The organism is Mesorhizobium sp. M0923 (assembly GCF_040319365.1).
In the GTDB taxonomy this organism is placed as follows: Bacteria; Pseudomonadota; Alphaproteobacteria; order Rhizobiales; family Rhizobiaceae; genus Mesorhizobium.
In genome coordinates this window covers 57,672-102,198 of sequence record NZ_JAMYNW010000021.1, presented here as the reverse complement: position 1 = coordinate 102,198, position 44,527 = coordinate 57,672, and the positions used below count along the sequence as shown (strand labels likewise).

The following is a 44,527-nucleotide window of genomic DNA, read 5'->3' as shown; positions in this document are numbered from 1 at the left end:
ACGAACCCGTCGACCGCAACCTGCAAACCCCCGCCTGCCATCACGACGGAGCAATCCCGGCGCCTGACGAGGCGCGTGGAAAAGCACCGCAACGGCGACCACAGCGTCGCTTCAGGCCGTCAAAAGCTTATCGCCGTGCATCAAGGCGGCTAGGTAGGTGTGGCCCGGCTTCGTTGAATCCGCTGCGGGCCAGCTCTCTGATAGAAATCGGCGCCGTCGTCCCAGGCTTTCCATGGGCATCGTTTCCCGCGCGGAATGAAGGTCTCCTTCCCGAAGGCGGCAATTCCTAAACTCGGTGCGATGCCCGATTTGCGGTCAGGCTGCATCCGCCTTTTCTTCCAGACCAAGTAATCGCTTCGGCCAGAGCGCCGGCGGTGAAGAATTGTCTTGCGCTATCCCTAGCAAATGCGCTCATGCTGCTATTCCTCCACGGGCACCTGCGCCGGGAGGGCACCTCTAAACGCGATCGATAGACCGAGGGGAGGGCTCAACCCAATGAGCAGGGTGGCGCCCGCAGATGCGACTCCAGCTTCGTCGGCGACATTTGCGCCGCTCGAGAATGCAACTTTCCGATCGATCTGGCTTGCTACGCAGGTGTCCAGCTTTGGCTGGCTAATTCAAACTGTCGCCATCAGTTGGCTGATGGCGACCATTTCGACTTCCGACGTGATGGTCGCCTTGGTGCAGGCTTCGACGACGTTGCCTACATTCATCCTGTCGATCATCGCCGGAGCCCTGGCTGATAATTTCAGCCGCCGCAATCTGATGTTCGCTGGCTGGTCCGTGATAGCGCTGTCCTCGGCGATGCTGACGGTTCTTGCAGGCTTGGGAATTTTCAATCCATGGATGGTTCTTGCATTCAGCTGTTTGGCCGGAGCGGGCGCCGCTTTCACCGATCCCGCTTGGCACGCGTCGGTCGGCGACATCTTACGAAAACGCGAAGTTCCAGCCGCGGTTACGCTCATCTCGGTTGGATATAACGCTGTTCGAAGCGTCGGTCCGGCGCTTGGTGGCATTGTCGTTGCCTCCTTTGGACCTTTGACAGCTTTCGCTGTGGCGACGCTGACCTATCTAGCGCTGCTGTGGACCATAGGGCGCCGCAAATGGGATGTTCGCTCGTCCCCCCTCCCGCGCGAGCCATTGACCACGGCCATTCATGACGGAGCGCGCTTCACGGCGCTATCGGCGGAGATCAAGGCGGCAATCGCGCGTGGCGCGCTTTTTGGCCTGACCAGCATCTCCATACTCGCGCTCCTGCCTGTCGTTGCCCGCGATCAATTAGGCGGAGGACCGATCGTTTATGGCATCCTGATGGCTGGCTTCGGGACCGGCGCCTTGTGCGTCGGCATCTGCAACAATGTTTTGAGACGGTCGCTCTCCCAGGAGCGACTGACAATACTGGCATGCATTGCTTGCGCGGCGTGTTGTTTATCTCTTGCTCTCACGTCTTCAGTGGCAGTGGCGGCTATTGCGCTGGCGCTCGGCGGCGCGGGATGGGTGGTCACCTGGACGGGGCTCGACGTAAGCGTTCAATTGGCAAGCCCAAGGTGGGTCGTTGGTCGCACGCTCTCGATCTATTATGCCCTTTCGTCGGGTGGTATCGCGGCCGGCAGTTGGCTGTGGGGTACGGTGGCTGAGAACTATTCGCTTGCCTCAGCCCTGGAGATTTCAGCTGCTGCGCTACTGATGGTCGCGGCCACCGGGTTCCTGTTGCCGATCCGTCAATGGCAAGACTCTGATCAGGATCCTTTTGGCTTCGAGACACCGCAACTCGCTCTCGACCTGAAGCCGAGAAGCGGCCCGATCGTCATCAAGATCGAGTACTCAATACCGGAGGCAAACGTCGAAGCTTTCCTCGATCAGATGCAGGAACGACGGCGGGTGCAAAGCCGCGTCGGCGCCAGGCACTGGAACCTCCAGCGCGATCTTCAGGATTCCTCGCTTTGGACAGAAACCTTCCGCACGCCGACCTGGATGGACTATCTGCGCCTAAACCATCGCCTCACAGCGGCGGACAAGGAATTGGACCAACGTCTGCTCGAATTGAACATGGGTGGAAACCCACCTCTTACTAAACTTTCGATTGAGCGGCCGACCGGGGCAACCCGCAAGCGGGATCAACCGACGCGATTTTTCTTCCGCCGGTGATCGCAGGCTGTTGTTGATAGAGTTTCAAGGGTGAGGGTAGATGACCGGCTTGGTAAGATTTGAGAGGCCAGTTGTGATTCAGATTGGCCGCTATACAGAACGCACCGTGTTCGATGTTAATGATGCGGCCTCCATCCTGCTGCGGGATCTTGGTGGTCGTCAGACGGAGAAGCACAGGGCAGCTATGGACGCCTGTCTGAAGGTTATACGAGGTGAGCTTCATCCACCCGCCGCCCGCAGGGCTTTCGTCGCGGTCGCGCGCGAAGCAAAGATTCTACGCTGCGATTGACTGGAGTGCTCAAGCGGCACCGCCCGGCAACTGGCGGCTGATACGGAAGGCCTGAGGCATGACGTTGCCGCTCTTCTATCTGACACGAGCAGGGCGCAGCAGTTCCTACCCGTCGACTACATCAGGCAAAGTATCTTCGACGACGCTCAAATTTCGATCGAAAGCCTCGGTGTCGGATGCGTGGGCTCGGAGAGATCGCACCTTGTTTAGGATAGCCGCAACCGCCGCTTCTTTTTCTGGCGCTATGCGTGTTGTCACCGCTTTGGCCGCCAACGCGGAAAAATCTATGGCGGCATAAGGTGGCACACCTGCAGTGTCGCTTGCTTTCGGCCGTTCTTTGACGATTGTGCGCCGGCCCCGCGGCGGAGCCATACGGCCGGCTTTTGCGGCAAATGTTGCGCCGCGCCGTAGGCGCGTCTGCAAGAGGCCTGAGCGGTACGCCGGTGCTGTCGGCACAATCGTCGGGAGCGCAGGAGATGGAACCGCCGCGGAAGCGTCCAGCGCAGGTCTTTTCGTGCGCGAAGCGTCGGTAGAGGCGGGCAGGGGCATGAATGCGCGTTTGGCGAGCTGGCCGTCGGCGAAATAGAAATTGCGCGTGCCAAGGATCGGCAGCTCGCCGCGCGGCAATATGATGACCTTGTTCTTGTCGAGCGTGCGGATTTCGTCCGGCCGCATGAGCGGCCGCCGCACTTCCTTGCGGTGCTCCGAGCGCGTGTAATAAGTGTCGAACAACGTCGCCTTGGTGCGCGTCACGTCTTTTTGCACGTCCGACCTTTCGCCGAGCTGCTCGGAAACGTAGCGCAGATCGTCAGCATCCTGCGCGCCGAAAAAGATCTGCACGCGAGCGGCATTAATGAGCGTCTTGCGCCCTTCCTGGCGATAGATCTCGCCTACAGCCTTCAACGACTGCACGAAAAACCACATCGAAACACCGTTGCCGCCGAGCACGCTCGCCATTTCGGTGACGTTCTCCAGCTTGCCGAGGTTCTGGAACTCGTCGAGCAGCACAAGTACCGGATGCTCGCCCGGCTGCGGCAGGCTTTCCGACATGAAGTTCATCATCTGCGTGATCAGGACGTTGAACAACGGTCCAAGCGAAGTGATCTGCTCGCGGCGCACGTCGAGATAGAGAGAAATCCGGTCCCGCTTGAGCCTGCGAATATCGAACGTGCTGCGCGAGGTGGCTCGCATCAGGCGCTCGTTGAGGAAGGGGGCCATGCCGGTGCGCACGCCGGCGTAGATTCCGGAGAACTGCCGCTCAGACATCTCAAAGTAGGGCAGCAGGGTTTGCAATGTGAAATGCGAACATTCGCGGCGGCGTTCCTCGCGCAGCGAGCCGATGAATTCCAGGAGCGGCTGCTCGGCACCGTTCATGATCTCGAGGATTGTGGCAAAGGTCTTTTTCTGGTTTGGGATCGTCGGCGATTCCATGACGAAGGATGCTATGCCGGTAAAAAGGAGACGGGCGTCGTTCACCCAATAAGGGTCGGCATTTGAGGGCGGTCGCGGAAACAGCGCCGCAGCGATGTTGCGAAGGTCGATGTCGCGCTGCGCCGAATCCAGCGAGATGAAGTCCATCGGATTGTAGCATGCGGTATTGCCGTCCTGATCAGCCGGCGCAAAACGCACCACGCGGCTGATGGTTGAACGGTAACCGGCAGTCGCCGCATAGGTCTCGCCCCGCAGGTCGAGAACCACGAGCGAATGCGGCCAGGTCAAGGCGTTCGGGATGATGAGAGACGTGCCTTTACCGGAGCGCGGCGGTCCTATGACGAAACCGCCGACATCATCGCCATCAATCCACAATTTCTTGCCGCCGATCAGCTTGCGCTGGGTCAAGCGGATCTTGCCGGAGCGCTGATCGCGGCCGGGCGACAGAATTTCGGCCAGCCTGCCGCCGGCTCGACCGACGAAGACGCCGCCAACTTTCGTCAGGCCGGTTTTTGATACGTCGCTCATAGTCATGAAGCGAGAGTCGTTGCGCTTTTTCGGGCGCATGAGAAACAGGCCGACCAGCGGCGCAAGAAACCCTAATGCCCCTGCGGCGACGGCGTATTGTACCCGGCTAACATTCCCCGCTATCGTATCTGCCCAGGCCAGACGAACGACGGGCAAGGGATTGGCGTTCAACTGGTCGAACAGGACCCGGGAGCCAGTCCTGAACCAATCTGTCGCGGCATAGACGACGGTGAAGACCAGGGCGCCCAGGGCCATCGCCATGAGCACCATGAAAATTGCAGTTGCGATTTTCTGCATGGATAGGCCCCCGCTAGATTGTCTCGGCCTTGGTGAACTTGATCTCGCTGATGCCGCGCCGTCCGCCTTCGGTGCGGACCATCTGGACGACCACCGGAATGACCTCGCGCAGATAGCCGAGGATTTCGCCTCGTGAGAGGCCCGAACTGCCCTGCATGACCATGAGCGCCAGCCGCTCGTAGGCGGACCGGGCGGAATTGGCATGAACGGTCGTGAGCGAACCCGGGTGGCCGGTGTTGATCGCCTGGAGGAACGCGAAGGTTTCAGCGCCGCGTAACTCGCCCAAAAGCAGACGGTCGGGCCGCATGCGAAGCGAGGCTTCGAGCAGCTGTTGGGCGGAGACCTTGGCAAGCCCCTGGTCGCCCTTCGAGGCTATCAAGGTGACGTTGTTGGGAGCCGGCAGCCTCAGTTCGCGGGTGTCTTCGATCGTGATGATCCGCTCATGGGCCGGGATCTCCTTCAAGAGCGCATTCAAGAAAGTCGTCTTGCCGGTTGACGTGCCGCCTGAAACCACGATCGAGACGCGGTTGCGCACCGCGTATTGCAGGAAGTCCATTGGCGACGTGTCGTGCAACATCTCGACGAGTCGCTTTTCTTCGATTGAAAGCGCAAGGCCGCTGCCCATTGCCGTGTCCTCGAAGGCGCCGAGATCCTTGTAGGCAGCAAGGCTCATATCCATGATGACCTGCTTGCGGATCGAAATCGCCCCGCCTTCGGGAGCCGCCGGCGGCAAGATGCATTGGATGCGCTCACCCGAGGGTAGAGCGGCCGACAGGACCGGCTTCTCTTCGTTGATGACCTGATTTGTCGCCGAGGCGACACCCGTCGAGATATGCCTAATCCAGCCGGGCGTGACCTCGCGCTTGACGACATGCTCCATTTCCTTCGCGCCGAGGCGTTCGATAAACAATTCACCCGGCCTGTTGATCGCAATCTCGGACACCGCATCTTCGGTCAAATAGGCCCATATCGGTTCCAGATGAGCACGCAGGACCGGGGCTCTCGCCCAAGGGTCAGGGAGGGGATGCACGGCATTCATTTCACCGGGCTCCCATAGCCGGAATAAAAATGATCCGTCGGCATGCCGTAGAGAGGCGTCGGATCGATCGCCGCCTTCGGCCGCCCACCTGCCTTCAGGCGTGCAACTTCTTCCTGGACGGGATCGGCGTATAGGTCCGAGAAATCGAGATCTCGCCGCACCAGCACGACGACCGATGTGCCCTGGTCGACGTAGACTGTCGGGCCAATGTTCTGCGTGTCGCGAAACGCCTCTTGCGCGAGTTGCTGCAAGGCGGTCGATGACTTATCAAACGCGATGCTGCGGGCGTCGCGCTGCGAGCCATTGCCACCATAAGTTAGGGTCGTGGTCTCACCTGTTACGGGATCGATTGTCGACACCTGGCGCTGTTGGCCATCTTGCCCGCTATCGCCAAGCGAGGACAGATATTCAGAGACTCCGCCAACCACGGAAAGCATGATGGCGTTGCCGTACCGTGCAGCCCAGTGCGTATCGACACGGCCGCCCATGCCGCCGCGGCCGAGCGCGTCGGCACCAGGCGATTTGATGTCGACGGAAATGCCATCCGAGCGGATGACCCTGCTCCAGACGATGAAAACACGCTTTTGACCGCGCGCAAGCCCCGAGCGGTATTCTCCGGTCAGGCGCGAGCCCTTCGGAATGAGGATCCGCCTGCCGTCGAGCGAGAAGACATCCTCACGCACGACAGCGCGCACGGCACCGGGAAGGTCGGTGTTGATCGCGGTTTCCAAATAGCCGCGAATGATCGTGCCTTCAGGGATCAACGCATCGGTGCGTCGGAAGACCCTGGCTTTGACGATGCCGGAAGAACTTGCCTCAGACTGCGCCAGGAATGCCTTGTTGGGATCACTGTCGGCGCCGGGGACCGGAATGATCTGACCGTCGGGCGCGATCTCGACCTGCGCCGCCTGGGCGCCGGCATCCGTCGAGCCGGTTTGATCATTCGTCACCATCTGGTTCGAGCGCAGGCGTTCCCACACCGCTTTTTCGCGCTCGGCGGCCTCTGCCTTACGGCGAGCCTCTTCCTCTGCCGCGGCTTCGCGGCGGGCTTCTTCCGCCTCGGCCTTGCGGCGAGCCTCCTCTGCCGCCATTTGCGCCTCCAGCGCGCGCCGCTGCGCATCGAGATCCGCGCCCTCCTGCACGGTCTGATCGACATTGGTAGCCTGTTGCGCGCCGCTCTGGTCGGCGGCCGGTGGCGGCACCACAATCTGCTCGATGGTGCCGTCGGCAGGTTGCGGCGGTTCGTTCAACGCCGGCGGGCGGAATTCGGGCGGGTTGAAGTTTTCCTCGCCGTCGCTGCGAACATCGCGCGATACCGGCTCCCGGGGCCAGTTCAGCCATATCAACGCGCCAACCAGCACCACGCCGAGGGCGACCAGGGCGATCCTGGTACCCACGCCCGCACCGCGGCGCGCGACCGTCGGGCTGCCGTCCAGCTGGTTATAATCGATCTGGGTCATCACCGCCCTCCGCTGGATCCGAACAGGGTGGAACCGCCTGTCAGTTTCGTTGGACCGTAGACTTGCTCGACCGGATCGATGGCGTTGGGTCGCGCCCGGTTGTAGAGGCAGAGCGTCTTGCCATCGGCCCGCAAGGTGAATTGCTGCGCGACCTTGTCGATGACTGTGTATTTGCCCTGCGTGCGAACGTTGACCAGCGACTCATGGCGCTTGTCGTCGACAACGAAAATCGCCGGAATGTCACCCTTGAACTCCAGAAACACCTTCGTGCCGTCGTCGAATACGGTACGCGGCTTCAGGCTGTCGTCACCCTTGTAGGCATAGTCGTAATTGAGATCGGCATAGTTCAGGTCCTTCAAATCCGGATCGGCGGCGCTCTCTTTGGCCTGTGAGAGCAGGCGCGCGTTGATATCCTCGTCCGGGTATTTGAACCGGACCTGGAACGATGCCCGGTCACGGCTATTGTCGGTTGCCTGCAGCAGCAAGGAATAGACGCGCCGGTTGGTGACGACGTTGACGTTGGTCCACGCATCGCGCTCCAGCGGCTTTACGAACAGAAATCGCGATCCGCGTTTGGGGATGATCGACCAGCCTTTCGTGTCGCCAGCCGACACGGTTTCGATGACTTCGGTCGGGCTGAGCTCGACCATCGTCGAAATACCCAGAGCTGCGCGCACCGACGTCACGTCGTCATTGTTGAAGGTGACGTATCGGATGCGGCCGTCGCGTGCGGCCGCGTCGTGCATTGTGCCGAGCAGAAAGGCGGCCGACAGCGCAAGGCCCACGCGCCATCTCATTGTAGGCTCCCCGCAGCGGGCGCCGATTCCTGATCGCGGCGGTAGTCCGTAACCTGAAATCCCAACGGATTGTCGAAACGCCATTCGTTCTTCAGCGGCGTCGAGGTGTAGCGGAATTTTATCACCGCCACCCAATCGTCGGTGGTGGACGAATTGTCCCGCCGCGTCGTCGTGGCAAAGCGCACCGAGGCTGTGTTGCGATTGAGCAGGGAAACCGACTTGATCTCGACCGAGACAGTGACATTGCGGCCAAAAATCTTGTCCAGCGATTGTGGATTTGCAGGCGTATAAAGCCACGTCAAATCCTTGGATGCCGCGTCGGTGGAGTAGAGCTGGGCCAGGTCGTAATTCTGTTTCAGTTCACGGGAATCGTAGGTTTCCCGGGCCCTGATATAGCGGACCAGATTGGCCGCCGTGACGGCTTCGTTCTGCGACAAATCTCCAGGCTTCAGCGCGCGCATGATTTCGAGGTAGCCCGTCGATTTGTCGACCTCGACAACATACGGTTCGAACTGCCGGAGCGGCAGGATCAGCACGAGCGCCAACAGAGACAGCACCGCCACCAGTCCGGAAACGCCGCTGATGATCCAGGCCAATGTACGCGATCGACGCATTGACCGGTGCGTGTCGTCTTCCCAGGTCGCGCCCGCCCTGTAATAGCGCTTGTCGACGAGTTCGCTGCTGCGGTCGGCAGCCGTTTCCACTGGCATTGTCACGTTACTATTGCCTCGTTTGCGCGACGCATTCTGATCCACGCCGCGATCGGTGATCGTTCTTGTGTCCTAGGCCAGAGGCCTGGAGTTATCGCGCGCACCTTGCTGGATGGCGGACCGGGTTGCGGCATCCGCCCTAGCTGCTCGCGAAGATCGAAAACTGTTTGCCGCGAGCTGTCGGGCGCCGCGAGCGGCGCGGCCTGCGACCCATCGCGCGCCGGAATAGCGCACGGCGTTTCTGCCGAAGTTTCTATAAGGATTGTATGCTCCCACGGTGCTCAGATACCCGCCGCCATTCAGGATCGAAGCAATCGAAGGTATCTGCATGAGAACGTAGATCCCGATGATCGTCACCAGCACCAGCGGCAGCACCAGCGACATTTTGCTGTCCATGGTCGCTCCGCCGGACGTGGCGGTGTTCAGCGCCGCGTTGACGAGCGAGAAGTAGAAACCGAGAAAGCCGTAGATCAGGACTTGCTGGATCATCAGGAAGGTGCTCAGCGAAAGGAAGCCTTCGCTCATGCGCGAGGACCATCGGTAAAGCCAGAGAATGATCCATATCGGCGCCAAGGCCAGCGTGATGAACAACATCACCTTGGCGGCGATGATCGCGGCAATGGCAAGCGCTGCGAAGATGATGGCAGACAGCAGGACGAGCAGCGACAAGAGCGCGCCAAAAATGTCATAGAAGGATCCGCTATAGACCTGATTGGCGACGTCCTGCGCCCCTTGGTAGAGATTGTCGATCAGCGCTGGAATTGCCGCCTGATCGCTGAGCTGATTGCCGGTGGCCCGCGACACGGCGCCGACGATCACCTTACCGACCTCGTCTGGAATGCTTTGCACGAGCTGATAGATCGTCGCGGAAAATGTCCCCCATCTGGTCAGCAGCAGATAGATGATGACGGCGCGGCCGAGGCGATAGGCCGCTTCGATTGGCGAAATCGACTCACGCCCGCTCAAAATCGAATAGCCCCACCACACGATATAAAGGGTCAGCATCAGCGTGAAGACGTTGCCCATCGCATTGCCCAACTGCATATAGACGGTGCGAACGAAGTCCTCGCCGATGTTGTCAATGCCACCGAGGATGCTTGCGGCGAGACCGTTCATGGATCCTCGTCAATGATGCTGGCGAACGGCGTTGAATTGACCGGCTTCAGCGCGCCGCATTCGTCGGTGTGGGCATACGCCAAAGGCCCGCACGGAGCTTTCAGTTCGCGATTAGCGCATCCAAAAAGCCCCGCGCCGAGCCCAATCACAACGCATATGCGCAGGACTCGCCTCGACAAGCGCTCAGCCCCCGCTCTTGCCGAATTCCGCGAATGGATTGACGGTGCGCGGCGTCATCATCTTCTGCACCTGGCTCTGGCGAAGAAGATCTCCCTTCAGCTTCTCATTCAGGGCCGCGACCGCACCGTTCTGCACGCCGATCAGTTCGTTGACCGCGCGCGCGTTTTCCAGCTGCATTCGTGTGTTCTGGTCCACCGATCCCTTGACGTCCTGTGACTGCCCGATCTGCCCGCTCGCGGACTGCAGGGACCGTTGGCGCTGGGTGACACCTTGCGAGGCCTGCGAAGTCAGCGCGCTTAGCAGCGAGGCCACGTTGACGCTGCCGCCATAGGCCGTGTTGACGGCGCTCGTCTCTTTGCCGGCAATCTGCTGGAGCTGCTTCACCAGCTGGAGCCCGTTGATGACGGCGCCGGCGATTTTCTGGATTTCGGGCGAAAGGCCGCCAAACGAAAGAGCCCCGCCGTTCAGGATCGATCCGAACGACGGCGCCTGGGCAATCGACATATTGCCGCCAAGGCCCATCTGTCCGATCCCGAGCGATCCGTCACGACTGCCGCTGAGAGCCTGCAGGATCTCGTCGCTCTTTTTCAGGATATCCTTGTTCGAATCCATGATGGAGTTGGTATTGTCCGCATTCTTGCGGGCGACATCGAGATTGGCGCCATCGATGACGGCAATCTGTGCGTGGGCCGTGCTTGCCCAAAGCGCCAGACTGCCGGCAATTGCGAATTTCGTCATGTCAGCCTCCTATTGCTGCAGAGAATCGATGACGCTGGCAGCGCCAGCAGGGTCAGTGGTGATGATCATCGAGCGGCTGTCGGCTGAGCTTGTCCCTGCATTCTCAACCGCGCATGGTAGCCACCGGCCGCGATCGATCTTCAACCATTCCAGTTCCACGGGATTGCAAGAGAACGGGTTTGGAGAACCGCTCTTCGGCTGTTGCACCAGCTTGGCCGACTGCGATGCCTGAACGTTCTGCAACGACAGAAGTTGAGCCAGCAGGCCAGTGAAATTCCCCGCATTGGCGAGGTACTGGTTGGTGACATCGGCGTTGATCCCACGAGCCGACGAGTTCAGCTCCCAAGCGTCCTTGTATTCCGTCACTTGGCCAACGTTGCCCGCTAGCGCGTCAATCGCCGCATAGTTGGCGCCCATCTGCGATGAGCTTGCATCAAGGCCGCCAGCCGCCTTCCTGACCGTGCCCATGGCCGCGTCCTGGGCCGTGCCGCCGGCGCCGTCGGCCGTCACGATCGAGAATGGTGCCGGCGCGGCGGCCGGAGCCTTGCCGCTCGACACATAGTCGTTGAAGTAACTGTTCCAACGGCCGACGCCGCCGGCCCATTGGTTTTGCTCGCCTGCGTTCGATCCGTTGTAGAAGGAGGCGAGACAGCTGTAATTTGTCGCCCCGCATTGCTTCACCCCCATTCCGAGATATTTGACGCCGCCTTCGATATTCTGCTCGTTCACGTCGCGGTCCAGTCCCATGGACTTGCCGGTGCCCTTGGTCAGCTGCATGACGCCTTTGACGCCGGTGTGGCTCCCGGCGCACGTGTCAAAGCGCGATTCCTGATAGGCGACGGAGAGCGCCAGGCCTTCGGGCACGCCGTACTTTTGCGCGTAATAGCGGATCATTTTCACGTTGCCCGCGTCGCGCTGCAACGCGTCGGCCGGGGACCGGCGAAACATCTGTGAGCGGTATTTGTTCGAATAGGTGCAGACGACGCTTTTTTTCCTGTTAGTTTCGTCCTTCTTCGCTTCATCCGACTTCGTGCTGTGCTGCTCGTCCTCTTGCCGCTTGTCGAGGTTCGAATCGTCGATGACCGCGATTTGCGCGACAGCCAAGCTCATGCTTTCCGCCGTCGCGAGTGCCACGGCCAGACAAGCGCTGCTAAGCCGCTTCGTCATGCTCGTTCTCCCATCCGCAGAAGTATGGCAGCCACATCTCCGGCTCGTCGCCGAAGGTTTCCCGGAGCCGTGCGCATTCCTTGCTGTTGGCTTCGTTCGAGGACAAGACCTTGATGAGATCGGGCATCGCCGACAAATCGAGCTTGGCGACGATCGAGTCGCTGTCGTGCTTGACGAGGAAGGTGCGTGTTTCCTTCGCGGTTCGGCGCACGAACTCGAATTCCTTCGCTGTCAGCGAGAAGCGCTCCATGTAGGACTCCTTGCTCGCCTTCGGGTTGGGGAAGAAAATGTTGGTCTTCGTTTGCTCGATCAGTGACGACGAGATGGCGGAATTGACGACGTCTTCCGCCGTCTGCGTGCCAAAGCCGACCACGCCGTTGCGGCGACGAATGGTCTTCAGCGTTTCGTTGATGAAAGCGGCGAAAACCTCGTCGTCCAGCAGCTTCCAGCCTTCATCGAGGAAGAGCATGATCGGCGAGCCGTCGATGACGTCCTCAAGACGGTGGAAGATGTAGAGCAACGCCGCCGAGCGCAGCTTTCGGTCGCCCAGGATTTTGGTCATGTCGAACCCGACAACGGGTTTCGAGAAATCCACCAGATCGACGGGATTGTTGAAAAGCCAGCCTCTGTCCTTCGGGTCGAGCCAGGGCTGTATCCGCGCGGCCAGATCATTCATGCCGGGCATGAGCGAACCCCGCAGCACTTCCGGCAGCAGGTCGAAGGTCCGCTGTTTGCGCGGGATCTTGTAGATCATGTCGACGGCGGCGTTGATGACGCGCATCTCCGCCACGTCCAGCGCACCGCCTTCCGGCGTTAGAATGTAGATGAGCAGATCTTCCAGGAAAGAACGGTTTTCTGCCGTGTCCTCGAGCTGCAATGGCGCGAACCCGGTCGGCTGAGAAGGCTCCATCACCTCGTATCGACCGCCGAGCGCCCGAACGAAAATTTCAGCGCCGCGCATATAATCGAAATAAACACATCGTGGCCGCGGCATGATGCGCATGGCCTGCGCCATCAGGAATGACAGCACCACGGTCTTGCCCGAGCCGGTCGGACCGAACACCGTAAAGTGCCCGACATCGTGAACGTGGAAATTGAAATAATAGGCTGTCTGGCTGGTCGTTTCGAGCAAAGCGATGGGGCGTTTCCAATGCAGCCTCTCGCGTTGGCCCGAGGGGAAATTGTGTCCTGAAAAAAGGCCGGCGAAGTTAAGGGACGAGATCAACGCGCGTCGCGCGATGTAGCTGAAATTTCCCGGCAACTGCGCCCAAAAGGCGAGTTCCGTGTTCAGTGTCTCGCGGACCGGCACGATCGACATGCGCGAAAGCTCGGCCGTGATATCGGATAGCGCACGGTTGAGCCCAGCCATATCCGGTGCCAATGCCATGACGCTCATGTGATGTTGTCCGAAGACGACTTCGCCGCCGGCCAGCTTGTCGGCGCCGTCGTGGACGGACTGCTCGACTGTCGTGCCCGCCTCGTCGGAGCCCTCAACCTGGTTCGCGATGGTGTTGATCCTGCGCATCGCCGTGACACGGTCTTCGATCGCGAAACTCTGCGTCAGGACGAACTCATGTGGCAGGCGCAAGAGACCGTCCAATGAGCCCGGCGCGGTGAACGGCGGATATTCCTTGATCGACACCATGGCGCCGAGCTTGCCAGCGTCCGGTCCGCGAAGTTCCAGCGCGGACTTGCCGAAAAACAGCTGCCGCGTCGCCAGCACATCGCCAAGGGACATGCGCGGCAAAGGCATTTCCACATCGACGCCGCCGGCGAGGATCTTCGCCAAAAATTCCGCGGGCTCGGAAAAGAAGCCGTTGCGGCGCTTCACGAGACCGAGAAGACGTGCACCATAAGCCGTAAAATCCTTGACGACGCCGTCGAGAACGTCCTGCAGTTCGGCCATCGCCTCTTCGCGGGTTTCTTCGCCTGCGGTGCTGATGCGGAACGCATTGAGCGCCTTGTCCACCCAGCCGACGCGGCCGACCATCGGCCGGCGTATGACCGTCAGATACGCTTCGTTGACGAAAAGGTTTTTCGCCCCAAGCTCATCCATGTAGCGGGCGTCGAGCTCGGCCACGAAAGGGTTGTCAAAGTCGCCTTCGATCTCCGGCGTCACGTGGCGGCGGATGATGGTAGTGTAGACCGCAAAGCGAGACGTTGAGAGATTCCGGAACGTCGTGTTGCGGTTGAACATGCGGCTGTTCAACTCGGCCTGGTCCATCGTCTGGAAGGGCAGGCCACTGAGCTGGATGACGCCCACCAGAAAGCCGCTCTTCGTTACGATCAGATTGTCATCGACATGGCGAAGGTAAGGGATGTGCATCGCCGCGGGCTTTTCACGCCGCCGCTCACGGCCAAATTTCAGGTCGGCATCGAGGCTCATGGCGAATAGCTCCTCGCCCCCCAGAAAGTAAGGTTCGCCACCGCTCCGCGTTTGGAGACGCGCCGCTCGAAAATATGAAACATATAGGGGTCGAGCTGGCACAGATATGCGCTGACCAGATGCACCACGCCGAACACCCCAAGACCGAGCATGAAGCTGCTCGTGGCGATAAAGCCGATCACCGCCAGGATGCCGTTCAGAGCAAAAACTTCATATCGCACCCCCCATTTCATCGGGGGGCGTGTCAGTGGCAGGCTGACCGGCTCGACATAGACTTCCTCGTCGTCCATGTCTCAGCTGCCTCCCGCGGTCGCGCGAACCGCATCCACCAACTGGGCAGCGCCGAAGATCAGAGCGATGCCAATGATGATGGAAAAAGCCATCATCCACGCCAGGCGGCCCGTCATGGCGAGGAAGCCAAGAAAACAGACCGCGATGATGGCGAATGAGCGCGCGATGTTGCCCTGCAGAACGCCGACGAACCACTCCAGCACATTCTCGACCGGTGCCGCCGACTGCGCATATGCACTGGCCGGCGCGAGAGCTATTCCGACCGCCGAGGCCAAGGCCAGTTTCAGGGCAAATTTGCCCGCTTTCCTGTATTCCACCCTTGGCTCCTTTCAGTTGCCGAAATCCATGACATGACCATCCTGCCAGGCGTCCTCGCTTGCTGGCGGAGCGGCCGCGAGCATTTCGGATTTGGCCAGGGCAGACTTCTTCACGACACCGCCGAACTTCCAGCGGTTCAGTATTTTCACGATGTATTCTGCAGTTTCCGGATTCACCGGAATGCCCTGCGCCTTGTAGACGCTGTTGGGCCCGGCGTTGTAAGCCGCCAGCATCAGCAGCGGATCCTGGAACTCGTCATAGAGTGACTTCAGATGGCGGAGGCCAGCCCGTACATTTGCCTCTGTGTCGCAACGGTCGCTCACGCCGAGATCGGCCGCCGTGCCTGGCATCAGCTGCATGATCCCTAGGGCTCCGGCCTTCGACGGACCCTGACTGGCGCCGAGATCGCTTTCGGCCCATGCAATTGCCTCGGCCAGATCGGCGTCGAACCCTTCCTCTTGCGCGATTGAACGCACAAGTCGGGAGACCTCAGCACGATTTCCGGTCGTACACGCCCCCGGCCTTTGCGCCCCGACCGCGGCAAGGGCTTGCGCCGGTGTTGCAAAGGCAACTGCTACGCGGTCTGATGCCAGGTCCTGGCCGTGCGCATTGAACGGCATCGTGGCGCCACACAGGGTGAGCAGGAGAGCGAATCGAGCGTTCATAGTGTCGCCAAAATTTAACACTTTACTATGGCTACACGCAGCCCTAGTAAAGTGTCAACACTGTATGTAATCGCAAGGACGGATTTCGATGAGACAGACGGCCCTTTGCATGGTTTTGCTGCTTCAGGGCACCGCGGCTTATGCTGCCGGCGCCGACGCCCCGAGTGCCTTTGCCCAGCCGTCGGAGCACTACCTGCTCCAGTTTGCCAAGCCGGGCGAGAAGGTGTTCGTCTATGAACGCTATGATGCAAAAGGCGCGCTCTTTCAGCGCGATGCGGCCGCCCTTATCTCGCCGGTTAAGGTGCCGTCGGCGACCGAGCGCGTCATAAACGGCGTGACGTACCGGCTGCGCGGCCTTGCGGCCTGCCCCAAACCGAAGATCACGTACAAGACGCAGCAATGGGACTGCACGAAGGCCGCGCAGGACTATGAAGAGGCAATCTACAACAATCGCGCATCTGTCGTGCTTTGCAAAACACTTGTGCTGCAAAGCACGAAGGGTGAACCCGACGCCGTGTCGTGTTTCTCTCTCGTCGGTGCGGGCAACGCAAACGACCCGTACAACGTCGCCTACGACGATGACGAAATGGTTTTTTTCGACATGGCGGCGATCGGACGCAACAAGGACGGCAAGTCGCTGCGCCCCGATCTGGAGCATTCGGCCGACCTCGGTGGACAGTTCCAGGAATGAAGCAGGCGAGCTTCGCAGTGCTGGCCGCATTTGGTTTGTGCGCTTCGGCCCAGGCCCAGGATGCATCCGAGTCTGCCGTGCCAACGCCCTTGGCAGTATCGAAATCGGCTCAACTGCTGACCGGAGATACCTGGCGTGATGGAGATCACCTTTTCCGCCTCTATGGCGTCCAGTCATGTCTTCGAGGCACGTCAGCCGAAGAGCAAAATGGAAACAAAATCGATTGCGGGAACACCTCGCTGGCGCACCTTGCAGCCCTATTCGATAGCGCGGCGGTTACATGCCAGCCAATCGGCTACGCCCTGGACAAGGCGGTTTTTGTCGTGTGCGGTGCGCAGCTGAATGGCGACACAATCGACGTCGGCACGGCGCTGATAGCGACCGGATACGCGTTTGCCGCAACAACCGCAAACGGCAAAGCCGTCAATGAGAACTATCTGATCGCGGAAATCAACGCTAAGATGAAACGTGCGGGTTTGTGGGGCACAACGTTTCGGCATCCTGTGCGACTGCTGCTAAACAAGCGGTCGGAGAGACAGCATGAAACACGATGATGAAGCGCACAGATATTACTATCCTGTGGAAGGACGCGGCGACGGCGCCATTGGCGGAGCGGCTGCGTTCATCGCGATCATTTTGGTGCCGGCGGCCATCTACGCGGGCTGGAATACCGTGGCCTCATGGATTTCGACGATCTTTTCTTAGGGCTGCAGTTTCGTGAAGGAACCGAGCAACGCGCGCCAATCGTCGACATCAATCTCGCACCAGCCATGAGCCGTCAGCCGTTGGAAGTAAGCAGCCTTCATTTTCATTTCCGCGATAGTGGCTACTGGAGCAATGGCAGCACGCCTTCGCACAGCGGCCTCCTCCGCCATGACCGCGTCCAGCCTCTCACCCAGCACGATCGCGTCCGGCCCTTCGGCCCCCATCCATCGCTTGCCGATACATTCAAGCGCGGCAACGCTCTGACGATGTTCCGCAATCAGTTTTGCGACGTCTTCAGCCGCTTCCATCTGTCCATTGCTGCAGACCTGTTGAATAGGCATCGTCCTCGCCCTGGCGTACATCGGTCACATACTGGTAGCTCGGGAGGTGAGGAAAAATAGGGATGACATCATCCCTTTTTTGAAGCGACCAATTCTGAGAGACAGGGGCGGTGGGCGCATGCGTAGAGGGATTGGCTTCCAATGTTTCGTGCCCTGGTGGTCGAAGACCAGACACTTATGCGTCTGGCACTGATGAACGAAGTGCAAGCAAGCTTCGAAGAATGCATTGTCCTGGGAGCGGAGACGCTGAACATCGCGACTGCCGAGCTTCAAAACAATCATTTCGATCTTGTCGTGATCGATCCTGGCTTGCCCGGTTTTGATCCCACGTCACAGGGCGACCGCGTCGCTGTCGTCGACAAGATCATCGAGGCTTCACCCAGTGCGATCCATGTTGTCGTCACCGGTTCTGACAACCTTTGCGAGGCGGATGGCTTCCGGCAAATCGGCGCTGCCGCCTATCTCGGCAAGACCGGGCTTGCGCCCGGCGTGTTCAGGGACGTGCTGGACGATATTTCCACCAAGGGATTCTCGTTGCGCCTGTCGCGGGTTGTCATGACGAAACCCGATTATCGCTTTTCTGTTCTTACACCGCGCGAACAAGAGGCCATCGACATGATGGCGCATCGCGAACCCGGCGTGAAACGCAAGGAAATCTTTTCGCTGATGGCCGACCGGCTGGCCATTGATGCCGGCTCGGCCGAGAAATACTACAAGCAGGCTCGCGCCAAGCTCATGCGGCAAGGCCATCCGCTCCCACGAGGTCTGTGAGACAATTGCGCCCATGATCGTCCATGGAATCAAGGTTCCTGTCGCACCACAGGATGTTTCGCCGGTTATCTGGAGAGCGCTTCAAAGCCAGAGCTATGAGGCGAAGGAAGCGAAGTGGATCTTCAGGGCAGTCAAGGCGCGCGATCGCGTACTGGAGCTAGGGTCCGGTATCGGCATCATCACCGCACTGATCGCGAAAATCCCCGGCGTTCAGGTGTGGGCTTTTGAAGCGAATCCCGCAACAGCGGAACTAGCGAAGCGCGTGATAGCGGCCAACGATCTCGACAATGTCACATATTCGCAGGGTATCCTCACAGCAGGCCCGCCGCGGTCCTTCACCTTCTACGTTCGCCGCGACCTTTGGATGTCTTCCACGGACAAAGACCAAGGACCATATGAGCGCGAACTTTCGATCGTCTCGGCCGACGTCGATCGTTTCATCGCCGATCATCGAATAAACGCCCTCGTCATGGACATTGAAGGAGCTGAGAAAGAACTTCTGCAGGATGCCGAGCTGCCCGGCGTCGAACGCATCTTTCTTGAGCTGCACGACCACCTCTATGGCCTTGACGGCATCCGCAACATCACCCTTGCCCTAGCAGAAAAGGGATTTGCCTACGATCCGCGGGGCTCCCGAGGACCTTGCGTCCTCTTCGCTAAGAACGATGGCCCCCGCGAATACGAGGATGTGGAAGATGTTGCGTAATGCTCTCGCCGTCATGTTTGCCGTAGCCCTTCCGCTCGCCAGCGCCGCCGAGGAAATTCCGCTCGATCCCAACGAAGTGTCGGTTCAAGACGCCAGCGGCAAGACTGTCGCCGTTTTTTCAGTAAAGCAGCTGCGGGCAGACTTTCCACAACAGACCTATGACACGCGTACGCCTTGGACGAGCGACAACGAGAAAATCGAATATCGTGGGCCGCTGCTTGCAAATGTGCTTGCCAAGGCCGGAGTCACCGCCGTGCAGGAGGTCAAAGTTGTCGCCTATGACAACTTCGTTTCCGACATTCATATGGACGAAATCCGGTCTTATAATCCGATCCTGGCGATCGAACGTCGTTGCAACGAGAGTGACAAGGCCGGCTCGCATTGCCCGCCGGGCCAGGATTTCCGCCCGATCAGCATGGTAGAAAAAGGCCCCATCTTCATTGTTTGGCCCTTCGACCAATTGCCTGCTTCATATGTTCCCGCAAGAAACTCGATCTGGGTGTTTTTCCCAGTCATCCTGCGCGCCACGCAATGAAGTTCTTAAACGGCCGTTTGCTCACTGTTCTGCCGTATCTCGGTATGGCTGCAGCGCTTGGGCTGAGTGCGTGGACATTCATGCAATCGAACCGCTACCGTCAGGAGACGGATGCCATCCTCAATCAGACTTTCGAGATTCAGTGGCGCGCGGCACAGATTCGCGAGCGCCTTATACGAGTCTATGGCTATCTTCGCATTGCCGACGAGACGGGCAAGCTTGATGCGGACATCGATCGACAAATGGCGTTGGTGAACGTCAACGTCGCGCAGTTGGAAAACCTGCCCTATCTGAACCGCTTTTTTCCCGACCACGATGCCGAACTCCTGGGCCGGATTGGCCTAACCCTCGAACAGAAAATTGCCCCTCTTGTGTCAGCGCGTACAAACTACACCCAAGCCATTGCCGACATGGCCAAGCTGGAACAGTCAATTTACGAGATTTCCAGCTCTACCGTTGATCACAGTGCCACCTTGCAGCAGACCGCCAGCATCGACATTGCGGCCTCGCGCAACTGGTTCATCTTTGCCATCGCACTTGGCCTGGGTGCCACCTTTTATCTCGTTATCCATCAACGCTATGCTTTGGCCAATCGCCGTGACCAGCATATGCGCTCGTTCGCTTCGCTCTTTGCGCATATGACCCGATCGCGGGTTACAGCCTTGAGGCTGTTCCTTGAGCACGCACAACCAGACAAGCAACCGAGCGGCGAAATGCTTGAGGCTGCGCGCAGTGCTGCTACTGAACTGGAATCGATCACCAACAGTGTCCTTCAGATCGCCTATGCGCCACAAGATTCCAGCACCGTGGCGCTCGGCCCACTCCTCGAGGATCTCGCGCACGATCGCAGCAGTTTGGTGCAAGTTTTGGTCGATCCTAAAGCACGTCTGCAACCTGTTCCGGCGACGCCGTTACGGTTGGTCGTTAATGAGCTGATAGAAAACGCTCTTGCCGCTCTATCCGGCACCAGAAACGCCCCAATTCTCATCTCCGCGACAGTCAAGCGACGTCCCTTCCTCCTGCGCAGTTACCTCGTACTAGATGTGGCGGACAACGGCGCAGGCATGTCGCCTGCAATCCTTGTGAAGGCAACTACACCTTTCTTTTCAACGCGAGCTGGAAATCATACTGGCCTTGGACTGACCGCATGTTCCCAGATGGTCTCGACGCTGAAAGGAAGGCTCATCATCAACAGCGCTCCCGGTGCCGGCACAACCGTAGAGATCAGGATTCCGGTGCATTCGACTGCCGCCACGTCATGGCAGTCGTTCCTCAGGCGCGGGCGAAAAAAGGTACACACGTGGCGCGCCTAATTGTCAGCTCTGCTCCATTTTCACCTGAATGCACCGGTATGCGCTATCACGGCGAAAACCTGCCAGGCATTCTGTGTAGCGCAGCTTAGACGGATGATGACGCTGGAAGTTCACGGCACTCTGAAATGAGAACCTACGCCTCCGGGTGCGTCAGAATCAGGTAGATCAGTTGATGGCGGGACCTTATCGGAAAAGAGGAAGGTCGCTGGATCAAGTTTCAACGCCTTGGCGATCGCCGCAATTGTGTCGACGCTGATATTGCCGCTTGCGCGTTCCAATTTCATGAATGTCGCCTCCGCCACGCCGATGAGCTCGGCCATCTTATAGCGGAGCAAAGTGCGTCGTTTTCGCTCAATGTCGATGATGTGCGCCAGACGCATGCGGATTGCATTTTCGTCCAACTGATGCGCCCATTCGGGAAGTTTTTTTCCGCCCGCGAGCAGGTCCGCAACTGACACATGCAAGCCGCTTGCCATGATTTGCAACGTCGTCAGGGTGACATTGTTTTTCTGTCGCACGGTCTGGATGTATGTCCGGTAGGCGAGCCTTTCGCCCTCGACGGTCCGGAACAGCTCGGCCATGTGCATATGGGATAGGCCACGCCTAGCTCTCTCCCGCTCCAGCGTTCTCGCAATGTTGGCGCGCAACGGGTTGTTGACCAGGCCCGCGTCGTCTCGTTTCATAAATCGATGTAGTCGCACAACCTGCCTTCTCGATCTGTCCTTTTTCGCGCGGATGATCCATAGTAAAGTATCAGAATCCGCAGCGAGGAAAAGGCTATGAACATGCTGAAATATCTCTTGGTGGGTGCCACCGTCGTCGTGGGCGCCGCGGCTCTTCCATCCCAATCACAGGCATCGGAATGGGGCTGTCAGGTCCTCCTCTGCCTGTCCGGTGACTGGCAGGCCACTCCTTCTTGCCACCCGTCAATCTACAAGTTGATGGCGGCGATGAAAGCGCCGGGTTTTAACTGGCCGATCTGTCCACAAGCCAACTCCAGCGCCGCGAGATTCGAGAAGTATGAGGATTGTCCAGCTGGCTGGCAAGCAGCTGGCAGCTACGACTCCGATCGGCGAGGAATGAGGCAAGAACGGAACATCTGCCGTATCAGCTCCGACAGGCTCACCCTGCCCGCCACTTTCACGAATAGTCGTCTCGGCCAAGACCATGACAACGGATCTCGACAGGCCCAGATCGAAATCAACGGTAGGTTGGTGACGGCAAAAATCCAGATCACGGGCAACGATAGAGGGCATTCCCTTGGTAATGGCCCCACCTACTACACCATCTCTCGGCCGGTGCGCGGAAAGCCCTGGTTCATCGAGTATGACGACGCGAACGGCATGCGCCAGAAAAGCTGGTTCAATCTCAACATGCCATAAGCCAGGCGATCACGCAGGATGAGTCGCCATGAGGATCACAGGCGTGTCTGTCCGGTTCATTCACCCCGACGCCAGCGATAGCTTCGAGACAGCAATACGGTACTGGATCAGGGAAGGGTAATAAGTGTTGAAGGCGCTGCTCCTGTCGACTGCGATAATGGGCCCATGGGCAGGCTTGGCGGTGGCTAGCCAGAGCGAGAAGCCGCGATCGAGCGCGGACAATCCGATGTGGCCCGCTTCACTGAAATGGGACTGCAAGACCGCCGCCAAAATCGTGTGTGAGCGTGACGGCAGTTGCACAGTGGCCGAGGACCATACTAGGTTTGTGCTGAACTATGGCAGCAACGAAGCTGAGTTCCCGGCCAGCAATGTCAGGATCAAACGGCACTATCAACAGACCGTGCAGGCAAGCCCTTTGCAGCAGGAAGTTAAAGTCGAACTGGCTGACAATCGCGTTCTTTGGCTGACGGCCGTGGATGCCAGCCGCACTTATTCGGAAGCCTGGGTCGGCGCAATGAGCGAGTTGAAGGGCGGCGCGGTACTCATGGAATCCGAGGGCGTCTATTGTATGCCGCACAAGTGAGTGAGCCGAGAGGGAAGGCGAGCGAAAACCGATATGTTCTGACCTCGGGCGCCAGCCACCGGCGTTTCAGAAAAGTCCGGCATAACCGTCTTCCCGGTCTAGTTTCATCAGACGATCAGCCGTCGACTCCTGCGCAGCGGCGTCCTGACCCATCACGGCCAGCGCAGCGAACAGCCCAACAGATTTCCTCATCCAAGTCCCCTCACGCCAAGGACCAAGAACGTTTTGCCTTGCCTGGCGAGAGCTGGGTGCGGATGGTCAGGAGGTCTTGCATGACTAACCTGTCAACAATGAAACGAACATTCCATGGCACGGTGCTCGAGCGCATCGTGGTGGTGGGGCTGGGCGGCCTGCCCCTGACCGCAACGATCGACAATCTGCCGGAAGCGTATCCGGGCGGACAAGTCGCGCGAGGCGGGCGCCTGGGCCTGCTCGGCAATCGCGACATCATGGATACGCCGTTCAACATAGGCAGCTACACGGCGCAAACGATCGAGGATCAGGGCGCACGCACGGTGGACGACGTGATGATCAATGATCCTTGGTACGGAGCACCCATTCAACCGGCGGGATATTGGATTCCTTCTACATTCGCGGCTTTCCGATCAATGAAGGAAATTTTGGCGAGGTCGCGTTCGATGGTGTGTTCGGGGTCGCGCCGACCTATCGCTTGTTCACCGATTATATCGAGCGATCGAGGTTCTCAAAGGACCGGTGGCGCTCCTTTATGGCATCGCGCCGAACAGCAGTCTCGGGGGGTACGACCAATATCATCCCAAGCGCGCGGGCCGAGGTCGATCTGACACGGTCGAGCCCCCAGGGCGGCGGGCATCTCGATGTGAGCGGGCGTTTCGGCGCCGAGCGGCAGTTCGGGGTCCGATTCAACGGCAGCTATCACGGCGGCGACGCCGATCGACGACCAAAAGCGCGACGTGCCGGTGGTGACAATCTGCGGCGCGGGCCGCACCGGGCAACGGAGCGCCGATCGCCACGATCAAGCCTGGCCGGTCTGCGCCCGCGGTTTGCCGCCAATCGGATGTTAGAGCTCATGCTAATGAGGCGTCAGCACTCCGATTTTCTCAATGGTTTGGAAAAATCAAAAGATAATTCCTTATCTCTATAGATTTTGTGTAATATCGTACGATCCCGTGTTGGCAACCGGGCATCCCCTTGGTGGAACAGGAGATCGACGACACGTGGCAAGAATTTCGGTTCTCGGCATATCCGGCGGCGTTAGTACGCCATCCCGCACCACCGCGGTGGTGAGCGCGCTGGTCAAGGCGGTCGCGTCGCGTGTCCCGTCGGACGCCGGCCTGATCGAAATCACCGAGGCGGCGCCGTCGATTTTCGCCGGGCTGTCTCGTCGTGCGCTCGGCGCGTCTGGCGAAGCGATCATCCAGCGTGTCGAGAAGGCCGACCTGCTCGTGGTCGGAACGCCGGTCTATCGGGCGTCCTACACCGGCGCTCTCAAGCACCTGTTCGACCTCGTCGATTATCGTGCACTGACGGGCAAGACCGTGCTTCTCGCGGCGACCGGCGGAAGTCCATACCATGGCCTGGTTCTCGAACATCAGCTCCGGCCATTGTTCGGGTTTTTCGGGGCCGTCACCGTCCCGACCGGCGTCTACGGCGCGCCCGACGATTTCGTCGATGCCAAGATCGTCGGCGCAGCGATTTTCGAGCGCATCTCACGGGCCGCTACCGAAGCGGTCTCCTTGCTTAATTCCAGTGATGCAAACACTGCCGTCGCCACGCGCGTCGGTTGAAGCCAATCAAAAGGGGAAACGAACGAAATGACCTCGAATTCCGACGACGTGAAATTCGCCTACTGGGTCCCGAACGTTTCGGGCGGCCTTGTCATCTCCAACATCGAGCAGCGGACAGGCTGGGACATCGACTATAACCGAAAGCTTGCTCAGATCGCCGAGGCCAACGGCTTCGACTACGCGCTGAGCCAGATACGCTTCACGGCCGGCTATGGCGCCGACAACCAGCACGAATCCGTATCGTTCAGCCACGCCTTGCTTGCGGCGACCACAACGCTGAAAGTCATCGCGGCGATCCTGCCCGGCCCATGGAATCCAGCGCTGGCGGCCAAGCAGATAGCCACCATCAACCACCTGACCAATGGCCGTGTCGCGGTCAATGTCGTGAGCGGCTGGTTCCGCGGTGAGTTCGCCGCCATCGGCGAGCTGTGGCTCGACCATGACGAGCGCTATCGCCGCTCGGAGGAATTCATCCGTGCGCTGCGCGGCATCTGGACCGAGGATAATTTCACGCTAAAGGGCGACTTCTATCGCTTCACCAACTACTCGATGAAGCCGAAGCCGATCGATCCGCAGCCGGAGATCTTCCAGGGCGGCTCATCGCGCGCGGCGCGCGACATGGCTGCGCGGGTTTCCGACTGGTATTTCACCAACGGCAACACGCCGGAAGAGATCAAGAAGCAGGTTGACGACATCAAGACCAAGGCGAAGGCCAATGGCCACAAGGTGAAGATCGGCGTAAACGCCTTTGCCATCGCTCGCGAAACCGAGGCAGAAGCGCGCACCGTGCTCGACGAGATCATCGCCAAGGCCAATCCGGAGGCGGTGCAGGGTTTCGCCGATGAGGTCAAGAATGCCGGCAAGGCCTCGCCGGAAGGCGAAGGCAACTGGGCGAAATCCTCCTTCGAGGATCTTGTCCAATACAATGACGGCTTCCGCAGCAATCTCATCGGCACGCCGGAACAGATTGCCGAACGCATCCTCAAGCTGAAGGATGCCGGCGCGGATCTGATCCTGCTCGGTTTCCTGCATTTCCAGGAAGAGGTGGAGTTCTTCGGCAAGCGCGTCATCCCTCTGGTGCGCGAACTGGAAGCGGCGCGCGACAGGGAGCTCGTCGCCGCGGAATAGGACAGGCACGGCCTTCAGGCCGCCGCCCGCACGCCTTCAAAATTAGGAATGTTTCATGATTGGTGCTTCGCTGGGAGCCGCCGCATACGAGCGCTCGCCCGAAATTTCCGGCATTCTTGCTGGTGCTGATCCCGTCGAGGACACGCGCCCGGCGCGCCTGTCGCCAAAGGCTGATGCGATCCTGGCGCTGGGCGGGATCAGCATTTCCTTTGGTGGCGTCACGGCACTGCGGGATGTCGACCTCGAGGTCAAAAGCCGCGAGATTCGCGCTGTGATCGGTCCCAATGGCGCCGGCAAATCCTCGCTGATCAACATCATCAGCGGCCTCTATCACGCCGATCAGGGCAAGATCGCGATCGATGGCCAGTCCTTCTCCCGGGTGTCGGCAAGCCGTCTGGCACGGCTCGGCGTCGCGCGCACCTTCCAGAACCTGGCACTGTTCGGTGGGCTTTCAGTGCGCGACAACATCGCGTCGGGCCGCGTCCACACCCGGCGCGCCAGCTTCGTCGAACATATCGCTGGTCTACCGCGCGCCCGGCGCGAAGATGCCGCGATCGCTGAAAAGGTCGACCAGACAATCGCCTTCCTGCATCTCGAGGCCGTCGCCGATCGCCTGGTCGCAACGCTGCCCTACGGCCTGCAGAAGCGGGTCGAACTGGCGCGCGCCCTCGTCGCCGAGCCGAAGATCCTGCTGCTCGACGAGCCGATGGCCGGCATGACGGCGACCGAGAAGGCCGAGATGGCCGGTTTCGTGCGCGCAGCGCGCGACCGGCACGACGTCACCATCCTCCTCATCGAACACGACATCGGCGTGGTCATGGGACTCTCCGACCGCGTCGCCGTGCTCGACTACGGCCGCAAGATCGCCGACGGGACACCGGCCGAGGTCAGGGCCAATCCGGCGGTGATCCGGGCCTATATCGGCACCGCCGAAGGCGAAGATGGCGAGGGCATCCGATGAGCTACTATGATTTCCTCTTCGTCATCGAGGTGCTGGTCGGTGGCTTGCTCTCAGGCGTCATGTATTCGCTCGTCGCCATCGGTTTCGTGCTGATCTACAAGACGTCGGGCGTGCTGAACTTCGCGCAAGGGTCGATGGTGCTGTTCGCCGCACTCACCTTTGTCAGCCTTGTCGAACGCGGCATCCCGTTTGCGCTTTCGCTGCTCATTACCCTCGCGGTCATGGTTGCGCTGGGCTTCACCATCGAGCGAACTGTGCTGAGGCCGCTGGTCAATCGCTCGCCGATGACGCTGTTCATGGCCACGCTTGGCCTGTCTTACATCATTGAAGGCGCTGCCCAGTTGGTGTGGGGCACGCAGGTGCACGGGCTCGATCTCGGCATCGACGACACGCCGTTCGAGGTCGGCGGCATCCTGATCTCGTCGTTCGATCTTCTTGCTGCAGGCATTGCCGCGGCGATGGTCGCCGGCTTGAGCGCATTCTTCTATTGGACCCGGATCGGCCTGGCGTTTCGCGCCGTCGCAGACGACCAGTTCGCCGCGCTTGCCGTCGGGCTGCGGCTGCCCCGGATCTGGGGAACGGTGTGGACGGCCGCGGGGTTCGTGGCACTGGTCGCGGGACTTTTGTGGGGCGCGCGCCTCGGCGTCCAGTTCTCGCTGTCGCTGATCGTGCTGAAGGCGCTGCCGGTGCTGGTGCTTGGCGGCTTCGATTCTATCCTCGGCGCCATCGTCGGCGGCCTCATCATCGGCGCCAGCGAGAAGCTCGCCGAGGTCTACCTCGGACCCTTTGTCGGTGGCGGCATCGAAGGCTGGTTCGCCTATGCGCTGGCGCTGGTCGTCCTGCTGGTGCGCCCCTCCGGCCTGTTTGGCCAGAAGACTGTCGAAAGGGTCTGACCGATGGCCGTGCAAGCGCTCGATGCCGCAAGGCTTCCCATCGACTGGCAGAGGTTAGCTCTGCCCGTCGCCCTGATTGCCGTGGCCTACGGCCTGATCCCCGCCTATGCGTCGAGCTATCTCGTCGAGGCGATCCTGCTGCCGTTCCTTGCGCTCAGCCTGGCGGCGGTCGGCCTCAACCTTTTGACCGGCTATTGCGGCCAGCTTTCGCTGGGCTCCTCCGCCTTCATGGCGGTCGGCGCTTTCGCCGCCTACAATTTCAACCTTCGGGTCGAAGGACTGCCGCTGGCTGCGACCATGATCCTGGCCGGGATTTCAGCCGCCGGCATCGGCGTCGTGTTCGGATTGCCGAGCCTGCGCCTGCGCGGCTTCTATCTCGCCGTCTCGACGCTCGCCGCCCAGTTCTTCGTGCAGTGGGCGCTGACCAAGTTCGGGTGGTTCTCCAACGACAACCCATCCGGAGTGATCTCGGCGCCGCACCTTGCCGTTGCGGGCTTCTCGCTCGACAGGGCGACGGGCCGCTACCTGCTCTCGGTGACCACGGTCATCGTGCTCACGGCGCTGGTCTGGCGCCTGGTCAACAGCGCGACCGGCCGCAATTTCATCGCCGTGCGCGACAACGAAACCGCCGCGCGGGTGATCGGCGTCCCTGTGCTGAAGACCAAGCTGCTGGCGTTCGCCATCTCGTCCTTCATCATCGGCGTCGCCGGGGTGCTGTGGGCCTTCACCTATCTGCGCACCGTCGAGCCGGCCGGCTTCAATCTCGACCGCTCGTTCCAGATCCTGTTCATCATCATCATCGGCGGGCTGGCCTCGATACGCGGCGCCTTTCTGGGAGCGGCGTTCATCGTCGTCTTTCCGCTCATCCTGTCGCGGCTTGGCGCCTTCCTGTTTGGCGGACTGTTCGATTCGGGTGTTCTCGACATGAGCCAGCGCATCGTGCTCGGCGCGCTCATCATCATCTTCCTCATCGCGGAACCGAACGGGCTGTCGGCCCTCTTCGACCGCCTGAAACGACGGATCGGCTCAAGGTCCAGCTGAGCGCCGCTCGACATCCTCTCACGGACCACAACCTCAGGAGACGCAATCCATGACCTTCTTCAGTCACCTCAAGAAAGCGGCGATCGCCACGGCCTTCGTCCTCGGCGCGACGGCGGTCCACGCCGACGAGCAGTATTTTCCCCTGCAGAGCTACCGCGTCGGCCCTTATGCCGCCGGCGGCACCGGCTTCTTCGGCGGCTTCATCGACTATCTCAACCTGATCAACATCCGCGACGGCGGCGTCAACGGCGTCAAGCTGACCTGGAGCGAGGGCGAGACGCAGTATGAGGTCGAGAAGGGCGTCGAGGTCTATGAACGATTGAAGAGCAATCCCGGCATCGCCGCCTGGAACCCGCTTTCGGTCGGCATCGCCTATGCCATGATCGACCGCATCACCGATGACAAGGTGCCGCTGATCACCATCAACCACGGCCGCACCGACACCACGGACGGACGCGTGTTCCCTTACGTCTTCCCGCTGCTGCTCAATCCGTATAGCGAGACCTCGGGCATCGTGAACTATATCGCCTCCAAGGAAGGTGGCCTCGACAAGCTCAAGGGCAAGAAGATCGTCGTGCTCTATCACGGCTCGCCCTATGGCAAGGAGACGATTCCGATCTATGAGCTGCTGTCGCAGAAATACGGCTTCGAGCTGTCGCAGATCGAGGTTCCGCATCCAGGCAACGAGCAGCAGGCGCAGTGGCTGACGATCCGTCGCGAGCATCCCGACTATGTGGTGCTGCGCGGCTGGGGCGTGATGAACCCGGTTGCGCTCAAGACCGCGCAGAAGACCGGCTTCCCGGCCGATCACATCGTCGGCAATGTCTGGTCGAATTCGGAAGAGGATGTGATCCCCGCGGGCGATGCCGCCAAGGGCTATACGGCCATCACCACCCAGGCGTCAGGCGAGCAGTATCCGGTGGTCCAGGAGATCGTCAAAACGGTCTACGGAGCCGGCAAAGGCAATCTCGAGGAAAAGAGCCGTATCGGCTCGGTCTACCACAATCTCGGCATCGTCAACGGCATCCTCAATGTCGAGGCGGTCCGCATCGCGCAGGCCAAGTTCGGCAACCGCACGCTCACCGGCGACGAAGTCCGCTGGGGCTTCGAGCATCTCAAGCTCGATCCGGCACGCGTCGAGGCGCTGGGCGCCAAGGACCTGTTCCACTCGATCAACGTCTCCTGGGACAATCACGAAGGTGACGGCTACGTGACCTTCCAGCAGTGGGACGGCAAGAAGTGGAACGTCGTCTCCGACTGGATTGCGCCCGACTGGAAGCTGCTGCGTCCGATCATCGAGAAGTCGTCCGAGGCCTATGCCAAGGAAAAGGGCATCAAGATCCGCACGGCCGAAGACGCCGAAGCAGTGGTCAGCAACTGAAGTCAAACAACTCGCGGCCGGCCCCCGGGCCGGCCGCGATTTCCTGCCTATTGCGGAGTCATCGATGTCCAGCCCGGAAAATCCGATCCTGTCGGTCAGTCGCGTGGAGGCCGTCTACAACGGCGCCATCGCCGCCCTGCACGGTGTCGACCTGTCGGTCGGTAAAGGCGAGATCGTCGCACTGCTCGGCTCCAACGGCGCCGGCAAGACGACGCTGCTACGCGCCATATCCAATCTCCTCCCGGCCGAGCGCGGCACCGTTACCGCTGGCCGGATCACTTTCGACGGCGAGGATGTCTCCAGGGCAAGCCCCTCTCACCTCGTCCGCAAGGGTCTGGTCCAGGTCCTCGAGGGCCGACACTGCTTCCGCTCGCTGACGGTCGAGGAGAACCTTCTGACCGGCGCGCTCGGGCGTTCGTCCTCCCGCACCGGCGTCAAGGCCGACCTCGACCGCGTCTATGCGCTTTTCCCCAGGCTCACCGGGAAGCGGCGAACCCGGTCCGGCCTCACCTCCGGCGGCGAGCAGCAGATGACGGCGATCGGCCGCGGTCTGATGTCGCGGCCGAAACTGTTCGTGCTGGACGAGCCTTCGATGGGGCTGGCGCCGCTGATCGTCGACGAGATTTTTAGCGCTTTGAAGCGGCTCAATCGGGACGAAGATCTTTCGATCCTTGTCGCCGAGCAGAATTCGGCAGTGGCGCTGAAATATGCCGACCGCGCCACCGTGCTCGAAAACGGAAAGAGCGTGCTGGAAGGGTCGGCCGCCGACCTGCGCCAGCGCGACGACATCAAGACCTACTATCTCGGCGGCACGCCGCTTCCATCGCAACATTTTCCCCAGGAGACCGCAGCATGACCATCCAATCGAAGCAGCCGTCCGATATCCGCAGCGCCGTCCCCCCGGTTGAGCGTCCGTCGGCCAGAGCGCATGTCATCAAGACCGACGCCGAGGCGATCGCTGTGGCGGAAAAACTGGCCGCAGACTTCGCCAAGGACGCCTCCAGGCGGGATCGCGAGCGCATCTGGCCGAAGGAAGAGCTCGATGCGTTTTCGCAGAGCGGCCTGTGGTCGATCAACGTGCCGAAGGCCTATGGCGGACCGGAACTCTCCTATGTGACGCTGTCGAAGGTGATCACCATCATCTCGGCGGCCGATCCGTCGCTCGGCCAGATTCCGCAGAACCATCTCGGCGTCGTCGCCGCCATCCGCACCGTCTCTGACGAGGCCCAGAAGCAGTTGCTCTTCGCCGAAGTTCTGTCCGGCACGCGGTTCGGCAACGCGTTCTCGGAATTCGGCTCCAAGCGGGCGGCCGATTTTGAGACCAAATTCGTCGACGCTGGCGACCACGTCGTGGTCAATGGCCAGAAATTTTATTCCAGCGGCGCGCTGCTCGCCCATCTGGTGCCGATCGTGGCGCTCGATGACGAGGGCCGGGCCTGGTATGCCATCGCCGATCGCGGCGCGCCCGGACTGACGGTCATCGACGACTGGTCGAGCTTCGGCCAGAAGACGACGCTGTCCGGCACAGTCCTGCTCGACAATGTGAAAGTGCCGAAGACGCATCTCGTCCCCGGCTACAAGGGCTATGACCGGCCGACGGCCGACGGCGCCATCTTCCAGATCATCCAGGCTGCTGTCGATCTCGGCATCGCCAACGCGGCGATCGACGAAACCGTCAGCTTCGTGCGCACCAAGTCGCGCGCGTGGATCGACAGCGGCGTCGATCATGCCTGGCAGGATCCCTACACGATCCAGGCGGTCGGCGACCTCCGCCTGCGGGCCAATGCGGCCGAGGCGGTTCTGGACAAGGCCGGCCTTGCGGTCGATCGCGCTGTGCTCGACGCCAACGATAAGACCGTCGCGGAAGCGCAGATCGCGGTTGCCGAATCCAAGATCCTCACCACCGAGATCGCCATCAACGCCACCAACAGACTTTTCGAACTCGCGGGCACGCGCTCGACATTGGCCGAGCACAATCTCGACCGGCATTGGCGCAACGCCCGCACCCACACGCTGCACGATCCCGTGCGCTGGAAATACGCGATCCTCGGCAACTATTACCTGAACGACGTCAATCCGCCGCTCCACGCCTGGAGCTGAGCGAGAACGCCGTAAAGTCACAAAGGACTGTTCATGAGCACTGCCATCCCCGACAGGATCAAGGTCCTGTGGTTTCTCCCGACCCATGGCGACAGCCGCTATCTCGGCACCTCCGAGGGGGGCAGGGCGGTCGACCTGCCCTATCTGACCCAGGTCGCCAAGGCCGCCGACGCCATTGGCTATTACGGCGCGCTGCTGCCGACCGGCCGAAGCTGCGAGGACAGCTGGGTCGTGGCGTCGGCGCTGGCGCCGTTGACGCAGCGGCTCCGCTTCCTCGTTGCGGTGCGGCCGGGCCTGCAATCGCCGACGCTTGCCGCGCGGATGACCTCGACGCTCGACCGCATTTCCGGCGGGCGCCTGCTTATCAACGTGGTCACCGGCGGTGACCCGGTCGAGAACAAGGGCGACGGCATCTTCCTCAGCCATGATGAGCGCTATGAGGTGACGCGGGAGTTTCTCGATATCTACAAGGCCGTGCTCAGCGGCGAGACCATTGCCTTCGAAGGCAAGCACTTCCGCATCGAGGACGGAAGGCTGCTGTTCCCGCCTGTGCAGACCCCGCATCCGCCGCTGTATTTCGGTGGCTCGTCGGAGGCGGCCAATGCGGTCGCCGCCGAGCAGATCGACAAATACCTCACCTGGGGCGAACCGCCGGCTGACGTCGCCGCCAAGGTCGACCATGTGCGCGGCCTTGCCGAGAAGGCCGGACGCCAGGTGAGTTTCGGCATCAGGCTGCATGTCATCGTTCGCGAAACCAATGACGAAGCCTGGGCCGATGCCGACCGCCTGATCAGCCGCCTGGACGACAAGACGATCGCCGAGGCGCAGAAGGTTTTCGCGCGCATGGATTCCGTCGGCCAGTCGCGCATGAGCCGGCTGCATGGCGGCCGTCGCGACAAACTCGAAATCAGTCCGAATCTGTGGGCCGGTGTCGGCCTGGTGCGCGGCGGCGCCGGCACCGCTCTGGTCGGCGATGCGGCGACGGTGGCGGAGCGCATCGACGAATACCGGCGCATCGGCATCGATACCTTCATCCTGTCCGGCTATCCGCATCTGGAGGAAGCCTATCGCTTCGGCGAACTGGTGCTGCCGCTGTTGCCGCTCGATCACGAAATCTCGACGCGGCCGACGGCGGTTAACATGGGCCCCTTCGGCGAAACGGTGGCCGGCGACCATCGCCCGTCGTCGCTGCGCGCGAGCCAGTCTTGAGCGCCAGCGAACCGATCATAGCGATTGTCGGCGGCGGCTTTTCAGGTGCGGCGACTGCGTTTCATCTGGCGCGGCTGCTCCCGGCCAGTGCATCCGATATCGTGGTCGTCGAGCCGCGCGAAAGGCTCGGCTATGGTCTGGCCTATTCGACGACCGATCCTTCACACCGCATCAATGTGCCGGCCTCGAGGATGACGCTGATCTCCGGCCAGGACAGCCACTTTGCCGACTGGCTGGAGCAGACCGGCGCCGTTCTGAATGACGCCGAGGCGATCACTACCAACGGCGCGGCCTATCCACAGCGTCGCGTTTTCGGCCGTTATGTCGAATCCCACCTTCAGCCATTTTTGCAAAGCAAGACGATTCGGCACGTCCGATCCGCCGTCGCGTCGGTCGAGCGTAACGGCGACGCATATCGCCTCATCCTTGCCGACGGAACGCTCGCGGCCGATGCATTGGTTGTCGCAACGACTCATCCGCCGCCGGCCTTACCGCCAGCCTTGCGCGCTATAGCCGGCGCCGCCGGTCTGGTCGCTAATCCCTATGATCTCGAACGACTGGAAGCGATCGAGCGCGACCACCATGTCCTGGTCGTCGGCACCGGGCTGACCTCGGCGGACGTCATCGCCACTCTCGACCGCAGGAGGCATCGCGGCAGCATCACAGCACTTTCGCGCCATGGCTACCGCTCGCGCAGCCATGCAGCCTCGCGTGGCGATCCGATCGGCGATTTCACGACCCTGCCTTCACGCAGCGCAACGGCACTGTTCAGGCGCATCCGGGCCACGATCCTTGATGCCAAGCGTCGGGGCGAAGGCTGGCACCCGGTGCTCGACGCCGTCCGGCGACAGGGGCAAATCATCTGGCAGGCCTTGCCGCTCGCCGAGCAGCGCCGCGTGGTGCGCCATCTTCGCGCGCTGTGGGATGTGCATCGCTTCCGCATCGCTCCACAGATCGCGGCCGTGCTTGATCGCGGCGTTGCCGAGGGCAGGCTTGCCTATCGCGCCGCAACGATTGTCGGCGCCGAACAGGTCGACGGACGCATTTGCGTCAGGCAGCGGCTGCGTGGCCAACGCAGCCTCGTTGTCGAGGCTTTCGACAGTGTGATCGTGACGACCGGACCGGCGCACGCCGATATCTTGCGGACCAACACGGCGATTGCGGCGCTCGAGCGGATGGGATTGGTCCGGCTCGACCCGATTGGTCTTGGTTTGGAGACCGACAGCCAAGGCCGTGCGGTCGGCACATCCGGGCGCCCGACCGACAGCATTTTCGTCAGCGGGCCATTGGCGCGCGGCAGCGTCGGCGAACTGATGGGAATTCCCGAAGTCACCGCACATGCCGAGCGCATCGCCGCCGAAATTCACCAATGGTTGGGATACCAAACGGCGTTGCGTCGCAAGGCGTCGTGAAGCTGTGATTAGCATGAGTCTATTCAGATGACACTGACGGAACGCATCGCCAGGATTGAAAGCGCCTTCGAGGTTTATGAAAGCGCCATTGGTCGCAGTGCCGCTCCTGGCGCTTTTCGCGTTTGTCGCCGACGCCGCCGAAGTCGCCCAAGTTCAGGTGGAGAGACTGCGCGTTTGAGCGGAGTACGGTCTTCGGAGTTGGCTTCTCTGAGAGCACCGAAGTAGTCTAGGCGACGAGCTTGGCTGCGTGTGCCTTCAACTACTGTTGGCTTCTAACAACTCCAATCTGATGTCAGGGGGGTGACGCCTCTGGAAATTTGTCGATAACTGTGAGTTCGGATTTTGACGAGATCTTCACCATAAAGCGATGAGCTGCAATTTCTAGCGACGGCCGCGCTAGGGACGGGCCTCCAGCACCATGTTGAACGGCGTCTCCGTGGCGCGACGGAATCGCTTGAAGCCGCCGCCGGTCACCACCTTGCGTAGCCTCGCCTCGCCGGCCTGGGCGCCAAGCCCGAGCCCGACTTCCTGCGACAGGGATGCGGGCGTGCACACGAACGTGGAAGCGGCATAGTAAACGCGTCCGACGGGATTGAGGTTCGCCGCTAGATGATTATGCGCGAACGGCTCGACGATCATCCACGTGCCATCCGGCTTGAGCGACCCGTGGACATGGGTGGCGGCGCCCGCCGGGTCGCCCATGTCGTGAAGGCAATCGAAAAAAGCGACGAGGTCATAGGTGCCGGGGTAGGTCTTGGCGGCCGCGACCTCGAAGCGCGTGTTGGCGCCGACGCCGGCTTCCTCGGCGGCCTTGCGGGCGCGCTCGATCGAAGGGGCGTGATAATCGAAGCCGACGAAGCGCGAATTGGGGAAAGCACGTGCCATGAGCACCGTCGATGCGCCATGACCGCATCCGACATCCGCGACCTCCACGCCGCGTTCGAGCTTCTCGACTACGCCCTCCAGGGCCGGCAGCCAGGAGTCGATCAGATTGGCATTATAGCCTGGACGGAAGAACCGCTCCGTGCCGCGAAACAGACACGCGCTATGATCGTGCCATGCAACGCCCTTGCCGGACTGGAACGCTTGCCTCACCTTTTCTTCGTCGAGCCACAGCGCGGATAGGAACTCGAATGCGCCAGCCATGAAGGCCGGGCTATTTTCATCGGCGAACACCAGTTCCTGCTCGGCGTTGAGATAGAAATTGTTGTTGGCTTCATCGTAGTCGACATACCCCGCAGCCGCCTGCCCGGAAAGCCATTCCGTTACAAGGCGCTCCTGGGTGCCGGTGCGTGTCGAAAGTTCGGCGGCAGTCATCTTGCCGCCTTCGCGCAATGCCTCGAACAGGCCGAGTTTGTCTCCCAACAAGACTCCCGCGCCCGTAGCGATCGCACCGAGATCGCAGACCATTTTCTCCAAGAATGTGTCCAACTTTTGCTGACTCGCTTCAGACATCGGAATCTCCCTTTGGGCTCGATCTCTCCCGGTAAAAGCCTCACAAGGGGAGAAGAATGGCGAAATTGGAGCCCGGGCCCATCCTTTGGCGTCCACGCGCGGGCCGATCACCATAATGGCGGGTTCGGCCGAAAGCAGCTTCTTTGCCGCTGCCTCGACTTGGTCGATCGATGAGGGCGGCGCGGCGCTGGTGTAGCCGATGCCAAGACCCGACAAGCGTGGCTGCAATCGAACTGGAGGAATCCAGATTGTTGGTAGCATAGGTGCCGATCAGATAGTTCTTGCTCGCTTTTAGCTCGGCCTCTGTCGGCCCTGTTTCCGCCAACCCCCTGATCACGTGGCGTATCCGCCGAGCGTCTCGGCCGCCCTGTCGGCGCGCGTCGCCGTGGTCACGACAAGCGCATTGGAATGCTGGTAGTCTTTCAATCTGGAATGGATACCGTAAGCAAGGCCGCGCTTTTCGCGCACTTCCTGGAACAGACGTGAGGTAAATGGCGAGCCTCCGAGTATTTTGCTTATCAGCTGTGCGGCTTAGAATTCCGAGTCGCTGCGTCCGATGCCGGGAAAAACAAGCTGCAGCGAAGTCTGCGGCGGGTCGTAGGCGACCAATTACGCCGGCCGAGCTCGGGGCGACATCGGCCACCGGCGCGATCGCCTGCTTCTGAGGCAAATCGCCGACCGAGTCGTGGAGCCTTTCACTCAGGCCTTTGGCATCAATGTCGCCGACGACCGCTACGTGCAGCCCGTCACCGACGAAAGCGGCCTTGTGGAGGGCGCCTAGATCGACCGGCGTTATGCCGGCGAGGCTCTCCTTGGTGCCCCTCGTCCGGCCTCGAATAAGGATGCGTGCCGTAGATTCTGCGCCGCTTGGCGCGGATGCGGTCGACGGGCTCCTGGTCGAAGCGGGGGCTGTTAGGCGCGAGCCTGAGCAGATCGAAGGCGGCGTCCTTCCGTTCGGGCAGCATGCGCATCTGCCATAAATGCCGTCGCGCTGCGCGTCGAAGCTCATCTCGGCCCCGGCATGGTCAACCGTCGCCTGGAAGGCATCGCTGTCGAGATCGCCGGCGCCCTCGTCGAACAGGCCGGTCATCAAATTGGCCAGTCCCTCCTTGTCAGCCGAGTCCTGCGTGGTGCCGCCGTCGAAGACGAAGCGGATGGCTCCGGTTGTGGTGACGGGACGGACGATAAGCAAGGTTCGGGGCGAAGTGATTTGTTCCGCGGCGGCGGTATGTTTTGGTGAGGTGATCATGCGACGTCTTCTTTGGTCGGGCACGTGTTTGCGGATGATGATGCATGTACCGTGCCAAATGAGAAAACCATTTATACGCAGTCTGGTAGATCTGACCCTGCTACGTTGCGTATCCGACATTGTCGGAAATTGGACAGCGCCGAACGCGAAGCGGCTCGGGGCTTGTGACGATGCTTGCGCGTGCTGCTGCGGAGGGGGATATGAATGCGCTTCGAACTGGCGCGAGGCCTTCGAGGATGCCGGATTCTTAGCAAGGAGAAGTTGCTGGCGGACGACCGCCCATCCGAACCGTTTGGACGAGAATCACCCCTTAAACGGGGTCCTCATTCGGCACTCTCGCTGCGGCCACAGCCTAAGTTGCACCGACAAGGTGCGCCTGGAGCAGATCAATCTTGGCGCGGCCGTACGTTTGCCGCTTGATGAGTTTGAGCTTGGTGATCTGGCCTTCGGTCTAGCCATTCGACCACGGAGAGATGATGGCGTTGCGGACTGCGGCGATGTCCTTTTCGACCCTGTTTGCAAAGGAGCCGACGAGGCTTGCCTTCGCGCCGTCCAGCCGAGTGTCCAGTTTTGCGGCCGCCTTTGATCGGATCATCTGCTGAAAGTCGTCGATCAGCGTTCGCGCGATGACCGAGGTCAGGAACATTGCTCTCGATTGCCCCGATCAGTACAGCGTCCGATTTGGACAGGTCGTCACGCGCCAGCGTCATGAGCTTGGCCATGCTTCGTGCCGAAGGCGTGCGGGCAAGTGCGCTTTGATCGGTCCTTTCAGCAAGGCGTCTGCGCCGCGCCCATTCAGAGACGACGCCGATCTGGCCACGAAAGCCTTTCTTGCGCATTTCGCGCCAAGTCATGTGCTTGACCTGGCGGCATCGTCTTCGTCGAAATCGTTGCGTCCATTTCCATCCTGTTCCCTGGTTTCTGACCTTTACGGCTTCTCTGCTAGCCGCTTGACGGTGACCGGAAAACTTATCCGCCCGGTGCCGTCCATCAGTCGATTATGAGTCCCGATAATCAAGTCCGATATCCAAGATCGGCGCGCTATGGGTCAGCCAGCCGATGGAGACCAGATCGACGCCCGTCGCAGCAATCTGCGCAGCCATATCGAGCGTAATCCGGCCCGATGCTTCGGTGACCACCCGCCCGGCAACCATCGCCACCGCGTGGCGCAACTCATCGACCGACATGTTGTCGAGCAGGATAGCGTCGGGGGCGAAGCCAAGTGCCTCCTCCAACTGGATCAGCGTATCGACCTCCACTTCGATTTTGACGAGATGAGCTACGCTTGCTCGCGCCAGCCACGCTTGCGGCGGCAACGCTCGTCATCCGCCGCTCTATAACCCTCGACAAGGGCCTCAATGCGATTTCAGTCAAGATGCAATCTCTCCGCTCTCGAAGGCGAGAGACTGGCAAGGCACAAGCAGGAGCGACATTCCTATTTTGCCAGATCAGGACATTTCATAACGCTATTATGGAACTCGGCGGCGGTTTTCTAGCTGTTGCTTGGTTCTCTCCTGCCGCAGCTACGAAGTTGTGGATTCTCTCAGTAAACTGCGGTTATCGGGTTGAACTATGGTGCCAGAGTCAGAAACGACAGCACATCGCAATGCCACTGGGGGGCTGACCGACCCTTGTCCGTGGTGCCCAGTACGAGAAGACCAGGTTATTGCCCTGTTGGGCAAACCACAGCTCATTGGCGTCAATACCCGTCCGGAAGTCGAGCTCGTCATGTCGGTGAAGGAGCCGGATTCGACAATCGTATCCGACCCGTCCTTTATGCGTTCCAATTTCGAGTGCCTGTTTTGTGCGGTCTCCGGCCGTCGTTTGTCGACGACGTGAGTTCTATGTACCGACCTATCGAGCGAAGATAGGCAACGATCTCCGGTAGCAGGTGATCACGATCGCCAAACTCTTCCACGATTCTTTTTACCTTGCGCCAGGGTACCTTCCCGTCAACATCGCCCAGTGAATAGCCTAAGTGACCGATCGCACAGATATCACAGCCAGCCTCGATCACCTTGTCGACGAAGGCGGGAATCTCGCTCGCTTTCATTAGCCGCATGTTGCTGGTCATCGCAGATATCTCCGTTGGTGGTCGGCATGGAAATTGCGCCGACGCTCAAACGTGCTTGAATGCGCGCACCTTCGCTACCTGTGCACTTGCACAGCTTGTAGGCAGGCCTGCAGAAGGCGCGGATCGAGTGTTCCTGCGCATTTGTTCATTGTTGGCACCCCGGACACTCAACCGTGTTGCTAGAACAACCCACCTGCTCCGTTCCAACAGCAGCATTGGCCACCGGAACGCTCCCCTTGCGCGCACTGAAAGCCGGCGCTCAGGCAGTCGGAGTCAGTCATGCCGAGGCGCCATTTCCTTTTCCCCACAAGTCGCACGAGCCGCACGCGCTCTTTTCGCTCTGGAGTCCAGTAGGTTGGGTCTGGGTTGGCTCAATCGAGGGGATGGGCGTCTTTCCATTTAGCTATAGGCTAGGAAAAGCTCCTTAGATCCCGCAGTCAGGAGTCCACCAATCGGTCGAGATGGCTGCGAACCGCGTTGCGGGCGGGATTGGGTGCTCCGACGGATCGATACCCAATACCTGCGCCATTTGTTCTTCGATGGCATTATCGCCCCCCGCGTATAGCTAAGTGGTGTGTACAAACCTGATCTACACGACCTAGCGCGATTTGGAGCCAACCGGCCTGGGACCTGGGCGGCCGCCTCGCCGCCTCTGGCTCTGCGCCGCAAAATCGGGCCGGTTCCGCGTCCGCATCGAATGACGCCGGTTAGAGGTGGTCTCGGAACGGGGTGCTCGGCATTTATGATCCGACCGAGCGCCAGCGAGTGATCGTCGGCGGGCTGGACGGCGGCATCATGTTAGGGGACTACGGCCTCCAGGCGCGCGAGGAATGCCGAGACCTCGGCGCCGATGTCGGCCGGTTCAGTCACCGTGGGTGACGGCCTAGCTACTCCCCGATCATCCGCGATTTAATTCAAATTTGTCTGTAAATATTGACGATTGCGCGACCTTCACCTCGTAGACGGCAATGGGGTGGTTAGAGAGGGTCCTATGACAAGCGATTTTTCCGCCGCCCGAGTGCATTTAGATCGAGCGTATGACTACCTTTGTGGCGATGACCCGATGAGTCGAAGGGGACGCCAAGCCTTGGACCTGCTAATTGAGGCGGTTGCCGTCGAAGAGTTCAAGCAGCCACGCCAAAACGCGGAGGTGCTAAGGTTTCCGATTGGGCGCCGCTCCTGAGGCAATCTCCACGGCCGCCATGTAGCCTCAGGTGAGGCGCTCACCGGACGGTTGCGCCGCCACTATGAACCATGGTGAGCAAATCCTCCAGAAGGCCAAGAAGCCCGCCCCGCATGAGCCGAGGCGGGCAATAGAAAATGGGGTGCCCAAGCGCGTCCATGAAACAGCGCCGCAGGTAAAATTCAGCAGAATGTCCATCCTGGCGCCTTCAACGGCGATGCGCAGCCAGTTCTTGGGCCGGTAGGGCACGTTGTCGCGCGCATATGGCCGGGAGGAACCATCAGGCGCGACATAGGCGCGACAAAAGCCGAAGTGGCCCGTGTGGCGCGGCCACATCCAGTTATCCGTTTGGCCGCCGAAGTTGCCGATGCGGAGCGCGGGCGCATAGACGAGGCGCACGTCCTCAATTTCGAGCTTCTGGAGGAGATAGTAGGAGGCGCCGCCATAATGGGCCCCTACGTCGCAACGGTGATTGGGCTGTCCTTCACATGCGGCGATCAGGGCCTTTTTGTTCGTGGCGAGCCGCTCACAGCGGGCAAACCCGTTCAGCTTGTCTGAGAGGCTCTTGAGCATTTCGGCGGTCACATCCCGCATGTCCTCGATCACATAGATGCGGCTGCCGGGCGCCGCGGGCAATTCTTCACCCAGTTCAAGCTGTCGAGCGATCCACTGTTCGTCGACAAGGTTGGCGACATCGTCGGGCTCTACCTGTCACCGCCCAACAGGGCAATGGTTTTGAGCGTCGACGAGAAGAGCCAGATCCAGGCACTCGATCGGGAGCAACCGGTCCTGCCGATGATGCCGGGCGTGCCGGAGCGCCGGACCCATAGCTATGTCCGACACGGCACCACCTCGCTGTTCGCGGCGCTCGATGTGGCGTCCGGCTTTGTGATTGGCAAATGCTACAAGCGGCACAGGGCGACCGAGTTTCTGGACTTCCTCAAGCAGATTGACGCCAATGTGCCGCCCGATCTCGATGTCCACGTCATCATGGATACCACAGAACCGCGCTGGTCAGGTTTCTGTCGCGCCGGCCTCACTACCATGTCCACTTCACGCCCACATCGGCATCCTGGATCAATCAGGTCGAACGCTGGTTCGCTGAACTGACCCGAAAGCAGCTGCGACGCGGCGTGCATACCTCAACCAGCCAGCTCGAGGCCGATATTCGCACCTTCATCGAGCGCCACAATGAGAACCCAAAGCTCTATCGATGGACCAAGTCCGCGGACGAAATTCTCTCGTCCGTCAGGTGTTTAGGCCGAGCAGACCTTATGTGGCGAACTTTAGGTTCACATGACTAGCTAGCTGAAAACTTTGCAACACATCCCTTCGCAGTTGGGCATCATCTGCTCCGGCCGATCAATTGGCGGGGTTGAGCGATCGAGGCGCTCTTGCGCTCGATCCAGCCAGTGTAAATGTAGCGATCGGCCCGGTAGGACGAGGACGAAAAGTAAATAACCTGATCGGTCGCGTCGAAGGCGGTACGGTCGATTTGCAGTACCGCAGTGCCGCTAGGCACGTCGAGTGCCTTTGCCAGTTTGGCACGCGCGGTGCCGGCCCTTATCTCCTGCCTGGCTCGCGCCAGAGTCACACCAAGTTGCCGCTCGAGAATCTCGGTGAGAGAGGTGTCGGCAAGGTCCACTTTTTCGATCTGGCGCCCTATTGCCGCAGGAAGCGAAACCGTCTCAACAGCTACGACTTCGTCGTCAATCGTTCTCACGCGCTCGATGTTTAGTACTCGTTCATCGGTTGGCACATTAAGTGCGGTTGCAACCACGGCGTCAGCGGAACGCCAGTCGACCGTCACATGCCTGGTACCCGGCCGGAAGCCACGCGCTACCGCTTCTTCCGAAAATCCTGAAAAAGTGAGCAGGTCCCGGCCGATGTGACGCTTGGCAACAAACGTCCCCTTGCCAGCGCGTCGATAAAGCAAGCCTTCACCGACAAGGGCAAGCACCGCCTGTCGCACCGTATTGCTGCTGAGTTCGTGCTGTTTCATCAACTCCATCTGAGTGGGGAGCTGATCCCCAGCATTGAAGACCCCGCTCTCGATCTGAGACCGAATGATATCCGCGAGCTGAATATGAAATGGAGTTCTACCGGGCTGAACCATGCGGTCTCCTTAAGCCGAGATCACGCCTTGGCCGAAGAGATCGCCGAATTCGCCGGTCTGGGCGTCCGAGCCATAGGTACAGCCTCGCGCAGCTTGCCGATGACGATGGAGCGGTTTGCCCCGCTGTTCTCCGCGATCTGGCGCGCGGGAGCTTCGATGGCGCGCCGCACGATATCGGGGCCGTATCTCTGGTCGGCGTTGTCGGCGGCGACCGCCTCGAGTGCCTTGGCGGCTCTGAGCAGCGCCACGCCGCCGGGCAGGATGCCCTCCTCGACCGCGGCACGGGTGGCATGAATGGCGTCGCCGACCCAATCCTTGCGTTCCTTGACCTCGACCTCCGTCGAGCCGCCGACGCGGATGACGGCGACACCCCGGCGAGCTCGGCCAGCCGCTCCTGCAGCTTCTCGCGATCCAGTCGGAGATGGTCTCCTCGATCTGCGTCTTGATCTGGGTGACACGCCTCTGGATCTGCTCCTTCTTGCCGGCGCCGTCGACGATCGTGGTGTTCTCCTTCTCGACTGTCACCCGCCTGGCGCGGCCGAGCATGTCCAGCGCGACATTCTCTAGCTTGATACCGAGATCCTCGCTCATGGCGGTGCCGCCAGTCAGGATCGCGATATCCTCCAGCATCGATTTACGGCGGTCGCCGACCTCGAGGTCCAGTGGCTTAGGCTGGCCGGTTTCATTGCGTGCGTCAGGACCGGCGGCGATCACTTCGCCCTCCTGCAGCTTTTCCTTCGCGATGTCGGGAATGGTGATGCCTCGCTGGCCGTCTTCTCGTCGGCTTCGATGCGGCGGACGAGGATGCGGTCATCCAATGAACGGAACGTCATGTCGTTCTCCTTCAGGACAAACAGATTGCAACAGGCTACCCCGATTCGGACCGACAGGGCTTGGTGCAGGGCTCGCGCGACCCTTTTTCGGCATCGCGCGCACATGCGGATTAATTTTGCTCCGTTCTCCAAGAGTGGACTGGCCTATGAAGTTCCGACCCTTATGCCCTGCTGTGTTGATTGCGCCATGGGACGCATTGACCGTTGTCTCGATGCGGACGAGACGAAGTTTCACAGGGCCTATCCTGAGCCTATGAAATACGTCTTCGGCGCGTTCAGGGCCTGCGCTCGCGGGACATGGAGCTGAGGCCGTCTCCAGCAGCAAGGCGTTGAGTTCCTCCAGGTTCTTGAAGCGCAGCCTTGGGGTGAAAAAGCGCTCGCGCCCAGCCTGACCTGGTTCTCGACCCGACCCCTCTCCCAACCCGACGCTGAAGTGCAGGCCACCGGCTCGATAAGATAGTGGCCGATCCCAATGCATGGCCAAACAGCGGTATCGACGCCCTCATGCCATGGAATTCCCAGCGCTGAATGGCCTCAGCTCCCGCTTACGCTACATGCGGCGATATGCGCTTCATCTGATTGCCACGCGGCACCCGAGGACGGACGTTGGCAGGCTTGGTGTACGTTCAATGACGCGTTCGATTTGGGCCGCTGCATCAAGTCAATCGCTCGAAGACGACGTTGATGTCAGTCATTGCAGCAAGCCGGTATGATCTGCATTCCATTACATTGATGATCCGATCCCTATTGCCCTTTAGATAATGCTCGTTTGGCTCGCATTGGATGACAGCAGGTCTGATGCACTCGTAGTCAATGGCCTTGACGAGATCGTGATCCAGTCCTTCGCAATCGATCGATAAGAAATCGATCTTATTGGCATAAGGGGCCAGTAGTTCATTGATACCGATCGCGCTCACCTCGATATGTTCTCGGATACCTCCTATACCGTCGAAGTCCCCGAAACTTTCAACGTGTGCTTTATCCACCGACGAAAGCTCATGGGCGTTTCCGATGAAGAGCGTCGCAGACGCTTGCGGAGCGGGCAAGACAACGGATCGAACGAGAACGTCTTCCGGGCGAGCAGTCCTGATCAGCGCTTCCAATTCAGGATTGGGTTCAACCAGAACACCTCGCGCGCC

The 44,527-nt window shown here is 60.4% G+C and carries 46 protein-coding genes and 4 pseudogenes (1 of these 50 running past the window's edge); 25 read left to right on the top strand and 25 right to left on the bottom strand.

Going from position 1 to position 44,527, the window contains the following annotated elements; translation table 11 throughout:
- Positions 1–495 precede the first annotated feature (495 nt).
- Together NKH89_RS28225 and NKH89_RS28220 are read left to right on the top strand one after the other, a co-directional pair.
- Positions 496–2,148: an MFS transporter gene (locus NKH89_RS28225; RefSeq protein WP_031195547.1), complete on the top strand. Its 1,653-nt coding sequence runs from the start codon at positions 496–498 to the stop codon at positions 2,146–2,148.
- Between the two features lie 40 nt (positions 2,149–2,188).
- A complete protein-coding gene (locus tag NKH89_RS28220) occupies positions 2,189–2,437 on the top strand; it encodes a DUF982 domain-containing protein (protein ID WP_023723202.1) in 249 nt (82 codons plus the stop codon).
- 105 nt (positions 2,438–2,542) lie between these two features.
- On the opposite strand, the gene NKH89_RS28215 is transcribed toward NKH89_RS28220, so the two are convergent.
- From NKH89_RS28215 to NKH89_RS28160, 12 genes are all read right to left on the bottom strand, one after another.
- Complete coding sequence (locus tag NKH89_RS28215) at positions 2,543–4,693, bottom strand: type IV secretory system conjugative DNA transfer family protein (protein WP_352516250.1); 2,151 nt, start codon at positions 4,691–4,693, stop codon at positions 2,543–2,545.
- A 13-nt stretch (positions 4,694–4,706) separates the two neighbouring features.
- Positions 4,707–5,732, bottom strand: coding sequence for a P-type DNA transfer ATPase VirB11 (gene virB11, locus NKH89_RS28210; RefSeq protein ID WP_352516251.1), 1,026 nt, complete (start codon positions 5,730–5,732; stop codon positions 4,707–4,709).
- Positions 5,729–7,192: a type IV secretion system protein VirB10 gene (virB10, locus tag NKH89_RS28205; RefSeq protein ID WP_352516252.1), complete on the bottom strand. Its 1,464-nt coding sequence runs from the start codon at positions 7,190–7,192 to the stop codon at positions 5,729–5,731. The genes virB11 and virB10 overlap by 4 nt, the downstream gene beginning before the upstream one ends.
- A complete protein-coding gene (locus tag NKH89_RS28200) occupies positions 7,192–7,989 on the bottom strand; it encodes a TrbG/VirB9 family P-type conjugative transfer protein (protein ID WP_352516253.1) in 798 nt (265 codons plus the stop codon). Before NKH89_RS28200 ends, virB10 begins: the two co-directional genes overlap by 1 nt.
- Positions 7,986–8,699: a VirB8 family type IV secretion system protein gene (locus tag NKH89_RS28195; protein ID WP_352547726.1), complete on the bottom strand. Its 714-nt coding sequence runs from the start codon at positions 8,697–8,699 to the stop codon at positions 7,986–7,988. The genes NKH89_RS28200 and NKH89_RS28195 overlap by 4 nt, the downstream gene beginning before the upstream one ends.
- Positions 8,700–8,771: 72 nt before the next feature.
- Positions 8,772–9,815, bottom strand: coding sequence for a TrbL/VirB6 family protein (locus NKH89_RS28190; RefSeq protein ID WP_352516254.1), 1,044 nt, complete (start codon positions 9,813–9,815; stop codon positions 8,772–8,774).
- 183 nt (positions 9,816–9,998) lie between these two features.
- The gene (locus NKH89_RS28185) at positions 9,999–10,733 is read right to left on the bottom strand and encodes a type IV secretion system protein (protein ID WP_352516255.1); all 735 of its coding nucleotides are present in this window, start codon (positions 10,731–10,733) and stop codon (positions 9,999–10,001) included.
- A gap of 9 nt (positions 10,734–10,742) precedes the next feature.
- Positions 10,743–11,900: a transglycosylase SLT domain-containing protein gene (locus NKH89_RS28180; RefSeq protein ID WP_352516256.1), complete on the bottom strand. Its 1,158-nt coding sequence runs from the start codon at positions 11,898–11,900 to the stop codon at positions 10,743–10,745.
- Complete coding sequence (locus NKH89_RS28175) at positions 11,884–14,286, bottom strand: VirB4 family type IV secretion/conjugal transfer ATPase (protein WP_352516258.1); 2,403 nt, start codon at positions 14,284–14,286, stop codon at positions 11,884–11,886. Before NKH89_RS28175 ends, NKH89_RS28180 begins: the two co-directional genes overlap by 17 nt.
- On the bottom strand, positions 14,283–14,576 hold the full coding sequence (locus NKH89_RS28170) for a VirB3 family type IV secretion system protein (protein ID WP_352516259.1): 294 nt from the start codon (positions 14,574–14,576) through the stop codon (positions 14,283–14,285). The genes NKH89_RS28175 and NKH89_RS28170 overlap by 4 nt, the downstream gene beginning before the upstream one ends.
- A gap of 3 nt (positions 14,577–14,579) precedes the next feature.
- Positions 14,580–14,894 carry a TrbC/VirB2 family type IV secretion system protein gene (locus NKH89_RS28165; RefSeq protein WP_352516261.1) on the bottom strand — a complete coding sequence of 105 codons (315 nt, stop codon included), beginning with the start codon at positions 14,892–14,894 and terminating at the stop codon, positions 14,580–14,582.
- A 12-nt stretch (positions 14,895–14,906) separates the two neighbouring features.
- Positions 14,907–15,560 carry a lytic transglycosylase domain-containing protein gene (locus NKH89_RS28160; protein ID WP_352516262.1) on the bottom strand — a complete coding sequence of 218 codons (654 nt, stop codon included), beginning with the start codon at positions 15,558–15,560 and terminating at the stop codon, positions 14,907–14,909.
- Between the two features lie 88 nt (positions 15,561–15,648).
- Here NKH89_RS28160 and NKH89_RS28155 point away from each other — a divergent pair, with 88 nt between their 5' ends.
- The 3 genes from NKH89_RS28155 to NKH89_RS28145 are packed head-to-tail and all read left to right on the top strand — an operon-like array spanning position 15,649 to position 16,956.
- Positions 15,649–16,251, top strand: a complete 603-nt coding sequence (locus NKH89_RS28155; protein ID WP_352516264.1) for a hypothetical protein — start codon at positions 15,649–15,651, stop codon at positions 16,249–16,251.
- A complete protein-coding gene (locus NKH89_RS28150) occupies positions 16,248–16,805 on the top strand; it encodes a thermonuclease family protein (protein ID WP_023722879.1) in 558 nt (185 codons plus the stop codon). Before NKH89_RS28155 ends, NKH89_RS28150 begins: the two co-directional genes overlap by 4 nt.
- Complete coding sequence (locus tag NKH89_RS28145) at positions 16,792–16,956, top strand: hypothetical protein (RefSeq protein WP_156948357.1); 165 nt, start codon at positions 16,792–16,794, stop codon at positions 16,954–16,956. The genes NKH89_RS28150 and NKH89_RS28145 overlap by 14 nt, the downstream gene beginning before the upstream one ends.
- On the opposite strand, the gene NKH89_RS28140 is transcribed toward NKH89_RS28145, so the two are convergent.
- A complete protein-coding gene (locus NKH89_RS28140) occupies positions 16,953–17,297 on the bottom strand; it encodes a hypothetical protein (RefSeq protein ID WP_031195334.1) in 345 nt (114 codons plus the stop codon). The two genes, NKH89_RS28145 and NKH89_RS28140, sit on opposite strands and share 4 nt — an antisense overlap.
- Before the next feature lie 141 nt (positions 17,298–17,438).
- Between NKH89_RS28140 and NKH89_RS28135 the strand changes: the two genes are divergently transcribed.
- From NKH89_RS28135 to NKH89_RS28120, 4 genes are read left to right on the top strand one after another with little or no spacing between them, the layout of a single operon-like run.
- On the top strand, positions 17,439–18,068 hold the full coding sequence (locus tag NKH89_RS28135) for a response regulator (protein WP_023722882.1): 630 nt from the start codon (positions 17,439–17,441) through the stop codon (positions 18,066–18,068).
- Between the two features lie 13 nt (positions 18,069–18,081).
- On the top strand, positions 18,082–18,774 hold the full coding sequence (locus NKH89_RS28130; protein WP_023722883.1) for an FkbM family methyltransferase: 693 nt from the start codon (positions 18,082–18,084) through the stop codon (positions 18,772–18,774).
- A complete protein-coding gene (locus NKH89_RS28125; RefSeq protein WP_156948359.1) occupies positions 18,764–19,309 on the top strand; it encodes a putative pterin-binding protein in 546 nt (181 codons plus the stop codon). Before NKH89_RS28130 ends, NKH89_RS28125 begins: the two co-directional genes overlap by 11 nt.
- A complete protein-coding gene (locus NKH89_RS28120; protein ID WP_023722885.1) occupies positions 19,306–20,622 on the top strand; it encodes a sensor histidine kinase in 1,317 nt (438 codons plus the stop codon). The genes NKH89_RS28125 and NKH89_RS28120 overlap by 4 nt, the downstream gene beginning before the upstream one ends.
- A 110-nt stretch (positions 20,623–20,732) precedes the next feature.
- Here NKH89_RS28120 and NKH89_RS28115 read toward each other — a convergent pair whose 3' ends face one another.
- Positions 20,733–21,203 (bottom strand): helix-turn-helix domain-containing protein, encoded by a 471-nt coding sequence (locus NKH89_RS28115; RefSeq protein WP_245278784.1) that lies wholly within the window; start codon positions 21,201–21,203, stop codon positions 20,733–20,735.
- A gap of 198 nt (positions 21,204–21,401) precedes the next feature.
- On the opposite strand from NKH89_RS28115, the gene NKH89_RS28110 reads away from it, so the two are divergent.
- On the top strand, positions 21,402–22,004 hold the full coding sequence (locus NKH89_RS28110) for a hypothetical protein (protein ID WP_023722887.1): 603 nt from the start codon (positions 21,402–21,404) through the stop codon (positions 22,002–22,004).
- Between the two features lie 124 nt (positions 22,005–22,128).
- On the top strand, positions 22,129–22,587 hold the full coding sequence (locus NKH89_RS28105) for a hypothetical protein (protein ID WP_031195338.1): 459 nt from the start codon (positions 22,129–22,131) through the stop codon (positions 22,585–22,587).
- Positions 22,588–22,653: 66 nt separating this feature from the next.
- Here the strand turns inward: NKH89_RS28105 and NKH89_RS28100 are convergent, their stop codons facing one another.
- Positions 22,654–22,779 (bottom strand): hypothetical protein, encoded by a 126-nt coding sequence (locus NKH89_RS28100; protein WP_023722890.1) that lies wholly within the window; start codon positions 22,777–22,779, stop codon positions 22,654–22,656.
- Between the two features lie 382 nt (positions 22,780–23,161).
- Here NKH89_RS28100 and NKH89_RS35885 point away from each other — a divergent pair, with 382 nt between their 5' ends.
- The 11 genes from NKH89_RS35885 to NKH89_RS28045 all read left to right on the top strand — a co-directional run bounded on the left by NKH89_RS35885 (position 23,162) and on the right by NKH89_RS28045 (position 34,478).
- Positions 23,162–23,710 carry a hypothetical protein gene (locus NKH89_RS35885; RefSeq protein ID WP_023722891.1) on the top strand — a complete coding sequence of 183 codons (549 nt, stop codon included), beginning with the start codon at positions 23,162–23,164 and terminating at the stop codon, positions 23,708–23,710.
- Between the two features lie 73 nt (positions 23,711–23,783).
- Positions 23,784–24,353: an FMN reductase gene (msuE, locus tag NKH89_RS28090; protein WP_352516267.1), complete on the top strand. Its 570-nt coding sequence runs from the start codon at positions 23,784–23,786 to the stop codon at positions 24,351–24,353.
- A gap of 27 nt (positions 24,354–24,380) precedes the next feature.
- Positions 24,381–25,481, top strand: a complete 1,101-nt coding sequence (gene sfnG / locus NKH89_RS28085; RefSeq protein WP_352516268.1) for a dimethylsulfone monooxygenase SfnG — start codon at positions 24,381–24,383, stop codon at positions 25,479–25,481.
- Between the two features lie 55 nt (positions 25,482–25,536).
- Positions 25,537–26,442: an ABC transporter ATP-binding protein gene (locus NKH89_RS28080; protein ID WP_352910729.1), complete on the top strand. Its 906-nt coding sequence runs from the start codon at positions 25,537–25,539 to the stop codon at positions 26,440–26,442.
- Positions 26,439–27,335: a branched-chain amino acid ABC transporter permease gene (locus NKH89_RS28075; protein ID WP_023722895.1), complete on the top strand. Its 897-nt coding sequence runs from the start codon at positions 26,439–26,441 to the stop codon at positions 27,333–27,335. The genes NKH89_RS28080 and NKH89_RS28075 overlap by 4 nt, the downstream gene beginning before the upstream one ends.
- A 3-nt stretch (positions 27,336–27,338) precedes the next feature.
- A complete protein-coding gene (locus NKH89_RS28070) occupies positions 27,339–28,376 on the top strand; it encodes a branched-chain amino acid ABC transporter permease (protein WP_352496334.1) in 1,038 nt (345 codons plus the stop codon).
- A 49-nt stretch (positions 28,377–28,425) separates the two neighbouring features.
- The gene (locus NKH89_RS28065) at positions 28,426–29,757 is read left to right on the top strand and encodes an ABC transporter substrate-binding protein (protein WP_352516270.1); all 1,332 of its coding nucleotides are present in this window, start codon (positions 28,426–28,428) and stop codon (positions 29,755–29,757) included.
- Between the two features lie 64 nt (positions 29,758–29,821).
- Positions 29,822–30,613, top strand: coding sequence for an ABC transporter ATP-binding protein (locus NKH89_RS28060; protein WP_023722898.1), 792 nt, complete (start codon positions 29,822–29,824; stop codon positions 30,611–30,613).
- Positions 30,610–31,857, top strand: coding sequence for an SfnB family sulfur acquisition oxidoreductase (locus NKH89_RS28055; protein WP_352466344.1), 1,248 nt, complete (start codon positions 30,610–30,612; stop codon positions 31,855–31,857). Before NKH89_RS28060 ends, NKH89_RS28055 begins: the two co-directional genes overlap by 4 nt.
- Positions 31,858–31,890: 33 nt before the next feature.
- A complete protein-coding gene (ssuD, locus tag NKH89_RS28050) occupies positions 31,891–33,066 on the top strand; it encodes an FMNH2-dependent alkanesulfonate monooxygenase (RefSeq protein WP_023722900.1) in 1,176 nt (391 codons plus the stop codon).
- Positions 33,063–34,478 carry an FAD/NAD(P)-binding protein gene (locus NKH89_RS28045; RefSeq protein ID WP_352910726.1) on the top strand — a complete coding sequence of 472 codons (1,416 nt, stop codon included), beginning with the start codon at positions 33,063–33,065 and terminating at the stop codon, positions 34,476–34,478. The genes ssuD and NKH89_RS28045 overlap by 4 nt, the downstream gene beginning before the upstream one ends.
- Positions 34,479–34,874: 396 nt before the next feature.
- Here the strand turns inward: NKH89_RS28045 and NKH89_RS28040 are convergent, their stop codons facing one another.
- The 5 genes and pseudogenes from NKH89_RS28040 to NKH89_RS28020 form a co-directional block, all read right to left on the bottom strand.
- Positions 34,875–35,933, bottom strand: coding sequence for a class I SAM-dependent methyltransferase (locus NKH89_RS28040; RefSeq protein WP_031195349.1), 1,059 nt, complete (start codon positions 35,931–35,933; stop codon positions 34,875–34,877).
- Between the two features lie 40 nt (positions 35,934–35,973).
- A complete protein-coding gene (locus NKH89_RS35880; RefSeq protein ID WP_502896266.1) occupies positions 35,974–37,182 on the bottom strand; it encodes a peptidase M16 family protein in 1,209 nt (402 codons plus the stop codon).
- A gap of 451 nt (positions 37,183–37,633) precedes the next feature.
- Positions 37,634–37,828, bottom strand: a complete 195-nt coding sequence (locus NKH89_RS28030) for a hypothetical protein (RefSeq protein ID WP_023722909.1) — start codon at positions 37,826–37,828, stop codon at positions 37,634–37,636.
- A 352-nt stretch (positions 37,829–38,180) separates the two neighbouring features.
- A pseudogene (locus tag NKH89_RS28025) lies at positions 38,181–38,477 on the bottom strand (nicotinate-nucleotide diphosphorylase); the annotation flags it as partial.
- Positions 38,478–38,956: 479 nt separating this feature from the next.
- A complete protein-coding gene (locus NKH89_RS28020; protein WP_023722911.1) occupies positions 38,957–39,256 on the bottom strand; it encodes a Y4lK-related protein in 300 nt (99 codons plus the stop codon).
- A gap of 729 nt (positions 39,257–39,985) precedes the next feature.
- On the opposite strand from NKH89_RS28020, the gene NKH89_RS28015 reads away from it, so the two are divergent.
- Positions 39,986–40,135 (top strand): hypothetical protein, encoded by a 150-nt coding sequence (locus NKH89_RS28015; protein WP_023721628.1) that lies wholly within the window; start codon positions 39,986–39,988, stop codon positions 40,133–40,135.
- A gap of 112 nt (positions 40,136–40,247) precedes the next feature.
- Positions 40,248–40,439, top strand: coding sequence for a hypothetical protein (locus NKH89_RS28010; protein ID WP_084642947.1), 192 nt, complete (start codon positions 40,248–40,250; stop codon positions 40,437–40,439).
- A 27-nt stretch (positions 40,440–40,466) separates the two neighbouring features.
- On the opposite strand, the gene NKH89_RS28005 is transcribed toward NKH89_RS28010, so the two are convergent.
- Entirely contained in the window at positions 40,467–41,075 is a 609-nt protein-coding gene (locus NKH89_RS28005; RefSeq protein ID WP_023721626.1) for a S46 family peptidase, read from the bottom strand.
- 12 nt (positions 41,076–41,087) lie between these two features.
- Between NKH89_RS28005 and NKH89_RS28000 the strand changes: the two are divergent.
- Positions 41,088–41,729, top strand: a pseudogene (locus tag NKH89_RS28000) (IS630 family transposase); the annotation flags it as partial.
- Positions 41,730–41,784: 55 nt separating this feature from the next.
- On the opposite strand, the gene NKH89_RS27995 reads toward NKH89_RS28000, so the two are convergent.
- From NKH89_RS27995 to NKH89_RS27980, 4 genes and pseudogenes are all read right to left on the bottom strand, one after another.
- A complete protein-coding gene (locus NKH89_RS27995) occupies positions 41,785–42,555 on the bottom strand; it encodes a GntR family transcriptional regulator (RefSeq protein ID WP_023721624.1) in 771 nt (256 codons plus the stop codon).
- 18 nt (positions 42,556–42,573) lie between these two features.
- Positions 42,574–43,203 (bottom strand): annotated as a pseudogene (locus tag NKH89_RS27990) (TCP-1/cpn60 chaperonin family protein); the annotation flags it as partial.
- A 504-nt stretch (positions 43,204–43,707) separates the two neighbouring features.
- A pseudogene (locus NKH89_RS27985) lies at positions 43,708–43,850 on the bottom strand (IS21 family transposase); the annotation flags it as partial.
- Between the two features lie 194 nt (positions 43,851–44,044).
- Positions 44,045–44,527 carry the 3' portion of an FkbM family methyltransferase gene (locus NKH89_RS27980; protein WP_023721622.1) on the bottom strand. It continues 243 nt past the right edge of the window, so 483 of the gene's 726 nt are visible here — the last part of the coding sequence; the start codon falls outside the window, past its right edge; the stop codon is at positions 44,045–44,047.

Bases quoted from the DNA above. Each gene is read 5' to 3' on its own strand.
- NKH89_RS28225 (WP_031195547.1), top strand. From the start codon at position 496: ATGAGCAGGGTGGCGCCCGCAGATGCGACTCCAGCTTCGTCGGCGACA.
- NKH89_RS28220 (WP_023723202.1), top strand. From the start codon at position 2,189: ATGACCGGCTTGGTAAGATTTGAGAGGCCAGTTGTGATTCAGATTGGC.
- NKH89_RS28215 (WP_352516250.1), bottom strand. From the start codon at position 4,693: ATGCAGAAAATCGCAACTGCAATTTTCATGGTGCTCATGGCGATGGCC.
- virB11 (WP_352516251.1), bottom strand. From the start codon at position 5,732: ATGAATGCCGTGCATCCCCTCCCTGACCCTTGGGCGAGAGCCCCGGTC.
- virB10 (WP_352516252.1), bottom strand. From the start codon at position 7,192: ATGACCCAGATCGATTATAACCAGCTGGACGGCAGCCCGACGGTCGCG.
- NKH89_RS28200 (WP_352516253.1), bottom strand. From the start codon at position 7,989: ATGAGATGGCGCGTGGGCCTTGCGCTGTCGGCCGCCTTTCTGCTCGGC.
- NKH89_RS28195 (WP_352547726.1), bottom strand. From the start codon at position 8,699: ATGCCAGTGGAAACGGCTGCCGACCGCAGCAGCGAACTCGTCGACAAG.
- NKH89_RS28190 (WP_352516254.1), bottom strand. From the start codon at position 9,815: ATGAACGGTCTCGCCGCAAGCATCCTCGGTGGCATTGACAACATCGGC.
- NKH89_RS28185 (WP_352516255.1), bottom strand. From the start codon at position 10,733: ATGACGAAATTCGCAATTGCCGGCAGTCTGGCGCTTTGGGCAAGCACG.
- NKH89_RS28180 (WP_352516256.1), bottom strand. From the start codon at position 11,900: ATGACGAAGCGGCTTAGCAGCGCTTGTCTGGCCGTGGCACTCGCGACG.
- NKH89_RS28175 (WP_352516258.1), bottom strand. From the start codon at position 14,286: ATGAGCCTCGATGCCGACCTGAAATTTGGCCGTGAGCGGCGGCGTGAA.
- NKH89_RS28170 (WP_352516259.1), bottom strand. From the start codon at position 14,576: ATGGACGACGAGGAAGTCTATGTCGAGCCGGTCAGCCTGCCACTGACA.
- NKH89_RS28160 (WP_352516262.1), bottom strand. From the start codon at position 15,560: ATGAACGCTCGATTCGCTCTCCTGCTCACCCTGTGTGGCGCCACGATG.
- NKH89_RS28155 (WP_352516264.1), top strand. From the start codon at position 15,649: ATGAGACAGACGGCCCTTTGCATGGTTTTGCTGCTTCAGGGCACCGCG.
- NKH89_RS28150 (WP_023722879.1), top strand. From the start codon at position 16,248: ATGAAGCAGGCGAGCTTCGCAGTGCTGGCCGCATTTGGTTTGTGCGCT.
- NKH89_RS28145 (WP_156948357.1), top strand. From the start codon at position 16,792: ATGAAACACGATGATGAAGCGCACAGATATTACTATCCTGTGGAAGGA.
- NKH89_RS28140 (WP_031195334.1), bottom strand. From the start codon at position 17,297: ATGCCTATTCAACAGGTCTGCAGCAATGGACAGATGGAAGCGGCTGAA.
- NKH89_RS28135 (WP_023722882.1), top strand. From the start codon at position 17,439: ATGTTTCGTGCCCTGGTGGTCGAAGACCAGACACTTATGCGTCTGGCA.
- NKH89_RS28130 (WP_023722883.1), top strand. From the start codon at position 18,082: ATGATCGTCCATGGAATCAAGGTTCCTGTCGCACCACAGGATGTTTCG.
- NKH89_RS28125 (WP_156948359.1), top strand. From the start codon at position 18,764: ATGTTGCGTAATGCTCTCGCCGTCATGTTTGCCGTAGCCCTTCCGCTC.
- NKH89_RS28120 (WP_023722885.1), top strand. From the start codon at position 19,306: ATGAAGTTCTTAAACGGCCGTTTGCTCACTGTTCTGCCGTATCTCGGT.
- NKH89_RS28115 (WP_245278784.1), bottom strand. From the start codon at position 21,203: ATGGCCGAGCTGTTCCGGACCGTCGAGGGCGAAAGGCTCGCCTACCGG.
- NKH89_RS28110 (WP_023722887.1), top strand. From the start codon at position 21,402: ATGAACATGCTGAAATATCTCTTGGTGGGTGCCACCGTCGTCGTGGGC.
- NKH89_RS28100 (WP_023722890.1), bottom strand. From the start codon at position 22,779: ATGAGGAAATCTGTTGGGCTGTTCGCTGCGCTGGCCGTGATGGGTCAG.
- sfnG (WP_352516268.1), top strand. From the start codon at position 24,381: ATGACCTCGAATTCCGACGACGTGAAATTCGCCTACTGGGTCCCGAAC.
- NKH89_RS28080 (WP_352910729.1), top strand. From the start codon at position 25,537: ATGATTGGTGCTTCGCTGGGAGCCGCCGCATACGAGCGCTCGCCCGAA.
- NKH89_RS28075 (WP_023722895.1), top strand. From the start codon at position 26,439: ATGAGCTACTATGATTTCCTCTTCGTCATCGAGGTGCTGGTCGGTGGC.
- NKH89_RS28070 (WP_352496334.1), top strand. From the start codon at position 27,339: ATGGCCGTGCAAGCGCTCGATGCCGCAAGGCTTCCCATCGACTGGCAG.
- NKH89_RS28065 (WP_352516270.1), top strand. From the start codon at position 28,426: ATGACCTTCTTCAGTCACCTCAAGAAAGCGGCGATCGCCACGGCCTTC.
- NKH89_RS28060 (WP_023722898.1), top strand. From the start codon at position 29,822: ATGTCCAGCCCGGAAAATCCGATCCTGTCGGTCAGTCGCGTGGAGGCC.
- NKH89_RS28055 (WP_352466344.1), top strand. From the start codon at position 30,610: ATGACCATCCAATCGAAGCAGCCGTCCGATATCCGCAGCGCCGTCCCC.
- ssuD (WP_023722900.1), top strand. From the start codon at position 31,891: ATGAGCACTGCCATCCCCGACAGGATCAAGGTCCTGTGGTTTCTCCCG.
- NKH89_RS28040 (WP_031195349.1), bottom strand. From the start codon at position 35,933: ATGTCTGAAGCGAGTCAGCAAAAGTTGGACACATTCTTGGAGAAAATG.
- NKH89_RS35880 (WP_502896266.1), bottom strand. From the start codon at position 37,182: ATGATCACCTCACCAAAACATACCGCCGCCGCGGAACAAATCACTTCG.
- NKH89_RS28030 (WP_023722909.1), bottom strand. From the start codon at position 37,828: ATGTTCCTGACCTCGGTCATCGCGCGAACGCTGATCGACGACTTTCAG.
- NKH89_RS28020 (WP_023722911.1), bottom strand. From the start codon at position 39,256: ATGACCAGCAACATGCGGCTAATGAAAGCGAGCGAGATTCCCGCCTTC.
- NKH89_RS28010 (WP_084642947.1), top strand. From the start codon at position 40,248: ATGACAAGCGATTTTTCCGCCGCCCGAGTGCATTTAGATCGAGCGTAT.
- NKH89_RS27995 (WP_023721624.1), bottom strand. From the start codon at position 42,555: ATGGTTCAGCCCGGTAGAACTCCATTTCATATTCAGCTCGCGGATATC.